This is a genomic window from Rhodococcus sp. C1 (assembly GCF_020809065.1).
Taxonomy (GTDB): Bacteria; Actinomycetota; Actinomycetes; order Mycobacteriales; family Mycobacteriaceae; genus Rhodococcus_F; species Rhodococcus_F qingshengii.
Genome location: NZ_CP078080.1, coordinates 4,943,568 through 5,000,358 on the forward strand (window position 1 = coordinate 4,943,568; position 56,791 = coordinate 5,000,358).

55 protein-coding genes, 4 tRNA genes and 1 riboswitch (2 of these 60 only partly in view) are annotated in these 56,791 nt (G+C 61.5%); of the genes, 28 read left to right on the top strand and 31 right to left on the bottom strand.

Features of this window, described 5'->3' with window-relative positions; genetic code table 11:
- The 6 genes from KTR60_RS22625 to KTR60_RS22650 form a co-directional block, all read left to right on the top strand.
- Positions 1-501, top strand: the end of a protein-coding gene (locus KTR60_RS22625; protein ID WP_065351324.1) for a condensation domain-containing protein. 1,014 nt of this gene lie to the left of the window's left edge; the window shows 501 of its 1,515 coding nt (coding positions 1,015-1,515); the start codon falls outside the window, past its left edge; its stop codon occupies positions 499-501.
- Complete coding sequence (locus KTR60_RS22630) at positions 434-1,900, top strand: condensation domain-containing protein (RefSeq protein ID WP_065351325.1); 1,467 nt, start codon at positions 434-436, stop codon at positions 1,898-1,900. The genes KTR60_RS22625 and KTR60_RS22630 overlap by 68 nt, the downstream gene beginning before the upstream one ends.
- On the top strand, positions 1,900-3,282 hold the full coding sequence (locus tag KTR60_RS22635; protein ID WP_064687631.1) for a condensation domain-containing protein: 1,383 nt from the start codon (positions 1,900-1,902) through the stop codon (positions 3,280-3,282). The genes KTR60_RS22630 and KTR60_RS22635 overlap by 1 nt, the downstream gene beginning before the upstream one ends.
- 78 nt (positions 3,283-3,360) lie before the next feature.
- Positions 3,361-3,822, top strand: coding sequence for a MarR family winged helix-turn-helix transcriptional regulator (locus tag KTR60_RS22640; protein WP_042451335.1), 462 nt, complete (start codon positions 3,361-3,363; stop codon positions 3,820-3,822).
- Positions 3,819-4,247: an organic hydroperoxide resistance protein gene (locus KTR60_RS22645; protein WP_003939720.1), complete on the top strand. Its 429-nt coding sequence runs from the start codon at positions 3,819-3,821 to the stop codon at positions 4,245-4,247. Before KTR60_RS22640 ends, KTR60_RS22645 begins: the two co-directional genes overlap by 4 nt.
- Positions 4,244-5,251, top strand: a complete 1,008-nt coding sequence (locus KTR60_RS22650; RefSeq protein WP_065351327.1) for an NADP-dependent oxidoreductase — start codon at positions 4,244-4,246, stop codon at positions 5,249-5,251. The genes KTR60_RS22645 and KTR60_RS22650 overlap by 4 nt, the downstream gene beginning before the upstream one ends.
- Before the next feature lie 78 nt (positions 5,252-5,329).
- Here the strand turns inward: KTR60_RS22650 and KTR60_RS22655 are convergent, their stop codons facing one another.
- The 3 genes from KTR60_RS22655 to KTR60_RS22665 form a co-directional block, all read right to left on the bottom strand.
- Positions 5,330-6,205 (bottom strand): oxidoreductase, encoded by an 876-nt coding sequence (locus KTR60_RS22655; protein ID WP_065351328.1) that lies wholly within the window; start codon positions 6,203-6,205, stop codon positions 5,330-5,332.
- 50 nt (positions 6,206-6,255) lie between these two features.
- A complete protein-coding gene (gene yidC, locus KTR60_RS22660; RefSeq protein ID WP_065351329.1) occupies positions 6,256-7,209 on the bottom strand; it encodes a membrane protein insertase YidC in 954 nt (317 codons plus the stop codon).
- A 112-nt stretch (positions 7,210-7,321) separates the two neighbouring features.
- Positions 7,322-7,627, bottom strand: a complete 306-nt coding sequence (locus KTR60_RS22665; protein WP_029256089.1) for a DUF6412 domain-containing protein — start codon at positions 7,625-7,627, stop codon at positions 7,322-7,324.
- A gap of 391 nt (positions 7,628-8,018) precedes the next feature.
- Here KTR60_RS22665 and KTR60_RS22670 point away from each other — a divergent pair, with 391 nt between their 5' ends.
- Both KTR60_RS22670 and KTR60_RS22675 read left to right on the top strand, forming a co-directional pair.
- Positions 8,019-8,558: a C40 family peptidase gene (locus tag KTR60_RS22670; protein WP_065351330.1), complete on the top strand. Its 540-nt coding sequence runs from the start codon at positions 8,019-8,021 to the stop codon at positions 8,556-8,558.
- 190 nt (positions 8,559-8,748) lie between these two features.
- On the top strand, positions 8,749-8,985 hold the full coding sequence (locus KTR60_RS22675; protein WP_007733940.1) for a hypothetical protein: 237 nt from the start codon (positions 8,749-8,751) through the stop codon (positions 8,983-8,985).
- Here the strand turns inward: KTR60_RS22675 and KTR60_RS22680 are convergent.
- Positions 8,960-11,317, bottom strand: coding sequence for an ATP-binding protein (locus KTR60_RS22680; protein ID WP_007733939.1), 2,358 nt, complete (start codon positions 11,315-11,317; stop codon positions 8,960-8,962). The two genes, KTR60_RS22675 and KTR60_RS22680, sit on opposite strands and share 26 nt — an antisense overlap.
- 196 nt (positions 11,318-11,513) lie before the next feature.
- Here KTR60_RS22680 and KTR60_RS22685 point away from each other — a divergent pair, with 196 nt between their 5' ends.
- The 3 genes from KTR60_RS22685 (at position 11,514) to KTR60_RS22695 (ending at position 14,656) form a co-directional block, all read left to right on the top strand.
- Positions 11,514-12,239: a GntR family transcriptional regulator gene (locus KTR60_RS22685; protein ID WP_042451513.1), complete on the top strand. Its 726-nt coding sequence runs from the start codon at positions 11,514-11,516 to the stop codon at positions 12,237-12,239.
- A 108-nt stretch (positions 12,240-12,347) separates the two neighbouring features.
- A complete protein-coding gene (locus KTR60_RS22690; protein ID WP_228401281.1) occupies positions 12,348-13,922 on the top strand; it encodes an NCS1 family nucleobase:cation symporter-1 in 1,575 nt (524 codons plus the stop codon).
- A gap of 5 nt (positions 13,923-13,927) precedes the next feature.
- Complete coding sequence (locus KTR60_RS22695) at positions 13,928-14,656, top strand: aspartate/glutamate racemase family protein (protein ID WP_007733934.1); 729 nt, start codon at positions 13,928-13,930, stop codon at positions 14,654-14,656.
- On the opposite strand, the gene KTR60_RS22700 is transcribed toward KTR60_RS22695, so the two are convergent.
- A complete protein-coding gene (locus KTR60_RS22700; protein ID WP_042451348.1) occupies positions 14,623-15,798 on the bottom strand; it encodes an MFS transporter in 1,176 nt (391 codons plus the stop codon). The genes KTR60_RS22695 and KTR60_RS22700 overlap by 34 nt on opposite strands.
- Before the next feature lie 98 nt (positions 15,799-15,896).
- On the bottom strand, positions 15,897-16,208 hold the full coding sequence (locus KTR60_RS22705; protein WP_007733929.1) for an ArsR/SmtB family transcription factor: 312 nt from the start codon (positions 16,206-16,208) through the stop codon (positions 15,897-15,899).
- A 338-nt stretch (positions 16,209-16,546) separates the two neighbouring features.
- On the opposite strand from KTR60_RS22705, the gene KTR60_RS22710 reads away from it, so the two are divergent.
- Positions 16,547-17,797 (top strand): MCE family protein, encoded by a 1,251-nt coding sequence (locus tag KTR60_RS22710; RefSeq protein WP_416309247.1) that lies wholly within the window; start codon positions 16,547-16,549, stop codon positions 17,795-17,797.
- A gap of 82 nt (positions 17,798-17,879) precedes the next feature.
- Positions 17,880-18,635, top strand: a complete 756-nt coding sequence (locus KTR60_RS22715; protein WP_042922354.1) for a class I SAM-dependent methyltransferase — start codon at positions 17,880-17,882, stop codon at positions 18,633-18,635.
- A gap of 43 nt (positions 18,636-18,678) precedes the next feature.
- On the opposite strand, the gene KTR60_RS22720 is transcribed toward KTR60_RS22715, so the two are convergent.
- From KTR60_RS22720 to KTR60_RS22755, 8 genes are all read right to left on the bottom strand, one after another.
- Positions 18,679-19,431, bottom strand: a complete 753-nt coding sequence (locus KTR60_RS22720) for a MerR family transcriptional regulator (protein WP_030535276.1) — start codon at positions 19,429-19,431, stop codon at positions 18,679-18,681.
- A 75-nt stretch (positions 19,432-19,506) separates the two neighbouring features.
- Complete coding sequence (locus KTR60_RS22725; RefSeq protein ID WP_007733920.1) at positions 19,507-20,994, bottom strand: flavin-containing monooxygenase; 1,488 nt, start codon at positions 20,992-20,994, stop codon at positions 19,507-19,509.
- Complete coding sequence (locus KTR60_RS22730; RefSeq protein WP_003939862.1) at positions 20,991-21,911, bottom strand: hypothetical protein; 921 nt, start codon at positions 21,909-21,911, stop codon at positions 20,991-20,993. The genes KTR60_RS22725 and KTR60_RS22730 overlap by 4 nt, the downstream gene beginning before the upstream one ends.
- A gap of 1 nt (position 21,912) precedes the next feature.
- Positions 21,913-22,824 carry an SDR family NAD(P)-dependent oxidoreductase gene (locus KTR60_RS22735; protein ID WP_228401282.1) on the bottom strand — a complete coding sequence of 304 codons (912 nt, stop codon included), beginning with the start codon at positions 22,822-22,824 and terminating at the stop codon, positions 21,913-21,915.
- A 169-nt stretch (positions 22,825-22,993) separates the two neighbouring features.
- Complete coding sequence (puuE, locus tag KTR60_RS22740) at positions 22,994-23,923, bottom strand: allantoinase PuuE (protein ID WP_003940421.1); 930 nt, start codon at positions 23,921-23,923, stop codon at positions 22,994-22,996.
- Between the two features lie 16 nt (positions 23,924-23,939).
- On the bottom strand, positions 23,940-24,926 hold the full coding sequence (gene alc / locus KTR60_RS22745; RefSeq protein ID WP_209447916.1) for an allantoicase: 987 nt from the start codon (positions 24,924-24,926) through the stop codon (positions 23,940-23,942).
- 3 nt (positions 24,927-24,929) lie between these two features.
- The gene (locus KTR60_RS22750) at positions 24,930-26,174 is read right to left on the bottom strand and encodes a DUF6986 family protein (RefSeq protein ID WP_228401283.1); all 1,245 of its coding nucleotides are present in this window, start codon (positions 26,172-26,174) and stop codon (positions 24,930-24,932) included.
- Positions 26,175-26,236: 62 nt separating this feature from the next.
- Complete coding sequence (locus KTR60_RS22755; RefSeq protein WP_039973373.1) at positions 26,237-28,264, bottom strand: CocE/NonD family hydrolase; 2,028 nt, start codon at positions 28,262-28,264, stop codon at positions 26,237-26,239.
- A 140-nt stretch (positions 28,265-28,404) separates the two neighbouring features.
- On the opposite strand from KTR60_RS22755, the gene KTR60_RS22760 reads away from it, so the two are divergent.
- From KTR60_RS22760 to KTR60_RS22770, 3 genes are all read left to right on the top strand, one after another.
- Entirely contained in the window at positions 28,405-29,328 is a 924-nt protein-coding gene (locus KTR60_RS22760) for a pseudouridine synthase (protein WP_007733907.1), read from the top strand.
- Positions 29,329-29,403: 75 nt separating this feature from the next.
- Complete coding sequence (locus tag KTR60_RS22765) at positions 29,404-30,939, top strand: CYTH and CHAD domain-containing protein (RefSeq protein ID WP_007733905.1); 1,536 nt, start codon at positions 29,404-29,406, stop codon at positions 30,937-30,939.
- Positions 30,940-30,988: 49 nt separating this feature from the next.
- The gene (locus tag KTR60_RS22770) at positions 30,989-31,879 is read left to right on the top strand and encodes a universal stress protein (protein ID WP_030535266.1); all 891 of its coding nucleotides are present in this window, start codon (positions 30,989-30,991) and stop codon (positions 31,877-31,879) included.
- A gap of 54 nt (positions 31,880-31,933) precedes the next feature.
- Here the strand turns inward: KTR60_RS22770 and KTR60_RS22775 are convergent, their stop codons facing one another.
- Complete coding sequence (locus KTR60_RS22775; RefSeq protein ID WP_007733901.1) at positions 31,934-32,674, bottom strand: VIT1/CCC1 transporter family protein; 741 nt, start codon at positions 32,672-32,674, stop codon at positions 31,934-31,936.
- 131 nt (positions 32,675-32,805) lie between these two features.
- Between KTR60_RS22775 and KTR60_RS22780 the strand changes: the two genes are divergently transcribed.
- Entirely contained in the window at positions 32,806-33,564 is a 759-nt protein-coding gene (locus KTR60_RS22780) for an SDR family NAD(P)-dependent oxidoreductase (RefSeq protein ID WP_007733899.1), read from the top strand.
- A gap of 3 nt (positions 33,565-33,567) precedes the next feature.
- Here the strand turns inward: KTR60_RS22780 and KTR60_RS22785 are convergent, their stop codons facing one another.
- The 10 genes from KTR60_RS22785 to KTR60_RS22830 form a co-directional block, all read right to left on the bottom strand.
- Entirely contained in the window at positions 33,568-34,200 is a 633-nt protein-coding gene (locus KTR60_RS22785) for a TetR family transcriptional regulator (RefSeq protein WP_007733896.1), read from the bottom strand.
- 114 nt (positions 34,201-34,314) lie between these two features.
- Entirely contained in the window at positions 34,315-35,658 is a 1,344-nt protein-coding gene (gene ftsW / locus KTR60_RS22790; RefSeq protein WP_223304427.1) for a putative lipid II flippase FtsW, read from the bottom strand.
- A gap of 257 nt (positions 35,659-35,915) precedes the next feature.
- Positions 35,916-37,229 (bottom strand): MFS transporter, encoded by a 1,314-nt coding sequence (locus KTR60_RS22795; protein ID WP_020970589.1) that lies wholly within the window; start codon positions 37,227-37,229, stop codon positions 35,916-35,918.
- 117 nt (positions 37,230-37,346) lie between these two features.
- Complete coding sequence (locus tag KTR60_RS22800; protein ID WP_065351335.1) at positions 37,347-38,741, bottom strand: NtaA/DmoA family FMN-dependent monooxygenase; 1,395 nt, start codon at positions 38,739-38,741, stop codon at positions 37,347-37,349.
- A gap of 29 nt (positions 38,742-38,770) precedes the next feature.
- A complete protein-coding gene (locus KTR60_RS22805) occupies positions 38,771-39,850 on the bottom strand; it encodes an LLM class flavin-dependent oxidoreductase (protein ID WP_050654776.1) in 1,080 nt (359 codons plus the stop codon).
- Between the two features lie 4 nt (positions 39,851-39,854).
- A riboswitch (SAM riboswitch) is annotated at positions 39,855-39,950 on the bottom strand.
- A gap of 179 nt (positions 39,951-40,129) precedes the next feature.
- A complete protein-coding gene (locus tag KTR60_RS22810) occupies positions 40,130-41,758 on the bottom strand; it encodes an ABC transporter substrate-binding protein (protein WP_007733883.1) in 1,629 nt (542 codons plus the stop codon).
- Between the two features lie 241 nt (positions 41,759-41,999).
- Positions 42,000-42,076 (bottom strand) — tRNA-Phe (locus KTR60_RS22815).
- 70 nt (positions 42,077-42,146) lie between these two features.
- Positions 42,147-42,220, bottom strand: a tRNA-Asp gene (locus KTR60_RS22820).
- A 135-nt stretch (positions 42,221-42,355) separates the two neighbouring features.
- A tRNA-Glu gene (locus tag KTR60_RS22825) sits at positions 42,356-42,428 on the bottom strand.
- 112 nt (positions 42,429-42,540) lie between these two features.
- Positions 42,541-43,194, bottom strand: coding sequence for a TetR/AcrR family transcriptional regulator (locus KTR60_RS22830; protein WP_003940323.1), 654 nt, complete (start codon positions 43,192-43,194; stop codon positions 42,541-42,543).
- A 405-nt stretch (positions 43,195-43,599) separates the two neighbouring features.
- Between KTR60_RS22830 and KTR60_RS22835 the strand changes: the two genes are divergently transcribed.
- From KTR60_RS22835 to KTR60_RS22845, 3 genes are all read left to right on the top strand, one after another.
- The gene (locus tag KTR60_RS22835; protein ID WP_042451369.1) at positions 43,600-44,091 is read left to right on the top strand and encodes a MarR family winged helix-turn-helix transcriptional regulator; all 492 of its coding nucleotides are present in this window, start codon (positions 43,600-43,602) and stop codon (positions 44,089-44,091) included.
- Positions 44,088-45,479: an MFS transporter gene (locus KTR60_RS22840; RefSeq protein WP_042922262.1), complete on the top strand. Its 1,392-nt coding sequence runs from the start codon at positions 44,088-44,090 to the stop codon at positions 45,477-45,479. The genes KTR60_RS22835 and KTR60_RS22840 overlap by 4 nt, the downstream gene beginning before the upstream one ends.
- A gap of 12 nt (positions 45,480-45,491) precedes the next feature.
- A tRNA-Lys gene (locus tag KTR60_RS22845) sits at positions 45,492-45,564 on the top strand.
- 88 nt (positions 45,565-45,652) lie between these two features.
- On the opposite strand, the gene KTR60_RS22850 is transcribed toward KTR60_RS22845, so the two are convergent.
- The 3 genes from KTR60_RS22850 to KTR60_RS22860 form a co-directional block, all read right to left on the bottom strand.
- On the bottom strand, positions 45,653-46,504 hold the full coding sequence (locus tag KTR60_RS22850; protein WP_063315853.1) for an alpha/beta fold hydrolase: 852 nt from the start codon (positions 46,502-46,504) through the stop codon (positions 45,653-45,655).
- 62 nt (positions 46,505-46,566) lie between these two features.
- Entirely contained in the window at positions 46,567-46,875 is a 309-nt protein-coding gene (locus KTR60_RS22855; RefSeq protein ID WP_136470805.1) for a hypothetical protein, read from the bottom strand.
- 219 nt (positions 46,876-47,094) lie between these two features.
- Entirely contained in the window at positions 47,095-47,637 is a 543-nt protein-coding gene (locus KTR60_RS22860; RefSeq protein ID WP_030535258.1) for a TetR/AcrR family transcriptional regulator, read from the bottom strand.
- A 121-nt stretch (positions 47,638-47,758) separates the two neighbouring features.
- Here KTR60_RS22860 and KTR60_RS22865 point away from each other — a divergent pair, with 121 nt between their 5' ends.
- The 3 genes from KTR60_RS22865 (at position 47,759) to KTR60_RS22875 (ending at position 50,634) form a co-directional block, all read left to right on the top strand.
- Positions 47,759-48,232 (top strand): DUF4334 domain-containing protein, encoded by a 474-nt coding sequence (locus KTR60_RS22865; RefSeq protein WP_047271067.1) that lies wholly within the window; start codon positions 47,759-47,761, stop codon positions 48,230-48,232.
- A gap of 29 nt (positions 48,233-48,261) precedes the next feature.
- Positions 48,262-49,350 carry an NAD(P)-dependent alcohol dehydrogenase gene (locus KTR60_RS22870; protein WP_047271204.1) on the top strand — a complete coding sequence of 363 codons (1,089 nt, stop codon included), beginning with the start codon at positions 48,262-48,264 and terminating at the stop codon, positions 49,348-49,350.
- 84 nt (positions 49,351-49,434) lie between these two features.
- Positions 49,435-50,634, top strand: coding sequence for a low temperature requirement protein A (locus KTR60_RS22875; RefSeq protein WP_228401284.1), 1,200 nt, complete (start codon positions 49,435-49,437; stop codon positions 50,632-50,634).
- A 1-nt stretch (position 50,635) separates the two neighbouring features.
- On the opposite strand, the gene KTR60_RS22880 is transcribed toward KTR60_RS22875, so the two are convergent.
- On the bottom strand, positions 50,636-51,220 hold the full coding sequence (locus KTR60_RS22880; protein WP_003940111.1) for a hypothetical protein: 585 nt from the start codon (positions 51,218-51,220) through the stop codon (positions 50,636-50,638).
- Positions 51,221-51,265: 45 nt separating this feature from the next.
- Positions 51,266-51,643 carry an MmcQ/YjbR family DNA-binding protein gene (locus KTR60_RS22885; protein ID WP_020908916.1) on the bottom strand — a complete coding sequence of 126 codons (378 nt, stop codon included), beginning with the start codon at positions 51,641-51,643 and terminating at the stop codon, positions 51,266-51,268.
- 99 nt (positions 51,644-51,742) lie between these two features.
- Here KTR60_RS22885 and KTR60_RS22890 point away from each other — a divergent pair, with 99 nt between their 5' ends.
- Both KTR60_RS22890 and KTR60_RS22895 read left to right on the top strand, forming a co-directional pair.
- On the top strand, positions 51,743-52,189 hold the full coding sequence (locus KTR60_RS22890; protein ID WP_003939955.1) for a hypothetical protein: 447 nt from the start codon (positions 51,743-51,745) through the stop codon (positions 52,187-52,189).
- 99 nt (positions 52,190-52,288) lie between these two features.
- The gene (locus tag KTR60_RS22895; protein ID WP_003940105.1) at positions 52,289-52,879 is read left to right on the top strand and encodes a DUF937 domain-containing protein; all 591 of its coding nucleotides are present in this window, start codon (positions 52,289-52,291) and stop codon (positions 52,877-52,879) included.
- 57 nt (positions 52,880-52,936) lie between these two features.
- On the opposite strand, the gene KTR60_RS22900 is transcribed toward KTR60_RS22895, so the two are convergent.
- The gene (locus KTR60_RS22900; RefSeq protein WP_166502994.1) at positions 52,937-54,121 is read right to left on the bottom strand and encodes an MFS transporter; all 1,185 of its coding nucleotides are present in this window, start codon (positions 54,119-54,121) and stop codon (positions 52,937-52,939) included.
- Between the two features lie 147 nt (positions 54,122-54,268).
- On the opposite strand from KTR60_RS22900, the gene KTR60_RS22905 reads away from it, so the two are divergent.
- From KTR60_RS22905 to dusB, 3 genes are all read left to right on the top strand, one after another.
- On the top strand, positions 54,269-55,144 hold the full coding sequence (locus tag KTR60_RS22905) for a LysR family transcriptional regulator (RefSeq protein ID WP_081377546.1): 876 nt from the start codon (positions 54,269-54,271) through the stop codon (positions 55,142-55,144).
- A gap of 131 nt (positions 55,145-55,275) precedes the next feature.
- The gene (locus tag KTR60_RS22910; protein WP_003940492.1) at positions 55,276-56,235 is read left to right on the top strand and encodes an acyl-ACP desaturase; all 960 of its coding nucleotides are present in this window, start codon (positions 55,276-55,278) and stop codon (positions 56,233-56,235) included.
- A gap of 81 nt (positions 56,236-56,316) precedes the next feature.
- A protein-coding gene (gene dusB, locus KTR60_RS22915; RefSeq protein ID WP_064114481.1) for a tRNA dihydrouridine synthase DusB crosses the window boundary here: on the top strand, positions 56,317-56,791 show its start. Its footprint extends 668 nt past the window's final position; only the first 475 of its 1,143 coding nucleotides appear in the window; it begins with the start codon at positions 56,317-56,319; its stop codon lies beyond the right edge, outside the window.

The following is a 56,791-nucleotide window of genomic DNA, read 5'->3' on the forward strand; positions in this document are numbered from 1 at the left end:
CCCGCCGCAACCGTGAGCGATCTGGCCAAGGTTGCCGGCACGGAGATACGGCGCGTCCGCCCCGCCGCGGCACTGCCGTATTCGAAAGTGTGCGAGCTGATCGACTCCCCGCAGCACCTGCCGTTCGTGCTCTCGTACATGGACGTTCGTCACGTTCCTGGTGCCGAGCAATGGACGAGCTGGCAGACCAGGGGCCTTCGTAGTCGAGATCATTCGGGAACCGACGTCTACATCTGGCTCACGCGGACTCCCGAAGGGCTCAATCTGGCCATACGCCACCCGGGCAACGCGCGCACGAGCCGCCACATCCATCAGTTCGCGGGACTCCTACGCCGCGAAATGGAGGACTTTGCCTTCTCGACCGACACTTTCGCACCTCCGACCAACACCGCCGTACCGATCAATACCGCTGTACCGATCGAGGAGAACTCTCATGGAAATGACACCCATCGATCTCTGGGCACCGAAAGCCGGGACGCTCACCGAGTTCAGGCCTACTGAACAATCCCTGGCGGCGGCATCCGGGGCACCACGGAGCGACCAACCGCTCTCGTTCCTACAGGAAGGACACATTCGTACCGCCGATCACAAGCGCGCACAAGGCGTCGACTGGTCACCGTGGATCGGATTCACGTTCACTCTGCCCGGTGATCTCGATCGGGAGGCACTGCGTCGGGCGGTCCAGGCGTTTGTCCTGCGGCACAACACACTGCACAGTTGGTTCGAGGTGAGATCATCCGAAGATCCCGACGGTAGCGGGGTCATCGACCGTCACGTGGTGGATGCGTCGACGATCGAACTCACGCCGCACAGCATCGGTTCTCTGAACACGACAGATGCGGTTCGCGAGCATGTGAGCCGAAGTTTCGCCGGCGATACCAGCCCATTGCAATGGCCCTCGTTCATCAGTGGCGTCGTCGAGCACGGCGCCGGCTTCACCGTCTACTACGGCGTCGATCACTCGCACACCGACGGCCTGTCGTTGATGCTGGGCGTCGAAGAACTTCGTGCGCTGTACATCGCCGAAAGCGCCGGCATCGACGCTCAACTTCCCTCTCCCGGCAGCTACGTCGAGTACAGCGGCGAGGAACGGACATCCGCGGGGAACCTCGACCTGGCCGCAGCGCCTGTGCAGCAGTGGATTTCGATTCTCGCCGCCAACGCCGGCCAACTCCCGACGTTCCCCCTCGACCTCGGTGTCGCGAGCGGCGAACAGACCCGGTCGACCCGCAAACACATCGACGTTCTCGACAGCGACGAGTCAGCCGCGTTCGCAGCGCTGTGCAAGTCCAATGGCGTCGGCTTCTCCACGGGGATCTTCGCAGCCCTCGCCCTCACCGAGATCGAAGTTGCGGATCGAGCGAACTACTTCGCGCTCAACGCAGTCGGCACTCGCTCCGATCCGAGATACCTCTATTCCCAAGGCTGGTTCATCAATCTCGTCCCGGTCTCGTTCACGCTGAGCGGTGTCACGAACTTTACCGATGCACTCCCCCTTGCCCACGCTGCTCGCGCTGCGGTGAAGGGACTCGCGGACGTGTCCATTCACTCGGTGATCGCCCAGGTGTCGAAGTTGACCGGATCCGACATCGGTGGAACCTCGGTCCCGCCGATGGTGTCGTACATCGACATGCGCCTGATTCCAGGTGCCGAGCACCATGACGAACTCGAGGCGCGGGCACTGGGTGGGCCAGGAACGACGGGTGATCTGTCGATGTGGATCAACCGGAAGGAAGACCGTACGTACGTGATGGTCAGTTTTCCGGACACCGAGCAGGCGCACACATCGGTGAATCGGTACCTACGACACCTTCGCAACGTCCTGAGAACGGTCGCTGATACCGGCGACTACCGTGTCGTGCGTCAGGCGGATGCACGTCAGGAAGTGGAGACCGCCTGATGCACATCACGTTTCTCGACAGGTTCGAGGCACGGCCGGGCCGCATTCTGCAGTGGACGCCGAGTGAAATCTCCACCGGAACGACGTATCCGGTTCCTCCGACCTCCAATCAGCAGCTGCATCTTGCCGGCAGCCGCGGCGATACGACTTGGCTCGCTGCCACTTTCGACGTTCCCGGCCCCATCGACACGGACGCACTCAAGGCCAGCTTCGAGGAATGGACGTCCCGTCACGACGCCCTGTCGTGCTCGTTCTCCCAGGCCGAAGAATCGGGTGAATCCTCGGCACTGTTCGTCGACGTCGCCGACGTCGCCGATCTGCGCCTGCGTGAGGAAACAGTGGCTGACGCGCGAACACCGGAGCAGGTGCGAGAACTCTTGGGCGAGCGCTTGGATCGATGGTGCAATCCTTTCGCGTTTCCCGCGTACTTTCTCGGTGCCATCACCCGCGAGGACCAGTCGACAGTGGTCTGCGGGTTCGACCATGCCATCTGCGACGGCTGGTCCATGAGCATCGCAATTACCGAGATCAGCACTCTGTATCGCGAATACACGCGGGCGGACCGTGATCCGATCGCGTCTGATCTCCTTCCGGAGCCCGGGAGTTTCCTCAACTACTGCTTCCGGGAATCGGCAACCGCGGATCCAGAGCCCGGCGACCACCGGATTGCGGGTTGGCGGTCCTTCCTCCGAGCATGCGGGGGTGACACTCCCCATTTTCCCGTAGATCTGGGACTGCCCGCCGGGGCGATGTCGCCCCAGGGCACAGACACCCGAATGCTCCTCGACGCCGACGAAGCAGAGTTGTTCGACCAGAACTGCGCCGATCATCGGCACTCGTCGTTCGGTGCAATTCTTGCGTCGATCGGTTTGGCCACAACACAATTGACCGGCAAGAGGGACACGCACCTACTGTTCCCTGTTCACACGCGTCGGGAACCGCGACACAACCACACCTTCGGATGGCTGGTAGCCAATGCGCCCATCACCGTGACGAGCATGGACAATCTTCACAGCACTGCCCGGGCAGTCAATCTCGCTTTCCACGAGTCACTTTCACTGTCGTCCGTCTCGTCGAGGCAGGTGTTGCGGAGCTTGGGGCCCGAGGTTTCGCCCACTCGCAGAGACATCTTCTCGGTGTCCTACGCCGACTACCGAACCATGCCCGGTGGATCTCGCCCCCGTAAATCAAAGTCCAGCGAATCACAGCCTGCGCCGATCAATCCGCAGCAACTCAGTCGCGTCTCGAACGCCGACGACGTTCAGTTCTGGTTCTCACGAACTCACGACGGATTGGCAGTGCGGACCAGGTTTCCTGCGCCCGCTGCCCGGACAGTGCACACCTTCCTCTCGCATGTCTCCGAGATCCTGTCGACGCCGTAGACGAACGGCCGCCTATCCGTAGATCTATTTGACACTTCTTTGTTGTGCACAACTTAACTGTGCGCTACAGTTGTTCTCGTGACCAACCCACTCGCCCTCGAACGCCAGGTCTGCTTCGCCCTCTATTCGGCGTCGCGGGCCACGACGGCCGCGTACCGGGCGATGCTCGACGACCTGGGAATCACGTATCCCCAGTACCTCGTCTTGTTGACACTCTGGGAACGAGACGGCCGCGGGGTGCGTGAGATCTGTGAGGCACTCGATCTCGATACCGGAACTCTCTCGCCGCTGCTCAAGAGGCTCGAGGGTCTGGGATTCATCGAGCGCCGACGCCTCACCACCGACGAGCGTCGCGTCGAGATTCACCTGACCGAGGCGGGTTCCACCCTGCGCAGCAAGGCCGAGGACATCCCAGCCAAACTCGCAGGTGCCACTGGTCTGAGCACCGACGAACTCACCGAACTTCGAGACGTTCTCACTCGTCTCGGCGAGTCGCTCCAAGCATCCAATGCCCACTCCGACGGAAAGAAGAAGTCATGAACATCGTCTACACCGCAGAAGCACTTGCCACCGGCGAAGGCCGCAACGGTCACGCTCGCACCTCGGACGGACGCCTCGATCTCGGCCTCGCCATTCCCAAGGAAATGGGTGGCAGCGGCGAAGGCACCAACCCCGAGCAGCTCTTTGCCGCCGGATACGCAGCATGCTTCCACTCCGCTCTGCAGATGGTCGCCCGTGCCGAGAAGGCCAACGTGGCTGATTCCGCAGTCGGCGCGCGGGTCGGCATCGGCCCCAACGGTGCAGGAGGCTTCGGACTCGCTGTGACGCTGGAGGTTTCACTCCCCCATCTACCCCATGATCAGGCCGTCGAGCTGACGGAGAAGGCACACCAGGTGTGCCCGTACTCCAATGCAACTCGCGGCAACATCGAGGTCACCCTCGAAGTAAGTAAGGACGACGAATGAGCACTACCACTGTCAGCCGGGAAATCCGTCTCGCTTCACGCCCGAACGGTTGGCCCACGTCGGAGAACTTCGCCACCGCCGAAGTAGAACTCCCCGAACTCGAAGACGGCCAGATCCTGGTCCGCAACATCGCCATCTCCGTCGACCCGTACATGCGCGGCCGAATGAACGACGTGAAGTCCTACCTTCCGCCGTTCCAGGTCGGTGCGCCGCTCGACGGTGGTGCTGTCGGCGAGGTCGTCGAATCCAAGTCGACTGATCGCGCCGTGGGCGACGTCGTCGTCCACGGCCTCGGATGGCGTGAATACGCCATCCTCGACGGATCCGCAGTGACTCCGGCCGACACGTCCATCGCGCCGGCGACGGCCTACCTGGGTGCCCTCGGCATGACTGGCCTCACCGCGTATGCCGGCCTCACCGCGGTTGCGGAGTTCAAGGAAGGCGATACCGTATTCGTCTCCGGCGCAGCAGGTGCCGTCGGATCGCTCGTCGGTCAGATCGCCAAGTTGCTCGGAGCGAAGCGAGTAATCGGTAGCGCCGGTTCACCGGCGAAGGTTGCCCGACTTCTCGAACTCGGATTCGATGCGGCATTCGACTATCACGACGGCCCGATCACCGAACTACTCGCCGCTGCCGCCCCTGACGGCATCGACGTGTACTTCGACAACGTCGGTGGCGAGCATCTCGAAGCCGCAATCGATGCCATGAACCAGGGTGGCCGGATTGCCCTGTGCGGAGCCATCGCTCAGTACAACACCACCGAGAAGCCCACCGCTCCCCACAACCTGGCACTGGTGATCGGCAAGCAGCTCACACTGCGCGGATTCCTCGTGGGCGGCTACCGTCACCTCGGTGGCGAATTCCGCACCCACATGGCAGGGTGGCTCGCCGACAACAAGATTCAGTGGGACGAGACCATCGTCGAAGGCCTGCAGAATGCACCGCAAGCGTTCATCGACCTGATGCGCGGCGCGAACACCGGCAAGATGGTTGTCACGCTGTAACCCGAACAACATCTAGCTCGAGCGGATATGAAGGTGGCCGCGAACTTCTCGAAGTTCGCGGCCACCTTCATATCTGAATCAAATCCCGAACGAGACTCCGGTCAACTTCTCCGACAGTGTCCACAAACCCGAGGCTGTCTTCGTATCGTGTGACTTCTTGTTCGACCCCACGACCTTCGGATACCCTCGCTGCTCGAACGGACCGTCCGGTCCGATGTAACTGCCGCCGAAGGCATCCGGCGCGGTTGCCGCCCACAGTTCGGGAAGGGCGCCCATCTCCGCGGACTGCGCGAAGATCGAATTGCCGATTCCCATCAGCTTGTCCTGGATCGACTCGGTGTGCCCCTGCAGGTTCGTCGACGCGTATCCCGGATGCGAAGCGAGCGCTTTGAGCGAAGATCCCGACGCCGCGAACCTGCGTTGAAGTTCGTACGTGAACAACAGATTGGCAAGCTTGGACTGCCCGTAGGCCAACCATCGGTTGTACTTCCGACGCTCGAAATTGAGATCGTCCAGATCGACAGTTCCGAGCTGATGCAGGGCACTGGACATCGTCACGACACGATCGGTGAGCTTGTCCTTCAGCAATCCGGTCAATGCGAAGTGTCCGAGATGGTTTGTGCCGATCTGCATTTCGAATCCGTCGACCGTCCGGCGGAACGGAACCGCCATCACGCCGGCGTTGTTCACCAGGACGTCGACCTTCTCCGTTGCGTCGGCGAAGGCTCGTACCGACGACAGATCCGAGAGGTCCAATTTGCGGACAACCGCGTTGGGCCCGATCTCGGCGGCTACGGCGTCGGCCTTCGTGGTGTCACGACAGGCGAGGACGACGTCGGCCCCGGCTTTGCCCAGCGCTCGTGCGACTACCTCACCCAGTCCGCTGTTCGCCCCCGTGACGACAAATGTGCGGCCGGTCTGATCGACTACGTCTTCTTCGGTCCATTTGGTCATGCTTTCCAGCGTACGTGCCTTACTCGCCGGTAGGGAGGGGTCGCTTTCCGTCATCGCCTGCGCTTGGCGCGGATGGGCTTGGCGCCCGGCAGCGGCGGTGCAGCCACTCTGGGCGACGGGGGCGCGGTCATTCCGGGAGTCGGCGACGATTCGGCTTCCTTCCGCTCCGCAGCGATGCGTCCGTACACAAAATGCTGTTGTCCCAGCGTCCAGCAGTTGTTACTCACGAAATACAGCAGGATCGCCACGGGCGCGAACGCACCGAAAGCGATCACCCCCACCGGAAACACCCACAATGCGAGCTTGTTCATGATCGCTGTTTGAGGGTTGACGGTTCCGGTGTCCACTTGGCGCGCGATGGATGCCCGCGATGTGAAATGTGTAGCGACGGCGGCAAATATCATCAGCGGTACCGCTACCAGAATGATGGAGATACGGCTGACGTCGCCGAATGCTTCCAGTTGTGCTGCCGGGCTCGAAATCATGGCGGACAACGGTGCGCCGAACAGTTTGGCGTCGAGAAAAGACTGCACATCCGAGGCACTGAAGAAGTAGTTGGCCGTGTTCGCGTTGTCCGCCACCGACATCGGTTCGGTCGGGCTCAGAAACGGGACGTGCGATGCCGCTCCGGTCCGATTGAACGATCGCAGGACGTGATAGAGACCAATGAACACCGGTGCCTGAACCAGCATCGGCAGACAGCCGAGCAACGGACTGTAATTATGTTCTTTCTGCAGCTTGGCCATCTCTACAGTGAGTTTCTGTCGGTCACCCGAATACTTCTTCTGCAACGCCTTGATCTGAGGTTGCAGCTTCTGCATCACCAGTTGAGTGCGGACCTGCTTGACGAAGGGTTTGAACAGCAGGGCTTTGAGCGTGAAGACGAGAAATACGACCGACAACGCCCACACGACGCCGTTGTCGGGTGATCCGGAGACCAGTGAGAAGACCTTGTGCCAGAACCAGAGGATTCCGGACACGGGGTAGTAGACAAAATCGAGCATGACGAATGAACCTCACCGAGAGGCACGCTCAGAGAGATGAGAGCGCGGGAATGGTTGTGGACGCAAGACGTCTGACCGACCTACGACGAGTTCACACCCGCCGACTGCCGATCTACAGACCGATTCCCGGAGCTCGAGGTTGCGGACGACCGGGCGCGTCCGGGCTGCTCTGCCTGCGGAAAGCACCACGCAGGCAGCGTTCGTCATCAGACGGGCCAGTGGCCGAAACCGCGCACAGTTGCAGAAGTTCGTACTTCGAGGAGGTTGCGAGCGCAGCGACCACGAAGACGGCAATCGCAGTTCCCAGCACCGCGGCGCTACCCGAGGAACCAAGCGGAGGCACTGCGAGAAGAGCGATGAACGGCAGCAGAAGCAGCAACAGTGACCGTGTCACCGTTCCTGTGCTCCGCTGTTGCATGACTGCGAGAGTACAGAACGTCTGCCGAATCCAGCCAGACGCTTGCCTCACGTACTTGTTCGCGCAGCCATTTGTGCGCAGGATCGTGGTCCATCCGACCGTGCCACTGTTGAGCGTTCGGCGCTCCCGCTGCGAATCGCCTGACCGGAGCCGGGGGGGAGGCCGGCCGCCGTGCCCTCCTTGATTCGGATCACGAAAGTCCGTCGAAGTTTTCGCGATCGATCAACAGGCCTTGCACCCACAATGCCACTCGAAACAGGTATGCACCCCGTCCAACTGACCGGTGCGAACACGTCGAGGCGCAACCAGGCTGAGTGTCGCAAGCCGAAGCCCGATCACACCCAGCTGGACACCTGCTTCGGGACGCATCGACGCAAAGGCAACACGAGAAATGTCGCACCACCGATTCACCGACCCCCGCACGAGGAAGCATGCACTCGGAAGGGCGCTTGTCGTCGGTGTTCTTTCCCTGACAACCCTTGCCGTGAGTATCGACACCGCGAACGCTCAGGCCCCCGTGCTTCGGGACTGGAACATCGCCGCAGTTTCCGTCGACACGAATCCGGCGAAGGTGTCAGCTTTCGCTTCCTCGGATACAGGCCGCGTATTGGCAGCCGCAGAGTCCAAGATCGGCACTCCGTACGTCTGGGGCGCGACCGGGCCGGACTCGTTCGACTGCTCCGGTCTCGTTCAATGGGCCTATGCACAAGCGGGCGTTTCGATTCCGCGAACCAGCTACGACCAGGCGGTTGGCGGCACTCCAGTTTCCCGGGACGATCTACAGCCGGGTGACGTGGTCCTGTACTACGGCGGGGAGCATGTGGGGATCTACGCCGGAGGCGGTGAGGTCGTTCACGCCCCGACGTCCGGGGAGTCGGTCGAGCGCGCACCCGTGGACTCGATGCCGTACTACCTCGCCCGACGTTACTGACATGAATCCCGCAAGCTCGATGAAACAGCGTGTATCGCGGCGATATTCGAATCGCTCGTCGCGAGCCGAACGATTGACACTCCCCCATTGCGCGGAATGTGATGTCATCCTCTCACCCGCGAGCGCGGTCTGCGCCCGGTGTCGTGGGGCGCGGTTGGACGTGACGCGGTGTTGCGGAGACGGCACTGTCGTGTCCTGGCGAACGGTTCACGGCGACCCCTCGACCGTTCTCGCCATCGTGGAATTGGACGAGGGGCCGTGGCTGTACACTTTCCTCACCGAATCCCCTCGCGCGGATGCGCCTGGACCGCTACGAGTGTCGTTTCAGGGGCGTGAAGAAGGTAAGCGCTACCCGGTGTTCTGCTTGTGCGGCGACGACCGTGGTGAACTGCTATCGGACGTCAACTCCGGCCTGCTGAGCCATTGACCTCACGCGAGTCACGCTCCTGCGCGGTCGAGACGTACCACGCTGCGATCTGCGCTCTGGAACTGAATCCCAGTTTTGTCAGTACGTGTTCCACGTGTCCCTGAGCGGTGCGCAGCGAGATTACCAAGTGCTCCGCAATCGCGCGATTGGTCAACCCTTGGGCAACCAGTTCCGCAACTTGCTGCTCACGAGGAGTGAGGTGAGGCCCTTCAGCCGACGACGCAGTCGTGACACTGGAGCGCTTGTCGAGCGCATATGCGACAGCTTCACCCTCGGACATCGCAAACCCGCTGCGAAACGACTTGTCGAAAGCATCGTCACCCATGGCTTTGCGAGCAGTCTCTGCAGCAGTGTCGTGATGAGCTGACAAACCCGGCAGGCCCGCCAGCCGTCCCCCGACCTTCTGCCAATACATGGCTGCCGCGCCGAGCAGAACCGCTGCATGCTTCCAATCACGTTGCGCTGCAGCAATCCACGCCAACGGCTCGATACACCACGCCGAGTTCATCGGGGCATCGAGAATTCTCAAACTTCGAGTCAAATAGTCACTTGCGGCCTCCAATTCACCTCGGAGCCAGCTCACGAGCCCGAGAGTTCCCAGCGCAAATGCCTGGAACATCATCTCGTCGGCGGGCACGGTGATCGCGAGAATCTCTTCGTTGCACTCCACAGAGCGATCAAGAGCGCCGGACAGGAAGTACGCGACTCCCAAGGTGTCCAGGCCGATCACAACATGCAGCAGATTCTTGTCGAGTCGAAACAGCGTCAACGCGGATTCCAGCTTGGCTGTAGCGGTATCGAAGTTACCTCTGAAGGTATCGACGTATCCGTCTCCCCACGTCGCCAAGCCGCGCGAGCGCACATCCGCCAAGTCGTTTGCCAGGCGCCAACTCTCGTCGACCAACTCTTCTGCCCGTTCGAGTTCCCCCTGCATCGCGTGATTCACGGCGTCGATGGCCAAGACATCCACTCGGAACGGATCCAGCTCTCGATCCTCTGCATTCAAGGCTCGATCCGTCCAGTAACGCGCCTGCACAAGTAATCCACCTGCAAGCCAGAATCTGTACAACGCACCGACCATTCGCGTTGCAGATCGCGCCTCTCCGGCAGTGGAAATCGAGTACTCCAACGCATCGTTGACGTTGCGCTGTTCACGACCGAGCCTTGCGATCCAGGCAGCTTGCCGGCCACTGATCCACTCGGCTTCCGCATGAACGACCAGTGCCTCGAACCAATCACGATGGCTTCGACGCAGAGCGGAATACTCACCGGCGGACTCCAACTTTTCATGTCCGTACTCCCGGAGTAGGTCGAGGAGGTGGTACCGAACATCCCCGTCGGTTTCCTCACGAATCAGGATGGACTTCTCGACCAACGCGGTGACGAGATCGAGCACTTCGGTCGAATTCATGTCCTGCCCACACACGCCCTCAGCGGCATCGAGATCGAACCCACCCGAGAACACCGACAACCTCCCCCACAACTGCTGTTCGGTTGGCGAGCAGAGGTCGTAACTCCAATCGATCGACAATCGCAGCGTCTGTTGACGACTCGGAACGTCGCGTCCACCCGTTGTAAGAAGTCGGTATCGATCCGAGAGCCTGTTCATGATCTGCTCAGCAGACATACCACGCAGGCGAGCTGCCGCCAGTTCGATCGGAAGTGGGAGTCCATCCAAGTCGTGACAGATATGCGCAACGGCGCGCTTGTTCTCCTCGGTGAGGGTGAAACCAGGTACGACGGAAGCCGCACGCTCGGTGAACAACGACACCGATTCGTACTGGGCAATTCCCTCGAATTCGGGCGGCTGTTGCTGCGGTGTGGTGAGTGAGGGAACGCGCATCGTCACCTCACCGCCCAGGCCCAGCGATTCGCGGCTCGTCGCCAGGATCTTGACGCCGGCACATCGCCGTAGGATCGCGCCTACGAACACAGCGACGGCATCGACCAGATGTTCACAGTTGTCGAGCACCAACAGCAGACTCCGATCGGCGCAGTAGTCGATCAATGCCTGCAGCGGGTCCGCCGACGAGACCGACCGGACACCAAGGGTCACGGCAACATGATCTTCGAGGAGATCCGAATCTGTCTGCTCCCCCAGTTCCACCAACCAGGCACCGTCTCGAAACACCCTTTGCAACGCGCCCGCAAGTCGGATCGCGAGCCGTGTCTTGCCCACGCCACCGATCCCGGTGAGTGTCAACAAACGGGACGTCTCGAACAATCTCCTGGCGTCGGCCAACTCACGCCGACGACCGACGAAACTCGTCAGCTCCAAGGGCAGGTTGCCGACAACTCGCTGGTCGGCTTCTGAGCGCACAGCGGATGCCATCGACCGACTCGCTTTCTGCCATACCACTACACAACAACGCTACCCCCACGATCGGCCTCCCGAGCAGCACTCACGCGAGCATGTGATCGGAGCCCACTTGTTCTCCCCCGAGTGCGAGATGCACGACGGCCACACCGGTGTCACGCAGACGAAACAACGTATTCCTACTCTGGCAGACAGACGAAGGGAGAGCGACATGCCGCCGCGCCGTAGATCGGTACTGCTGACGCAACTGGTAATCGATGCTCCCGGAAGTCCCCAACAAACGATCCTCGACGAACTGCGGCGAGTGATTCTGTCGGGTTCGGCGCCTCCGGGTACCCCGATTCCTCTCGGCGACGTGGCTGATGTGTTCGGTGTCAGTCGAATACCTGTGCGGGAATCACTGAAAACACTGGTCGGAGAGTCCTTGGTCGACCATCGACATCAATTCGGCTACACCGTTGCTCAGCTGACGCCGGCAGAACTGCGAGAGATGTACATCGTCCGCGAAACTCTCGAATCAGCTGCATTGGCCGTCGCCGTCGAGCAGGCAACCGAAGAGGATCACGAACACGCCGTCGAGGTGAACTCCCGTTTGGAGATCGCATTGCGCTACGACGACTCTCAGTCCTATCACTGCGAGAGCCGAAACTTTCATCTCGCACTGACCCGACCGTCTCAGATGCTTCGACTGCTGCACATGTTCGAAGCTGCCTGGAACATCACCGAACCAGTACAGCCGATGGTCCATGTTGCCGGCGTCGATCGCCGGGTTCTGCACTCGGATCACACCGCGATGCTGGACGCATTCCTGCGTCGGGACGCATCCGCACTTCTGAGCGCTTCCGAAATCCATCATCGCCGACTCGATACCGTGATCGCGACGCTACCGACAGACACCGGTCTATTGGCCGAAAAAGATATACCGATCACGCAATAGTCGTGCAACACAGCATCGATACCTTTCTCTCAACACAGTTTTCATCACTGACGCTGAGAGCTCGTGGCACCGTCCGCTGATTTCCTGCACTGATGCACAGGAGCTGTCATGACCGACATTCTTCCGTCCCGAACGACCACTACCCCCACTCCGCCAAAGGAAACCGGATCGGGTGACCTTGTCGAAGCCGCGGGTCACCCTGTCGGAAGCGGCCTGATCAAGCCGGGCTACGACCCTCGTTTGACCAACGAGGACTTGGCGCCGCTTCGCAAGCAGACCTGGTCGTCGTACAACATCTTCGCCTTCTGGATGTCCGACGTACACAGCGTCGGCGGATATGTCACTGCCGGTAGTCTTTTCGCACTGGGATTGGCCAGCTGGCAAGTACTCGTCGCCCTGCTGGTCGGTATCACGATCGTCTACTTCTTCTGCAATCTCGTCGCCAAGCCCAGCCAAGTTACCGGCGTGCCGTATCCGGTGATCTGCCGCAGCGTGTTCGGCGTCCTCGGCGCGAACATCCCGGCAATCATTCGTGGCCTGATTGCCGTGGCTTGGTATGGAATTCAAACCTTCCTCGCCTCAGCAGCCCTCGATGTCGTACTGATCAAACTCTTTCCGTCACTCGCGCCCTATGCCGTCGTCGAAGACTACGGATTCGCCGGACTCTCCGCACTGGGCTGGGGAAGTTTCATGCTCCTGTGGGTACTTCAGGCCTGTGTCTTCTGGCGAGGCATGGAATCGATCCGCCGCTTCATCGACTTCTGCGGGCCGGCTGTGTATGTCGTGATGTTCATGCTGTGCGGCTACCTGATCTACAAGGCAGGCTGGAGCGCCATCGATCTCACGCTCGGCGACGTCAAGTACTCGGGGTTCGACGCCGTGCCGGTCATGCTCGGTGCGATCGCTCTGGTTGTCTCGTACTTCTCCGGACCGATGCTCAACTTCGGCGACTTCTCCCGCTACGGAAAGTCGTTCGCTGCCGTCAAGAAGGGCAACTTCCTCGGTTTGCCGTTGAACTTCCTCGTATTCTCGGTGTTGGTCGTCGTCACTGCATCGTTGACGCTGCCGGTGTACGGCGAACTGATCACCGATCCCGTTGCGACCGTTGCACGAATCGACAGCACCTTCGCCATCGTTCTCGGCGCACTCACCTTCACCATCGCCACGATCGGCATCAACATCGTGGCCAACTTCATTTCCCCGGCCTTCGACTTCTCCAACGTGAGTCCGCAGAAGATCAGCTGGCGCGCCGGCGGAATGATCGCAGCGATCGGCTCGATCCTCATCACGCCGTGGAACTTGTACAACAATCCGGACGTCATTCACTACACACTCGAAACCCTCGGAGCCTTCATCGGTCCGCTGTTCGGAATTCTGATTGCCGACTACTACCTCGTGCGCAAGCAGAAGGTCATCGTCGACGAACTGTTCAGCATGTCGCCGACCGGAACCTACTGGTACAGCAAGGGATACAACCCTGCTGCAGTGATCGCCACCGTGGTGGGAGCCGTCGTCGCGATGGTCCCGGTCCTGGGCAAGGACCTCACCGGGATGTACACCGCAGCGCAGTACAGCTGGTTCATCGGTTGTGGGCTCGGATTCACCGTCTATTACCTACTCGCCGCGCGCTCTTCCTCAGCTGTCCGGAATGCTTCCTCTCCCGACACTGTGACGTTCGACTGATCGTCATGAGAATCAAGGTGATCAACCCCAACACCACGTGGGCGATGACCGCCAAGATCGAGGAATGTGCCCGGACCGTCGCAGGCTCGGGCACATTCGTCGAGGCTGTCAGCCCTGCCATGGGTCCCGCGTCGATCGAAAGCCACTACGACGAAGCTCTCAGCGTCCCCGGAATCCTGACCGAGATCGCCGCCGGAGAAAAGAACGAAGTCGACGGCTACGTCATCGCTTGCTTCGGTGACCCAGGTCTTGATGCAGCCCGAGAGTTGGCCAAGGGCCCCGTCGTAGCTGTTGCCGAAGCGGCCATGAACTACGCAAGTTTCCTGGGTCGCGGATTCAGCATCGTGACCACTCTCGGTCGAACCCGCGGCCGCGCAGCCGATCTGGTGGACCGGTACGGCATGCAGGCTCGGTGCCGGGGTATCCACTCCTGCGAGATTCCGGTTCTGGAACTCGATCGTGATCCCGACGCGCGAAAGGTGATCTTGGAAGCCTGTTTCGACGCATTGGAGCAAGACGACTCGGACGTCCTCGTGCTGGGTTGCGCCGGCATGGCGGACCTGTGCCAGGACTTGTCCGACGAACTGGGTGTCCCGGTAGTCGACGGCGTTGCCGCTGGGGTCACGATGGTTCAGTCGTTGGTCACCCTCGGACTGTCGACCAGTTCACGCGGCGAGTTCGCACGGCCACTTCCCAAGAACTACACCGGTACACTGACACCGTTCTCGCTGTGAGCGTGCCTGAGCGAGAGTCGAACACCTGTCACCAGCAGCGCCAGGATCGCGAACAATACTCCAGCCCAGACTAATTGGCGGGTTTCGAAATGCGCGAGAAACAGTCCACCGACCGCAGTGCCGAGCGTAATCCCCAGGTTGGAGAACGAGATGAAAAGGCTGTTGCCGAATTCAGGCGCGTCGACTGCGTCTCGCCCCATCCAGCTCTGCGAAACCACCAGTCCACCGGAATGCACTACACCCCAAACCAACACGGCTACAACCATCGCGCCGAAGTACGGGCCCGCCAGATAGAGCATCACGTAGACGACGATGTACAGCAAGGGAAATGCCACAACCGTGCGCACCACCCCCTTGGCGAGCAGAGCCCCGAAGACGAAGTTGCCGAAGATCATCACGACACCGAAAGCCAAGAGCATCGCGCTGATCCACGATCCGCTCATGCCGGTCACTTCGCCGAGGTATTCGGCAAAGTATCCGTACACCGAGAACATGGCTGCGAAGACGAAGGTGACGGAAAGAATGGTCAACCACACGCGCGGCCGGCGAAGTATCCCGACCTGTGCACCGTACGACAGGCGTTGTGTTACAGGAGCCGAGGGCAGAAGTACGACAATCCCGAAAAACGCGAGAACGTTGACCACGGCGCCGAACACGAATGCTGTCGACACCGAAAAGTTCTCGGCCAAATAGGACGTCAAGGGCACGCCGAACGCGAATCCGACTGTGACGCCTGCAAATACCTTGGTCACCGCGGCGGTCGCCTGTTCCGGCGATACCAGACGAACCGCACTTGCAAGCGCGACAGCGAAGAAGACCGGATGAACCACGGCGGGGATGATCCGAAATGCAAACATCACCTCGAAACTCGATGTGGTCGCATACACCACATTGGAGACCGCAAAGACTGCAATCGCCACCAACAGAACGGTTCTCCTGTTGATTCCCGAGGTGATCAGCGTTGTGAACGGACCGGTCACCGCCACGACGAGTGCAAACACACCGACCAACCATCCGGCAGTCGACGCGGTGATACCGAACTTTTCGCTGATCTGAGGCAGAACCCCGATAATGCCCATCTCCGTAGTGATGATTCCGAATACACCCAACGCCAGAACCGGTATCAACAATTTCGACTTCACGACACACTCCTCACTACTACGTCACACAAGACAGTTACATATCTAGATATGTAGATATATTTGGTTGAACAAACCGGCCGACGAGGGCAATTCGGCCGCTACAGCTTTTCGCGAACGAATTCCCTGAACTCGCCGATCACGGATTCGTTTCGTCGGTAATACGTCCACTTCCCGATGCGCTCGGACTCGAGCAGACCCACGTCTTTCATGCCCTGCAGGTACCCCGAGATCACCGACTGGGCAAGTCCCGATCGCCCCTGGATGTCACCGACACAGACTCCGATGTGAAACCCGAGATCCTGCTGCGTATACGAGTCCTCGTCGAAATACTTCGCCGGGTGCGCGAGCCACTCCATGATCTGCAGGCGAGTCGGGTTGGACAGCGCCTTGAAGATCGCCAAAGCATCCATGGACCACACCCCTCTGCACGACAACCGGAACGCATCTACTTTTATGGATATGTTTGGCCAAGTCAAGCCCGATCCGGACCGAAAGCCGTCTGCATCACATCGAAGCATTCGAAGTGAGCTGCGACACTTACGTTTCGACGACCTGCGGAAATCTCAACGCCGACTTTCTATCTGTGACGACTTGTTTATAGTTATCGCCAACAACGAATTGCCGGAAGTTTTCGGTTCACCTCAGAACGTCCGTGGGTGAACACAATTCGCTCAACACCAGCCGTACCCGGCTTGTCATTCGGGAGTCGAACCATGAACACACCGCATCAGTTCAGGGTCGTCACCTCATGGTGATGTCGAAGCTCGCCAAATGGCAGCTGGTCGCCCTCGTCGTGGTTGCACTCCTGGGCTTGATCTATGTCGGAGCGAAATACGTACGGCTGGACAATCTTCTGGCATTCGGCCAATACACGGTCAAAACCGAACTGGCGACGTCCGGTGGCATCTTCACCAACGCCGAAGTGACCTATCGGGGTGTACCCGTCGGACGCGTCGGTGACATGTCGCTCACGTCCGACGGAATCGAAGTCGACCTGTTGATCGACAGCAGTGCTCCGCAGATTCCCGCATCCGCGCGGGCCGTGGTGGCCAATCGCTCAGCCATCGGCGAGCAGTACGTCGACCTTCAGCCCGATACCGACCAGGGCCCGTTCCTCGAAGACGGCTCGGTGATCGCCGTGGGCGACACAACCACGCCGATCCCGATCGAGAATGTCTTGACCAGCGCCAACGGTCTGGTGCACTCCGTTCCGGTCGACGCACTCCACACCGTCGCGAAAGAACTCGGCGCGGCATTCAACGGCAAGGGCGAAGATCTGCAGGTACTTGCCGACTCGCTGTCGGGGATCTCCCAGTCGGGCCTCGACACCCTTCCCCAGACCCTCGGACTGATCCGCGACAGCCAGACGGTGCTCACGACCCAGTCCGATCAATCGTCGGCGATCAAGCAGTTCAGCACCGACCTCGACGCACTGACGGCGCAATTGCGCACCAGCGACCCCGACATCCGACGCGTGATCGACAACGGCATACCGGCCAGCGAACAAGTCGGCTCTCTCGTCACCGAAGCCGGCCCCGCGCTCACGACCAACCTCTCCAACCTCTCCGCCGTTGCAGCGGCAGCCGCACCGACACTGCCCTCGCTGCAGCCCTTCCTGCTCTTCCTGCCTGCGCTCGCCGGGGCGGCGCCCACCGTTGCACCGGGAGACGGCACAGTACATCTGGGCTTGGTACTCGAGACCAACAACCCGCTCTCGTGCACCGTCGGTTACGAAGGGACCATGGCAATCCTCGACGAGATGAAGCGCAAGGACCCGAACTTCGACGACACGACGCAGAACTTCCCGTTGAACACTGCCGCCAACTGCCAGGCACCTCAGGGCAGCGAAACGGGAGTTCGTAGCGCCAACCGCATCGCGTTCGCCGACCCGAACACCTCGCAACCGTGGGACAGCAAGCCCAAGGTGGACCCGGACAAGCTCAACCTGAACCCGATTGCCACTCAACTCGCACCGATGCTCGGCGCCACCCCGAAGTAGCCGTAAACAACTGGCACCATCGACCCTCCGCGACGATGATGATGTGATGTCGGAAGGAACGCCTGAAGGCGAGTCACAGAGCATGTCACGAGGTTTCGACGAACTTGTCGCCGAAGCGGAATCCGCCTCCGTCGACGGGTGGGATTTCTCGTGGCTCGACGGACGCGCCACGGAGCAGCGTCCGTCGTGGGGGTACCAGAGGCTGATGGGTGAACGTCTCGGCCGCGCCGGCGCCGCATTGGACATCCAGACCGGCGGCGGCGAAGTCCTCGCCGCTGCACCGTCACTCCCGCCGGTGATGGCAGCAACCGAATCCTGGCCACCGAACATCGCCAAGGCCACCGCCTTTCTGCGTCCCCGAGGTGTGGTGGTGGTCGCGGATCAGGACGAGCCGCCGCTACCGTTCGCCGATTCGGCTTTCGACCTGGTGACCAGCCGACACCCAGCGACGGTGTGGTGGACCGAAATCGCGCGGGTACTCGAACCGGGAGGAACGTACTTCGCTCAACATGTGGGTCACGCCAGCGTGTTCGAACTGGTCGAGTACTTTCTCGGTCCTCAGCCGCAGGCTCGTCGCGGACGGCACCACGAGGACGAAACTGCCGACGCGATTGCGGCCGGGCTCACCGTCGTCGACCTTCGTTTCGAGCGTCTGCGCATGGAATTCTTCGACATCGGCGCCGTTGTCTACTTCTTACGCAAGGTGATCTGGATGGTTCCGGGATTCACCGTCGCGCAGTATCGGGACCGGCTCCGCGAACTCGATCAGCAGATCCGTCGCGACGGATCTTTTGTCGCGCACTCGAGTCGATTCCTGATCGAGGCACGCAAGAGCTGAGCGCACCGCGACGGGCCGCACATCCCGAACGTGATCGATGCTGCTAGTCGGACTCGTCGGCGTCGCTCCGCGAGCCGATCGCAGCGGCAAGATAGTCGCCGAGTTCACGCTGAAGGTTCGCGTCGAGTGCCCGGGCCAGTGCCGAATGTACCGACGCCACACCGAGTTCACGCATCGTCTGGAGCATCTCGGCTGTTCCGGCAACCTCGTCGCCCTCCGGGAGCCAACCGACCCCGTGCTGATCGACGATGCGATCCTTCGCCGCCTGAATCAGGTCTTTGGCGATCCCGTCCACAGCGTTGTGAAGCTTTTCGTGCACATCGACCAGTTGATCGAGAGTGAATCCGTAGTCGAGGAGACTCGAAAATCCGCTGAGCAAAGCAGGATCGGTGAAAACGCAGTTCTCTCCTTCGATCTGTACCAGTCCGAGATCTACGAGACGATCCAGTTGACCATCTGCATCTCCCCCGAGAAACTCGCGTACGACGGCCATCTCGATACTCACGGTGTCGCTGCGGGACCATGGTTCGGTGACCGCGTGCTGCAGACCCAGCACCTCTGTCAGGTCTTTCCCGCTTTCCCACCCGGTGATGAAGTCGTCGATATGCGCAGTGGTGAAACCTCGTTGAAGAAGCGTGTCGATCAGCTTGAGGCGTTCGAGGTGCGCGTCGCCGTAGATGCCTACCCGCCCACGCTTCTCCGGCGGAGGAAGCAATCCACGTTCCTGATATGCCCGTACATTCCGCGAGGTGGTGCCCGCAGCGCGCGCTAGATCGTCGATGCGGTACTCGGTCACCGCCTCGTCTCCTCTGCCGCGTCGGTCGTCACGATTCCAACTTAGTGGCAACACCAGGCCGATCAGAACCCGGGATCAGGTCTGCGCGGTGTCTTTCTCGCGCACCGTGCTCGTGTAGTCCCGAAGATCCACCGATTTCAATTGGTTCACGTACTGGGTCGCGAAACCGGGAAACATAGTGGCATTGAATCCTTCGTCGGTGAGATACCAACTCGAACATCCCGAGTTCCACGTGGTCTTCGACAGCCGACGCTGCAACTCGACGTTGTACGCATCTTCGACATCTTGACGAACATCGAGTGCCTTGAGGTCGCGCTCGAGAACGATCTTGATCGCTTGGGCGAGATAGTCGAGTTGCGCTTCCATGTACACAAGGGCGGAACTGTGCCCCGGACCCGAGTTGGGTCCGAAGGTGAAATACAGGTTGGGATAACCGGATACCGCAATGCTCTTGTACGCACGCGCCCCGGATTTCCACTCCTGAGCGAGCACACGTCCGTCCCGGCCGATGATGGGGACCGGTGTTCCGGTCTTGCAAACGTCGAAGCCGGTGGCGAAGACGATGCAGTCGAATTGATGCTCGATCCCTTCGACCGTGCGAATGCCATGTGGCGCCAATCTCGCGATCGGCCAGGTCACGAGTGTGCAATTGTCTTGCTGGAGAGCCGGGTAATACTCGCTGGTCATCAGCAACCGCTTGCACCCTGCCCGAAAGTCGGGAGTGAGTTGTCGCCGCAACCACGGGTCCTTCACCTGCATGCGCAGATGAAGACGCCCGACTGTTTCCACCACCCTCGTCAACGGGGATTCCCACACCACCCCGAGAGCTACCGATTCGTGTCCCCAGTACCAAGCCCGACGCGCCAGAGTCTGGACGACCGGATGACGACGGTACAGATCCTTCGTGCGAGATCGGGTGCGTAGGTTTGCTCTCGGCAATGCCCATCCAGGTGTTCGTTGGAAAACCTTCACTGATCGTGCAGTTTTCACGAGTTCCGGGACGATCTGGACGCCACTGGCTCCGGTTCCGATCACTGCGACCCGCTTGTCGGTGAAGTCGTAGTCATGGTCCCAGCGAGCACTGTGAATCTTGTGTCCTTCGTAGCTCTCCAAACCCGGAACAGCGGGAAAGCTGACGTTCGCCAGCGGACCGGACGCCATGACGACGGTCCGGGCAATGACCGCTTCACGGCCCTCGAGCGCGATCGCCCAGACACCTGTCTGCTCGTCCCATTCGACGCCCGTGACGTTGCACCGAAACCGAATCTTCGGCTCGAGGCCGAACTCTTTCACCATCGTTCGGATGTAGCCGAGGATCTCCGCGCTGGCCGAGTAGGTGTGCGACCAGTCCGGGTTCGGGGCGAAACTGTACGAGTACAGACGGGACGGAATGTCGCACGCAGCCCCCGGATACGTGTTGTCGCGCCACGTCCCGCCGACCTCCGTGCCGCGTTCGAGAACGACGAAGTCCTCGATACCGTTCTGCTTCAACCGAATCGCCGCTCCGATTCCTGCGAAACCTCCACCGATGATCGCCACTGACAGTGGCTCGGCAGTACTCATGCGAGTGGCTCGTACGTAAGTTCCTTGGCCCAGGTCGGCTCGGAATTGAGCCTGCTGCCGGAAAGCCGGCCAGTGACCTTGACCATCCGATCGGCAAGCAGATGGTAGGGATGGTTGCGATTGATGACCATGTTGCCGTGCCACTTCACCACCCGATACATCGGGACGCGGAGCGCGGCCGGACTCCGTTCGCCTACGTTCCTGAATCGCTTCATCGCGGTGTAGAGCCGTTCCTCGTTCACTCCCATGTCGACGATGTTGTCGCGCATCTTGTTCAGCAGCGGGATGTAGCGAAGTGTCCCGATGATCAACGCCGGATTCATCCAGGCGCCGACGGTTTCGACAACGAGCTTGCGCGTCGTCGAGTGCCCGAGCATCTCGATCACCGCAAAATCGACCGCCAGATGCCTGGACTCGTCTGCATTGATCTTCTTGAACACAGCCTGACAGACCGGATCCTCGATCTCGTCCATGATGAACTTGACCAGGGCTCCGTCGAGCGCCACCTCGAGCATCGGTATGACGGTCCCGAGAATCGAGAGCGACAAACCGTCGGAATGCTTGTCCAGCCAGTCGATGACGAGCTTGACGTTGATGTTGGGCTCGGGCATCTCGTCGCCGTCCAGCATTCCCCAACGACGCATCAGCGCGAGTTCGGCGTTGGCGTGCTTCTGTTCCTCGGCGTGGAAATGCCGATAGATGTCTCGGAGAGTTTCAGTCGGCGCCTTGAGAGCCATCGCAGCGAAGCCACGGGCACCGACGTTCTCGATCCACATCAGGTCCGACATGAACGGTTTCAGCTTCGCATGAAGCTCTGGACTGATCGTCTCGGCGCCCGGGGCATCCCAGTCGATGTCCACCAGAGCCCATTGGCGGTCCTTGATCTTGTGCAGCATGCCGTCGAAATCGAAGGACATGTCACGCTCCTTTCGTGCTCGGCGAGTTCGTCTCCGGCGCCGCCGAAGTTCCAGATGAACCCGACTTCTGTTTCGGTGCAAAGCGATTGAGAACTCCACAGCCCCAGGTGTATGCAACGGGTAGATACCGTTTGAGTCGCCAGATCACCTTCGCATCGAACTGCGGCACCACGTAGAGTCGACCCTTGTCGTAGGCGTCGAGAGTGGTGACGGCGATGCGCTCCGGCGAAAAGCCGGTTCGCCGCATCAACGCTTGCGCCAATTGTGTTGCTTCCGCGGTGATTCGGCCGTCGAGAGCAACATTTGTCTTGACGAAGGTCGGACACAGCACCGTCACCCGCACTCCCGTACCGGCAAGTTCAGCGGACAAGGTCTCCGAGAGCGACATCACGGCGGCTTTACCGACGTTGTAGGGCGCCATCAGTGGCGCAGCCGCAAACCCAGCAGCCGAGGCCACGTTGATGAATCCCCCGGCGCCGCTCGCACGCAGTTGTGGAGCAAATATCTCACAGCCGTGCACGACACCCCACAGATTGATCCCGAGTGCCCACTCCCAATCGTCGAAACCGATCTGGCCCACCGGTTTTCCACCGATACCCACCCCGGCATTGTTGATCACCAACGAAAGCGGACCCGCAAGTTCGAGTTCCGCGAACAACGCCAGGTCCTGAACCTGCTCACGAATTGACACATCGCATTTGACGGCGTGCGCGGTACCACCGATCTCATCGATGAGTGCCACTGTTTCCTTGGCCCGTTCCAGCGAGATATCCGCGCAGATCACCTCACCGCCTCTGCGCGCCAACTCCAACGAAAAGGCACGGCCGATTCCGCTGCCGGCGCCGGTCACCACTGCGCGGGCATTGTGGGACACCTTCGATCCGCGGTTCTTGGTCGGTTTCCTGGTCGGCACCGGTCGGCTCACCTTGAAGACGCTTCGACTGCTGTGTGTTTCTCCATCTCCAAAGAGTCATCCACAACCGTGCCAGTTGTCAATGGCCTAGAATTCGATGGCGGAATACGCGGCAGTCGAACCAGTACCCGGACTGCTCGAATGAAATCTTTTGTCGACCGACCGTGATCTAAACGGGGTGCGCGGTCTTCCAGTGCTCGGCGATGTCGATGCGCCGCGCGATCCAGACCTTCTCGTGCGACTGCACGTGGTCCAGAAATCGCTCGAGAGCGGCCGCACGGGCAGGGCGGCCGACTATGCGGCAGTGCAACCCGATCGAGAGCATCTTGGGCGATCCGGCCGTCCCCTCCGCATACAGCACGTCGAAGGCATCGCGTAGGTGCGCAAAGAACTGATCACCGCTGGGAAATCCTGCGGGAGAGGCGAAACGCATGTCGTTGGTGTCAAGGGTGTACGGGACGACCAGGTGCTTCACCGATTCTGCGCCACGCGGAACGTCGACCCAGTACGGCAGATCGTCGGCGTATGAATCGGAGTCGTAGACGAAGCCGCCGTGCTCGACCACCAATTCGCGGGTGTTCGGTGAATCGCGCCCGGTGTACCAACCGAGGGGCGCCGAACCCGTCAGATCTCGCAGAATCTGCACTGCCTCGGCCATGTCTGCGCGTTCGCGCTCGATGTCCACGGATTGGTAAGACTTCCAACGTAATCCGTGGCACGCGATCTCGTGGCCCAACTCCTGAAAAGCACTGACTGCTTCGGGGTTCCGCTGCATCGCCCGCGCCACCGCAAAGACGGTGAGAGGCAGGTTTCGCCGCTCGAAGGTTCGCAGTACACGCCACAACCCGGCCCGTGAGCCGTACTCGTACAGCGATTCCATGCTCATGTGTCGATTCGGAAATGCCTCTGCCGGAGTCATTTCCGACAGAAATGTTTCCGAAGCCGCATCCCCGTCCAGGACGTTGTTCTCGGCTCCCTCTTCGTAGTTGAGCACGAACTGAACCGCTATCCGCGCGTCGCCGGGCCAGTGCGGATGCGGCGGATGAGGGCCGTACCCCACCATGTCCCGGGGATAGTCGTCGCGCGGATAGTCGCTCATGCCAACAACTTTACCGTCAGCGCCCGGAGATCACAGCGCGAGCAGCGTCGGTGAGTACGCCGAAGACTCTCAGCCGCGCCAGGCCACCGTCCGGGAAGATGTCCAGACGAACATCGGTGACCGGGACTTCGGAATCGATCGGAAAGCGATGGCGCGTATCCGGACGCAGCGTCGTGCGCGGCAACAGTTCGATCCACTCCCCCTCCGACGTCCGCCCGGTCAGAGCACCCTCACCTGGACTGTTTCCGAGGAAGTACGAGGTGTCGATCTCGACGAAACTCAGTACGCCTTCACCTGCGAGTTGTACTTGCACCCAGTCGTTTCCGTTGTCGCGGCGCCTGGCGGTCTCCCACCCGTCACCCATCGAAGCAGCGCGTCCGGGAAACAGGATGTTCTGCGGTGAGCTGTAGAACATGTTGGAGCAATCGGTCACGCGGCCACCGTTTTCGAGTGCTGCGAGGTCCAACGGCCCGGCATCGAGGAAACGCGGGTCCGGCCGCGCTTCGCCGTGAACACGGAATCTTGCCACGCCGCCGTCCGGGTAAATGGTCAGCTTGACGTGCGTCCACCGCTCCTCCGACGCCACCGAGAACGGATTCTCCGAGTCACCGTGCACGGTCGAGCGCTCGACGATGGTTGTCCACTCGCCGGATCCGGCCAGGTCGGCGGGATCCGGATACCCGTCGACCGAGATTGCTTCCACCGAGATCTCGGGCGGGTAATTGCCCTTGAACCACGCGGTGTCGACCACGACGCCTCGCACCACTCCGGGAACACCGAGTCGAACGATCGCCTCGTCATGGCCTGCCACCCGGCGGCGACGCGTCTCCCAACCGTCGTACACCTGCCCCTTGTGACCGAACGTCGCCGGCTGGTACCCGGCCTTGCCTGGGCGGATCAGGGCCTCACGCTCGGCAAACGCCTCGTCGTTCGCCCAGATGACGGCTCCGCCGAGGGTGCGCAGTGCGAGATCGGGCAGCAAGGTGAATTCGGTGGTGCTCATCGGTCAGTGTTCTCCTGTGATCGGTGTGGTGCGTCCTACGAGGTGACGGAGTGCGTTGGTGTCGGCGCTCGGGGCGAGTCGGAGAACTTCGGATTCCGGATAAGCCCCCGCGTCGAGCCCGCGCAGTACCACCGCTGCGAGCGCCTGGGCGGTTGCAGGTTCGTCCATCACGTCGCCACCTTGGCGCCCCAAGTACGACTGGATGCGCGGGGCAGCGGCGCCGAGCGCGTTGCGATAGAAGCCGAACGTGGCGAGCCAGCGGGTGACCAGATGCCCAGGGTGCATGTCCCACCCCTGGTAGTAACCGCGTTCCAGGGACCGCGTGACGAGGCGATGGTGCCGAGTGATCGCGTCGCGGATCGCCGTGGCGCTCCCGATAGGCGCGACCTGAGTCGACCCGTCGCACACCCAGACGCCGGTCTGCGCGGCAGCAGCCAACATGACAGCCTTTGCGTGGTCTGCCACCGGATGTTCGAGCGACTGATGACGCGATGCAATTCCGCAAGCTGCACTGTAATCGTAAGTGCCGTAATGCAAACCGGTCAGACGACCGGCACCGCGATGGATGGCCTGAGCAACTGCCACCGTTCCGTCGGCCGCGATGACCGCCTGCGGGCTCTCGATCTGCAACTCGAACCGAAGCGAACCGAGCTCGAGTCCGTGCGCCTTCTCCAGCTCTTCGCAGAGCAACACCGTCGCCGTGACCTGCTCCACCGCGCGCAGTTTGGGAACGGTGAAGACAAATCCGTCCGGCACTCCGCCGGCCGCGTCGAGCACAAGCTCGAGCGTCCTGATCGAGCGCCGACGCTCACCGGCCGGCAACCCCTTGAACCTGATGCCACTCCAGTTCGGCCCGGCAGGATCAGCGCTGAGCGCGGCAAGCGTTTGTCCGGCCGACGTCGCTGCATCGTCTTCTTCTTCGTCGCTGCGGCGTCCGTACCCGTCCTCGAAATCGATCCGAAAGTCTTGGACCGGCTTGCGGCCGAGTTGAACTCGCACATCAGCGAGCGCATTCTCCGTGTCGAGGTCGGCGAACACATGAGCATGGGAATCGAGAAGCGCGATCGCCTGCTCACCCCAGAGTCGAGGCGTGTCGACGGTTGCATCCGCGGCACTGACGTAAATCGTGTGCACGGGTTGGATCTCGTCACGGTTTCCCGGGTACTGCACCGCGAGCCGCTCGTCCACCGGATCCAGAAGTCCGTCCAGACGATCGTGGACGGCGGCGGAGAGTCGGGATTCTGTCATCGGACGATCTTCTCAGAACGTCCGCGAGCCCGCAGGTTCTCACGCCACCGATCCAATCCGAGTCAGCGGCCCCCGACGAACGGAACGTTGACGAAGCTCGGCCGGTCTGCAGCCAACTCGATGTGCTGCGGTTTGAGTTGGCTGTCGGCGAGCATCGGGCCGAGCGCCAGGTATCGCGGCACGCTGGCAGCGTAGACGTCGACGCGGAGCCGGTGCCCCGGTTGCAGCACTGCGTCCGTCGGGAGCATGTTGATGTCGACGGTGGTGACCTCACCGGGAACCACCGGCTGACGCGTGTCGATCGTCAGATAGTGGTGCGGTTCACTGTAGTCACCGTTGGCCGAGCGAGTGCTCTTCGAATCGTCGACTGCCCGCAGCGACGCAGTCAGAGCGCCGTTCGTGATCGGTGTCGATGTTCCGTCCGGTGCTACGTCGTTGACCGTCGCTGCCCAGAATCCGTCCGTCGCGTCCAGGACGGTCTCGAGGTGGACGTTGATCGGGCCCGAGAGTGAGGTCGGCTCCGTCACTGCCTCACCGGTGAACGTCAGGCCCTCCGCTTCCTGGAATCGGGAATCCTTGGAACACGTCGCACCGAGCACCACGGAGATCCCGGCAGTTCCCTGAGTTCCGTCACCGGAGCAGAAGCCTCGCAGTCCTGGTGCGACTGTCAATCGCGCTGCGGCACTGGGCGGGTCATTCGTCAGCGAACCGTCGTACGCTGCGTGGGCGGCAGTACCGCTGGGCGCAGAGTTCAGATACATACGTTCGTAGCTCGCACCGGCTCGCGGGAACTGATCGTCCGTGATCCATCCGCCGCCTTGCTGGAACATCGTCACCGGACCGTAACGATCGATTCCGTTGTCGATGCCCTTGAGCCACTTGTCGAACCACGCACGTTCGAGTACGTCGAGGCGCGGCGGCGCACCGTCCTTGCCGAATCCTCCACCGGGAGTGACGTGATAGCCGTTCCCCATGATCAACTGCTTCTGCCCGGGCGGCAGATCGATTCCGTTGTAGATCCGCGGCTCACTGTTGGCGAAGATGTCGTGCCAACCGCCGTAGACCATCGTCGGAACGGCGATGTTGCCGACGTCAGCGGCTCGGTCCTGATAGAACTGCCCGTCTTGCGCGACTTGCAGAGTCGACGGCGACACGTCCTCGATTCTCTGAGCCGTCATCGCTTGCACCAGTTCAGGAATCAGCGTTCCCGGATCCTCGAGGCGGCTCGCCAACCACAGGGGATCGAAGTTTCCTTGCAGGATGTCCTGAACGTTCGGGATGAGTTTGAGCCCGTTGACCGCGGTCAACCACAACGGCATGAACCCGACTCCGAGGCCGCCACCGGTTCCGACGATGTCGCGCAGCAGATCGTTGCCAGGTTCGACCGGGAAGATCGCCTTCAGTGCAGGTGGATTGTTGCTCGCCGCCTGCACCGAGTTGATCGCGGAGTACGAGATGCCCGCCATCCCTACTTTCCCGTCGGACCATCCTTGCTTGCTCATCCAGTCGATGACCTCGACCGAATCCTGTTGCTCGCGCTTACCGAGCACGTCCCAATTACCTTGGGAGAAGCCGGTTCCACGTGCATCGACCACTACCTGCGTGTATCCGTTCTGGACCAGATCACGGTTGACGCCGAGAACCCTGGCGCCTCCGCCGGCGATGACGCCCGTCAACTCCGACACGCCGTCGAACGGCGCCGCGAGGTCGAGCGAGTTCGCAACGTCCATCAGCGTCTCACCGACCTGCGGGATCGACAGAGCTGAATCCACCAGTGTGTCCAGCAGTTTCGTGTACGGCGTGATGTTGAGGACCGAAGGCGTCTTCGATTCCACGGCCCGCCCGGATGCATCCGCCGGTCGGTACACATTCGCTTGCAGAACTGTGCCGTCACTCATCGTGATGGGCACGTCCCACTCGATGGAGACCCCCGGATACTGCGGCGTCGCCTCCGTTGCCGCGAGCCAGGCCTGCCCGTCCGACCCTCCCGTCGGATCCGCAGAAGCGACGGCGCTCGGCACCGTCAATCCCACGACGCACAGCCCCACCGCAATCGTTGTCGACCTTCGACGTAGAAGTCGTGTCCTCACGAAAACCCCAATTTTCTGTTGTGATGACCCAGCCCTGCCCCCACGACAGTGACCGGTGTCACGAACTTACCGGATAGTAACTTCCGTCCCATATGTCGTCAATAGGTCTGAATGCCGACCGGACGGCTAGCTTTGAAGATGTGTCACGATCACCGCTTCCCGTCCGCGACGGCCTGAACCCCAGTCGCATCCGTCAGCCCGACGACGGCATGTGGACGACGACGCTCGACTACCTGCTCGAACGGTTCCCCCAGGACGCCGTCCGATTGCGGGAGAAGGTCGCAGCCGGGGAGGTCGTCGACGAGAAGGGTGTCGGAATCACCGAGACGAGCGCTTTTGCTCCCCGGCGGTTCGTCTACCTGTACCGCGACCCTCCCGTCGAAACGCGGGTGCCGTTCGAGATCGACATCCTCTACCGGGACGAGAACATCTTGGTCGTGGACAAACCGCATTTCCTGGCGAGCACCCCGCGCGGGCGATACATCGCCGAATCGGCGTTGGTCCGCTTGCGTCGGGACCTCGAACTACCGGAGCTGAGTCCAGCTCATCGCCTCGACCGCGTCACGGCGGGACTGCTGCTGTTCACCGTGCATCAGGCAGCCCGGCGCGACTACCAGACCATGTTCGCCGAGCGCCGCGTCGCCAAGGAGTACGAGGCCATCGCGCGTCACGACGCTCAGGTGAGCACCCCCGTGGTCGTGCGTAGTCGCATCGTGAAAGAACGCGGCGTGCTCAAGGCCGCGGAGATCGAGGGCGAACCCAACAGCGAGTCGCGGATCGAACTGATCGAAACGCGAGACGGCTTCGCGCGGTACCGGTTGATTCCCCATACCGGCAAGACCCATCAACTTCGGCTGCACATGACCTCGCTCGGGCTCCCGATCCACGGCGACAACTTCTATCCCGACTTCTACGACGTTGCCGCAGAAGATTATTCGAACCCGCTGCGCCTGCTGTCGAAGGTTCTCGAGTTCGAAGATCCGAAGACCGGCCGGCTGCAACGGTTCGAAAGTCGGCGGACCCTGTCCTGGCCGGACGAATCAGGCCGTGGCGACTCGCCGTAGGGACCCCGGACCCTTCCACTGCGCCTCCGATACCGGGAGGATGGAAGCGCAGACCGCACCGCAAGAGGAGACCAGATGAGCAAGACCGCCGTCGTACCCGAAGCCGTACGGGAGATCGAGCGCAAGTACGAGGCGCCGGCCGAGCAGGAAGTTCCTGCCTTGGGCGGACTTCCCGGTGTTGTCGGCGAACCGGTCCACGACTCGATACAGCTCTCTGCCACCTACTTCGACACCGCGGACTACCGGTTGCTGGCCGAGAAGATCACGCTGCGCAAGCGTGAGGGTGGCGACGACGCGGGGTGGCACATGAAACTTCCCGCAGGCCAGGACACTCGAACCGAAATCCAACTTCCCCCGGACGAGAGCACCGATGTGCCCTCGCCGCTGTCGAGTCTGATCCGGGCGATCATTCGCGGTCACGATCTGGTGCCGGTCGCCCTGATCATCACCGATCGGGAGCGCACCAGGCTCAACGGCGAAAACGGTGTGCTGCTTGCCGAAGTGGTCTCCGACACCGTCATCGCCTGCAAGGCAGACGGTTCCGGAGAGTCGACGTGGCAGGAAGTCGAGGTCGAACAAGGCGCAGGCGGGCAAGAGCTGGCCGATGCAATCGAGTCGGTTCTACTGGACGCCGGGCTGGAGCGCTCTGCGAGTCCGTCCAAACTCAAACGAGCACTGGGCACGTCGGTCACACCGTACGCCGGTCACGAGGTCACCTCGGGCAAGGCGTCGAATCCGCGGATCTTGTTGCGTAATTACCTCATCGAACAATTGCGCGCACTGGTCGCCGCGGATCTCGGCACGCGTCGGGCCGACGACGAAGCCGTTCACGACTTCCGGGTTGCGGCACGTCGCATCCGCAGCGCTCTGCAGTCGTACGCCGGCCACTCCCCCAAGACCGACGATCTCATCACGGATCTGCGGTGGATCGGTGGAAAGTTCGGTGACGCCCGCGACGTCGAGGTCCAGTGGGAGCGTCTTGTGGAACGCCTCGGCGAAATCGACGAGATGCCCGAGCGAGAAGCTGTGCGAGCTCGAATCGACGAGTTCTTCTCTGCACGTGGTGAAACCGCCCAGGAAACAGCCCTCGAGGCGCTCGATTCCGAGCGATACACCACGCTGCTCGATCGCCTCGACGAGTACGTCGGCGACCTCGAATTCGACACCGCCACCCACCGCGTCGGAAAGAAGGCATCGGCACGAGAGTTGGCCCATACCCTGCGGCACCTGGCACACAAGGTCGGTAAGCGGGTCGATCACGTCTTCGATGCCGATAGCCGCACCGAGCGTGACGAGCGAATGCACCGCGCCCGCAAGGGAGCCAAGCGGATGAAGTACGCGATCGAGGTCATGGAACCCGTGTCGAAGAGCCGAGCGAAGCGTGCACTGAAGCATTTCAGCCACTTCCAGGATGTTCTCGGCGAGCACCAGGATTCCGTTGTCGCCCAACATCATCTACTTGCAATGGCAGCCGAGCAGGAGCATACCTCGCTCACCAGTTTCGGATTGGGCATGGCCTACCGACGAGAACTGGAAATAGCCGACGGGCAATCGACCCTGCTACGCAAGACGTGGAAGGAAGCCGTGAAGTCAGCATCGTCACTCTGGTGACGTCGCTGTAACCAGTCGACCGATCTCGATCATTTCAGAGGGAGTAGACATGAACACACTTGCAGGACACCAGGATATCGTCGCCGGTATCGACGGATCCGAGGCCTCGACGGCGGCGGCCCGGTGGGCGGCCTCCGTCGCGAACGCGGTGAACTCACGACTGATTCTGGCGCACGCCCTGCCGCAAGAGGGCCCGATCTACAGTCCCGCTGCAGTGATGTTGCAGTCACAGTTCCTCAGCCAGATCCGCGAAGACGGCGAAGCGATCGTCGATGCCGCCGCCACGGTGATTTCGGCCGAATTCCCCGAACTGACCATCGAATCCGAGATCGCGCCAGGGCCGGCGTCGACGCATATCCTCGAATCCTCGGGTACCGCACGCCTGATCGTGATGGGGTCGACCGGATCGGGCGCACTGCGCTCACGGCTGCTCGGATCGACCGCACTGAAGGTGGCCAATCATGCAACCTGTCCGGTCACCGTGTGGCGTGGTTCGGCGGAGAATCCCGGTCCGGATCAGCGTCCCGTCATCGTCGGAGTCGACGGAAGCGCGTTGAGCAAGAAGGCCGTCGAGTACGCGTTTCGTTATGCCGATCAGTTCGACGCGCCGCTCATCGCGGTCCACACCTGGCAGGGCTCGTCCACCTTCCGCGAAGGCGGAGCGGGAATCCTGATCGACTGGGAGGCTGTCGAGCAGGAGGAATCGGCGCTACTGGCGGAAAATCTAGCCGGTATGGCCGACCAGTACCCGGACGTGCCGGTCACCCGCATCAGTGAACCCGGTGCCGCTGCTCCCGTCATGCTCAAATACGCCGACGACGCACAGTTGATAGTTGTCGGAAGTCACGGCCGCAGTGCGATGGCGGGCGCCGTGATGGGCTCCACCAGCCAGAATCTGCTGCACCATGCGCCAGGGCCGGTCATGATCTGTCGCGCCTGAATTGCTGTGCGCCTTTATTAACCCCCCGCGGTTAATAAAGGCGCACAGCAGGGGTCAGGCGAGACCCGTGCCCACCAACTGACCTACTCCGTACGTCACGGCCATCGCCAGCGCGCCGCCGATCACCACGCGTAGCACCGCTCTGGTCTTGCGAGCTCCGCCGAGCGTCGCGCTGATCGTCCCGGTCAGCGCAAGTGCGATCAGCACCGCGAAAAATGCGATAGGGACGCGGATGCCTGTCGGCGGCACCAGAATTGCGACCAACGGGATCGCCGCGCCGATCGTGAACGAGATTGCCGACGAAATCGCTGCATGCCACGGATTGGTGAGATCGTCTGGATCGATACCCAATTCGACTTCTACGTGCGCCGCGAAGGCGTCGTGCTCGGTTAATTCTTCGGCGACGCGGCGGGCCGTCTCCGGACTCAATCCCTTGTTCTCGTAGATCTCGGTCAGTTCCTGAAGTTCAGCCTCCGGGGTCTCGAGGAGTTCCTTCTTCTCCTTCTGCAGGAGTGCGCGTTCGGTATCCCGCTGAGCGCTGACCGAGACGTACTCGCCCAACGCCATGGACACAGCGCCGGCAACCAGTCCAGCAAAACCGGCTGTGAAGATTGCTGAGCGCTCGGTTGTGGCTGCCGCAACACCGACCACGAGGCCTGCGGTCGAGACGATTCCGTCGTTTGCACCCAGAACACCTGCACGCAGCCAGTTCAGGCGATTGTTCAAACTCGGTGCGTGAGGTTCCGATTCCCCACCGGGCGCCCCGTCGGTCAACTGCACACTGTCTCCGGACATGGCAACAGATTAGGACGATCAGTCCGGTTGCGATAGCAATCTGAGCCTGTCCTTCGCGCACTGATATATTCCGATTGGCACCCCAACCAAGCATTTGTTAGGTTTGGAATCGGCAGACATCTGGAGGCATTGTGAGCGCAGTACGCACCGCTTTTGTCAGCGGCGGAACCGGTGGAATCGGGTCGGCGATCGCCCTGACCCTTGCCGAACGCGGACACGACGTCGCCTTCACCTACCGAAACAACAAGGGCGCTGCCGAGCAACTGAGCGAGCAGATTCGAGCGCATGGCGTGCGCGCCCACTCGTACTCTCTCGACTTGACCGACGAGTTGTCGATCAGCGCCGCCGTCAACGATGCGGTCGATGATCTGGGCACATTGACGACGCTGGTCCACGCTGCGGGACCGCACGTCCCGATGACGCACCTCTCACGTGTGACGCCGGCGTTCTTCACCGAACAACTCAACCAGGAGGCCGCGGCGTTCTTCACCCTCGTCCACACCGCCCTGCCTGCGCTGCGTGCATCCTCGGGTTCGGTGGTGGCGGTGACAACCGCGGCAACGGATCGCTTTCCCGTGCGCGACGGACTCTCCGCTGGCACCAAAGGGGCTGTCGAACAACTTGTTCGCGGATTCGCCGCAGAGGAAGGACGCTACGGCGTCCGGTTCAACGCTGTCGGACCAGGCATGTTGACGGACGGAATGGCGGAGCGCCTGATCAGCTCCGCCGAACTCGACCAAGGCGCGCTCGACGTGACGATGAGCCGAATCCCGTTGAAGCGCTTCGGATCAGCTGCCGACATCGCCGAAGCAGTATGTTTCCTCGCAAGCGACGCGGCCGGATTCATCAGCGGTCAGAAGCTCAACGTCGACGGTGGCTACACCGTCTGAGCGCTATCCGCCCAACTTGCGAAAGACCAGTCGCACGGCAAGTTCCAGGTGCGCCATCACCTCGTCCGTCGTCATCCGGCCCGCAACCCACGAGACGAGACTCGACATCCAGACGTCGTCGATCACCTTCACCGCGTCCAACTGCTGCTGCGAGACTTCCTCGACACCGATCGCCTTCGCGAACATCTCGGTCACGACCCCACCGAGCGCGTTGAGTTCCGGGGTCGCCGACGCGTCCGCGAACATGTACGCCCGAACCAACGCTTCGTAACGGAGGTGATCGGTCTCGAGGACCTCCGTATTCTTGCGCAGCACAAACAGAATCCGGTCCGACGGAGTCTCGCCCGGGATTACAAAGTCTTGGAATCTGTCACGCAAACCCTCGAACATCCACAACAATGCGACGACAAGCATGTGGTTCTTGGACGGGAAATACCGGTAAACAGTGCCGATCGCGACGCCGGCGCGATCGGCCACCGATCGCATCTGCACGGCGTCGTAGCCGCCTTCGGAGGCGGATTCCATTGCGGCGTCGACAATCCGGCGAAAACGCGCTCGCTGCGACGGCGTCGTACGACGTCCGGTCACCGAGCTACGTTCGACCACCGACTGGTCTGCCTTGTCGCCACCTGCCATGTCCACAACCCTTATTAGACGTCGTTTTGCCGACTCCCAATGTAGCCGCCCAACGCAATTGTCGGGTGCATGACTGCCCGCTTCCGAACTGCCCGCCAGTGGAACTGGCCCAGATCAGGAAGCGCGCCGCGGCCGATCGGATCGGCCGCGTCTACGTGGATCTTCCGACCAGTCGCGAGAGGGTGCGCGTCGGCCCGGAGCTGGAGCCCGGCGTCTGTCGGGTTGTGGTGCCCGTCGTTCCGGTCGGCGTTGCCCAGTTGGAGCAGGCTGGGCGCGGCGAGCTGGCGGCCTCCGTCGATCGGTCTGTGGCTTCTTGGCAATGCCGAACCGAGGCTTGCCGAAGACCAGAGGAATCCAGCCGCGACCGCTGCTCTCGGCCGAGGCGACAGCCTCGGGCTCACGGAAGGCTGCGTGCGCGATGAGCCCGAACATCAGCAGGGTGGTGATCATCGACGTTCCGCCCGCCGAGATGAGCGGTAGTTGCAGACCGGTCACCGGAATCAGGCCGACGACGTAGGCGATGTTGATGAACGCCTGCACGACGATCAACGTCGTTGCCGTCGCTGTCATGACTTTGAGGAACGGATCAGTGGACCGTTTCGCGATCCGCAGCCCGACGATCAGAACCGCGGCAAAGAGAGCGACGACGATCAGCGCGCCGACCAGACCCAACTCTTCACCGATCACGGCAAAAATGAAGTCGTTGTGCGCCTGCGGGAGATAGCTCCATTTGGCGTCGGACTGTCCTAGACCGCGCCCGAAGATGCCTCCGTTCGCCAGTGCGTACTTGGCCTGAGTGCTCTGGAAGTTCAAACCCTGCGGGTCGAGATCAGGATTGAGGAAAGCCTTGATGCGATCCGAGCGGTAACCAGCAGTAAGCCCGAGCACGAGAAATGCGACTGCGGAACCGAGTGTGAGGCTGATGAATGTCTTCATCCGGAACAGCCCGAACCACAGCACCGACATGAAGATGATGCCGATGGTGATGGTGGTTCCGAGGTCCTTCTCCAACACCACCAGAACCAGAACCAGCAACGTCGTACCGCCGATCACCGGCAGCGCGCGGTTGACGTCCATCCGCGCCTTCATGAACGACGCAACCGTCGCTGCGGACCAGATCGCCAGAGCAAGTTTGGCCAGCTCCGACGGCTGGAAGGAAATGCCCGCGATCACGAACCAGCTGCGAGCACCCATCTGTTCCGAGCCGATACCTGGAATCAGCACCAGGACAAGCAGAACAAGACACAGGATCAGCAGCCATGGTGAGGCTCTACGCATCGTTTCGGTCGGCAACCGCACGACCGCCACGAACATCACCAAACCGATCGCTGCGAACATGCACTGCGGCCAGAAGCGGGCGTAGGACGTCCCGGACAGAACATAGGATTCGACGCCCGAAGACGACAGCACCATCAGCAGTCCGAACGCGACGATCAGCACGACCAGACCGACGATCATATGGAAATCGAACAGTGGCCGATTCGTCCACATCGCCGTTCGAGCGCGGAAGGGTGTCGATGTGCGGTCACGTTTGTCCGACGCTCCACGGGGTGAGTTAACTGGCTCTCCACTCCCGCGACCGTTGGGCTTGTCTTCACTGCGACCGGTCACCACACAAGTATCGTCCCACGACTCCTAACCCATGGGTAACACAAGTCCCATGAGTCACACGGGCTCGGCCTCCCGAGGTCCATGTAGACCCACGAAATACCAGGTCACGTCCTTCGCCGGCGTCGGTCTGCCACCGCTCCCGCCAACGAGAGCGTCAACATGACCACGCAGACGGCAAGCGCGATCCCGAACGCACGTCCGTATCCGTCGGGCGACGATCCGAGCACACCGAGATACAATCCCGATACCGCGGCCAGCGAGATGGTCGCTGACAGGCGCTGAGACAGTTGAAGGAAACCCGCCGCAACACCGTTCGCGCCCGGCGGTGCATATTCGAGAGTCAGCACCCGATTGGGCGCGTCGACCAAACCGCTGGCAACTCCCGACAACACCGCCAGGACCACCAGCACCGGGATCAGATGTTCCCGCGGAATCAGATTGACCGCCGCGATGTACCCGAGGATGACAAGGATCTCGCCGACTATGGCAAAAACCACTGCACTTCGGCCGAACCTGGCAACCAGCCGCCATCCGAAAGCCGACGTCAATGCCATCGCGAGTGAGCTACCGGTCATGATCAACGCCGCACTCAGCGGGGCGAAGCCCAAACCCTCGATCAGATAGAGGCTGAGCACCGCGTTGACGGCGAGGATGGATCCGAACCAGAAGAGTGCAACCGTCGTACCCAACCGGAAGCCCCTCGAGGCGATCAACGACGGAAGCAGTACCGGCGTCCCGCCGCGCTCGGCGTACCGACGTTCCCAGAACCAGAAGGCAACGGCAGCGCCGAACGCACCGATCAGGAAAGCCGCAGCCACAGTGACACTGGTTCGGGTCACGATGGGCCACAACAGGAGCCCGGTCGTAGTCGCCAGCAGACACAGCCCAACCGGATCGATCGACGCGCCCGATCGGGTAGTTCGATCACGGCGCAGAAAGCGAAACGCCAGAATCAGAGTGATCACGGCAAACGGCACGTTGAGAACGAGAAGCAACCGCCATCCGAAGTCGGCGTCGGAATACTTCAGCAGAACGCCACCGAGGATCGGTCCGGAAACGCCGGCCAGACCACCCGCGGTGCTGTACGCGCCCAACGCCTTCGCCCGAGCCTTTCCGGACACCCGGTCGGTGATGATGCCGAGCACCTGCGAACTGATGGTGCCTGCGCCGATCCCCTGCCCAAGACGAGCCAACACGATCATCGACGGATCCGACGCACACGCTCCGAGGATTCCCATCACCGCGAAAATGCTCAGGCCCGCCAAGAACAAGCGTCGACGCCCGACGACGTCACCGAGTCGGCCCGCCGGCACAAGGGCCAAGCCGAAAGTCAGCGAATAGCTCGCAAGGATCCACTGCACCTCGGAGGTCGACGCGCCCAACGACGCCCGGATCGACGGAACCCCGATTCCGAGCACCGCCGAATCGAGAAGAGTGGTGAAGCCCGCGGCTACGCAGACGATGATCTCCCAGCGGACGGCCGAATCGAGCTTGGTGGATTCGGCCGCCGCTGTGACCGTGTGGGACAGGACCCGTTACCCCGCAGCTTCAGACGTGGCCCGACGCGTGAGCGGCGGTCGCAACCCCAAGTGCTCTCGCAGCGTCGACGTGGAGTACTCGGTGCGGTACGCCCCACGCTCCTGCAGTTCCGGGATCAACCAGTCGACGATCTCGTCGAGCCCGGTCGGCACCAGGTACGGCGAGATGTTGAAGCCGTCCGAAGCTCCGTTGCGCACCCAATGGACCAACTGATCTGCGACCTGCCCCGGAGTGCCCGCAAAACCCGAACGCTGCGAGGTCTCGATAGCGACCTGACGTAGGGACAGATTCTTTGCCTCGGCAAGAGCACGCCATTCACGTGCGATCGCAATGGGGTCGTTGCCGTCCCGCGCGGAACCGCGCGTCTCCGAAACCGGGCGGGCAACCGGATCTTCCTCGGGGAGTGGACCGTCGGGGTCTCGATCGGAAAGGTCCTTACCCCACACCAGTCCGACGAGAGAGAGGGCAGTCTGACCGGTGAACTGGCCTTCGAGGACCCACCGTGCCTTCTCCTCGACTTCGGACTCGTTCTCCGCCAACACGATCTGCGTGCTGGGCAAGATCTTGACGTCGTCCTCCGGTCGCCCGGCTTCACGCAACCGAGCCCGAATGTCGTCGGCGAAGTCGAGCGCGCCGTCGAAATGAGTCCCGTGTCGCGAGAAGATGACGTCGGCATGGGTCGCCGCGAAATCGCGTCCACTCGGGGAATCACCCGCTTGGAAGATGACCGGATGCCCCTGGCGGCTTCGGGGAAGCGTCGGCGTCACGGAGATGTCGAACTGTGAAGTCTGCCTGCGCACGTCGCCGACGGCACCCGGAGTAGACCAGTTCTCGGACGTGCGAGAATCCGAGATCGCGTCGTCGGCCCACGAATCCCACAGTGCCCGCGCGGTTTCGATGAACTGCCCGGCACGCTCGTAGCGCAGGGAGTGGTCGAGGAAACCACCGCGACGGAAGTTCTCTCCCGTCCACGCGTTGTCGGTGGTCACCGCATTCCAGCCGGCCCGTCCGTCGGAAAGTAGGTCGAGGCCGGAGAGTCGACGCGCAAGGTCGGCCGGTTCGTTGTACGTGGTGTTCTGTGTCGCGACCAACCCGATCTTGTCGGTGATACCGGCGAGGGCGGCCAACTGCGCAATGGCGTCGGGTCGGCCGGCGATATCCAGATCGAGAATCTTGCCGTTCTGTTCCCGAAGCCGCAGGCCTTCACCGAGGAAGAAGGCGTCGAACAGACCTCGCTCGGCGGTGAGTACCAACCGCCTAAACGTCTCGAAGTCGATCTGGGATCCGCTCGCGGAATCGGACCAGATGGTGGTGTGGTTGACCCCCTGGAAGAAGACACCGAAGTGAACGTGAGCGTCGGGTCGAGGTACGGCGGAGCGTGATGCAGTCATGGCCGAAATATCCTTAGCGCGAAGTCAAGTCAGGAGGAGTGGGCGAATCGATTTGAGGGCCGCTGCAGACCGAGGTTGCCCCTCAGGGTCGATCCCGGAACCGGGCGTCGCGTCAACCCGGCCTTGGACAGCGTCGGAAGCACGAATTTGGCCAGCACCGGAAGGTCCTCGTCGATCACGAGAGCATGGAAATGAACACCGTCGAGGTGTCCGGCCAATTCCTTCAGAACCACGGCCGCTTCCCCCGGATCTGCAGCCAGGAGCAGTCGGCCGGTGACGACGGCATTCCCGTACGAGTTCAGCTCGGTCCTCCGCTGCGCCGCAGACAGATTCGGCGTATCGAATGCCACATCGAGCTCGGCGACCACCAATGACGCGCCCTCATCGCGCGCCTTGGCAGCCGACTGTGCAATGGTCTCCACCGAATCACCCGAAACGAGAACAACATCCGGCTGGCGTGGATCGATTTCGCCGTAGCGGCCGAACACCACCAACTGGCCTTGAGGCGGCCGCGGAACGATTGCCGGCCCCTTCACCGAGAACGTGTCGCCCTCGAAATTGACGTAATGCAGACGATCACGTTCGAGGAAACGCCCACTGAGATAGTCACGAACGACGGCGTCGTCCTCCCACGAGTCCCAGAGATCGGTCACAACGGTGACCGAATCCCGCTGCTCTTGCTGACGCGCCGACTCCGTTGTTACCGGAGCCCTCCCCCACGCCCTCGCCGCGGCATCGTCTTCGACCGGAACAGCAAGCCAGCCGCCACGCCCACGCGAGGAGTAGTCCAACGTCGCCAATTGCGAGGACGTATGAAACGGTTCGGCGTACGTGGTCCCGACGACGGGGACCAGCCCGATCGTGCTGGTTGTCGCCGCCACGTACGACGCCCTCGAGACGGCATCGATGCGGCCGACGACGTCACCACTCGGGGGGAGGATGGAATCGTCGAACGTCGCGAACGTGAAGCCGGCATTCTCGGCAGCCGCGACGCGATCGCGCACGGCTTTGCCCGTGAGCAGCTGGTCCGGGCGGTGTGAGCTTCGGCGCCAGGCAGCGGGGTGAGTGCCCTCGCCGTCCAGTTCGATACCCACGGCAAATACAGTCATGTGTCCTCCATCGGTCCTGGCGGTAGCACCCACACTGCGGTTAGGTAGCGGGTTGCTGCGGCATCATCGAGCCAGGTCTCTCAGCCACTCTGGATGGTGGATGCAATCTATGCGGGCCACGCTGGGCAAGTCAAATCACGCTTGTCGAATCATATTGACCTACAACATATTTCAATACAATCATCCTGATCGAAAGGGTTGCGCAACGCTAGCCGACGTAGACACGAAAGAGCCCCGCCCGACTCGCGCCGGACGGAGCTCTCGGTGTGCGCTGGAACGCTACTTCGCGCCCATCCATGCCTGATCGAACAGCATGATGCCGGTTGCAGTCGGAACCACACCGTGCACGTTCTTCTGCCAAGCCCAGAACGACGTGAGCCCGCCGATCGGCGCCGACGGAACCGTCTCGTTCCACAGCGTCTGAATCTTGCCGATGATCGCCAGGGTCGACGAATTGTCCTTGGCTTGTTGTAGATCTGCGATCAGCTGATCCATCGCCGGGTTCGCATATCCAGCAGTATTCGCCATCGAGGTGCTGTTGGTCGTGGAGAACAATCCGAGATCGAGAATCGACTCGTACATTCCGATGCCCGCGTGCGCGAGGTCGAAATCGTGCTTGACGTAGACGTTCTGCACGATGTCGCCGGCGTTGTTGGCCAAGATCAAGTTCACCTCGAACCCGACGGCCTGCAACAGTGACTGCACGGCGAGGCCGATCGCGTGGTCCTTCGGCTCACTGAGAACGACGTAGTCGAGGCTGCCGTCGTACCCGTCTGCCTTCGCCTGATTCAGAAGTTCCTTCGACTTTTCGGGGTCGTAGGCAATACCCGGTGTGTCTACATGCCATTGAGACGTCGGACCGAACAACTCCGAGCCCGGCAGTCCCTCACCGTTTTCCACTCGCTGATCGATCAACGTGGTGTCGAGCGCGTAGCCGATAGCCTGACGGACGCGAACATCCGAGCCCGGTCGGCCCTCACGGTTGTTGATAATCTCGGCACTACCGGCATTGAGCACGTCGATGTAGCCGGGGTAGCCAGCGGACTTGGCGGAATTGATCGCCGACGTGAGGCCGCGAATGTAGGCGACATCGAGCTGACCGCTGTTCAATGATTCGAGATTGGCCTGCGGGCCGTTGAGCGCAACCATCCGCAACTTGTCCAGCTTGGGGGCGCCGCCGTAGTAGGACGGGTTGGCCTTGAAGATTCGCTCGACGCTCGGTGTGAAGACATCTTCGGTGAAGGGTCCGGCTCCGACGGCGGTGAACTTGTCGCCCTGCTGCGAACTCGGGGCGACGATCATCCCGTGCCCGAGAGCGAGCATCGACGGAAAACGCATCCACGGCGTCTTCAGCTTGAATTCCACCGTCGTCGGACCGCTTGCCTGCGCCGATTCCACCGAAGCCAGCCACAGTTCGGCGCCATTGCCCTTGCCCGCGTTGTACCGATCGATGCTCGCGATCACGGCGTTGGCGTCGAGGGTGGTGCCGTCACTGAACTTCACACCGTCGCGAAGTTTCAGCGTCCAGGTGGCTCCGTCGTCGGCTGTCTCGAGCGATTCAGCCAACTTGGGCTCGAACTCGCCGCTCGCAGTGTCGTAACTCATCAGGACGTCGTACACAGCAGCGAAGGCCTCACCGCCGGAACCGCCGCGCGCGGCCGTCTTCGTCGGGTCGAGTGAGGGAACGAGCACCTGTACGCCGTACGTCATGGTCCCGCCGGCCACCGCAGTTCCCGGATCAGGCTGCTCGTTGACCATGCCGGTCACGACGTCCGCCGACGCGGTCGTCGTATCGGTCCCGCTGTCGTCACCATTGCTCGCGCAGCCCACCAATAGAACCCCGGTACCGAACAATGCGACGGCGACCCGGCTGACTTTCCCGATGCGCCAAGATCTCGAGTGCGACACGGAGATTCCACCTCACTTTCAGTAGACGCAGCCACGGATCGGCCGCAATCGGCTAATAGTGATGTCCTCTGTGGAGTGACGCCCAGCACGTTCCCGGTGACCGGAAACATTCACGGAGACAAAGGATGCGCATAACTGAGATGATCGGGCCGAGTGGTTGACGGCGACTGACATCCGAATACGAAAAAGCTCCAACCTTATGTTCGAAGAACATGAGATTGGAGCTTGTCGATAAGAATTATGGTGGCCAGGGCCGGGATCGAACCGGCGACCTTCCGCTTTTCAGGCGGACGCTCGTACCAACTGAGCTACCTGGCCGGACGGCACCCGAACCGAATGCCTATCGCATTGCTTTGTTCTCAACCGATTGATTGAGAACAAAGCTTTGCGACCCTGACGGGACTCGAACCCGCGACCTCCGCCGTGACAGGGCGGCGCGCTAACCAACTGCGCCACAGGGCCTTGCTTTTTCCTTGCTGTGAAACCGTACTACATCTTCGAGCCGCTCCCAAACCACTGTCCTGGCCTGGCATTTGTGCATCTCAAAGCGTGTCGTGCGGGTCAAACCATACTGCATCGTTTCGCTTTCGCAAAACGTACCCCCTACGGGATTCGAACCCGCGCTACCGCCTTGAAAGGGCGGCGTCCTAGGCCGCTAGACGAAGGGGGCCCGCCGGATCTCTCCGAACTAGTACCCCAACGGCGTTCCGTTGGGAGCTTGGATAGCTTATGGCACGGCATTCGGAAATCACAAATCGCCTGTTCACGGGCAGAAAAGTGCACTATTCAGTGTCAGGGAACTCGACTTGGGGCCACCCGTCACGATGGAACGTCTCCAACCACTGCGGCGTAGCCATGGCTTCGAGGACTACTTCGAGAGACTCCTCGAACCACTCGCCCAGATCTCCACTGGAGGCAATCAGGTCTGCCATGTACCGCTGGCCGGCAAGGCTCGCTGCCAGTACACGCGTGAATTTGTCCGGGTCGGCGTCTTCTCGGAGCAAACCGTCGTCCTTGGCACGCAATGCCAACTCATAGGCGGTCTTTCCCCAGACCTGCCCACCACCGGACTGCACATCCTTGTAGAACTCGGGCTCGATGATCAGCCGGAATTCCGCCTGCACGATCACCTCGGCACGGAAGACCTCGGCAATGTCGAGCACGAGACCGTGCAAAGCGACGAATGGATCGAGGTCTGTTCTCTTGGCCCAACGATCAGTAATTCCAGTGAAGGTTTCGATAGCCGAGGTCAGAACCGCTCGCGCCAACTCTTCCTTGGACTGGAAATGGAAATACATGGCGCCTTTGGTGGCGCGGGAGCCCTCGAGGATCGTGTTCACCGACGCAGCTGCATAGCCGCGCTTGGCGAATTCGACTGCAGCCGCTTCGACCAGGGCGGCGCGGGTACGCCGCGCACGCTCTTGTTGACGTGCCATTTACGGTGTTGTGCCTCTCGCAGAGTTGGTACGCAGAGCCGCCGTGATCGGCGCCTGTCATCCCCCGAAACTTCACAATATCCCCTCCAACACACCCTACGTAAGGACTAGAGCCATACCCGCCAAAAGTACTAGACGCAATCGGCTGTTCAGGGGACAAGAACCGACTTTATGCCCAAAAGACACCAAGTGGTATGGTTTTGGCCGCTCGGGTGCGCCGCAGGGGGTGCGCATCCGAGCTTTTTCGTGCCCGAGATTCTGATAATTCGACCTCGCAGACGGAACTGCTTCGCCGACCGATGGACAGCAGTTCCAAGGTTTTAAACAACTAGTGCAATTGTTTATTCCCCCTTTTCCGTCGAAACCGTACTGGCAGCATCGAAACAACACAGTTAGACTGTCTAAATGAACGATGGAGAGGGTCGCAGCAAGGCTCGAGACGAGATCGACGTACTTTGGGACGATCTGGGTGCCTTCGTCCGACGTCTACGCACCAAACGCAACGACCACAAGCTCACGCCGAGCCAGATCCAGGCCCTCGGCCACCTCGACCGACAAGGTCCGTCGACCGCCAAAGAATTGGCAAAATTCGAGCGCGTCACGCCGCAATCAATCGCAAAGACCGTGGCCGCGCTCGAAGAGCAGGGCATGGTGACGCGAAGGGCGGATCCATCGGACGGCCGCGCGGTCTTGGTCACGATGACCGAACTCGGCACATCGACCCTTCACGAAGACCGAACGAAACGAACAGAGTGGCTGGCCGAGGTCATCGACGCCGAGTGCACCGAAGCCGAGCGTGACTTGCTTCTGATCGCCGGCCGAATCCTGCGCAGACTAGGCCAGGGCGAGTCCCCAGCATCGACATCGATATCAGAGGAGTCACTGATGAACTCGTGACCACCGTCGTCGAAACGCCGACCCCCCAAACTCCCGTTCCACTGAAACTGAGTCTTGCTCTCGGCTCCGGAACCGTTCTTCAAGCGCTGAACTCGTCGATGATTGCCGTGGCAATCGTCCCGATCGCCACATACTTCGGTTCCAGTTCAGGCACAGCGTGGGTCATCTCGGCCCTCTACATCGCGACTGCGGTCACGGCGCCGGCGGCTGGTCGACTCGGATCGATCCTCGGCGCCAAACGCGTCTACCTCGCCGGATTGGGCCTGATCGCTGCCGGATCGATCCTCGGCTCGCTCGCCCCGTCGCTGGGCTGGCTGATCGCCGCACGAATCCTGCTCGGAATCGGCACGGCGACACAGTATCCGAACGCAATGACCGTCATCCGCGAATACGCTGACCGCCACCGGACTCAAACCCGTTCAGCTATAGCAACACTCACCATTTGCGCTCAATCAGTCGTCGCGCTGGGGCCCACTCTCGGCGGGTTGTTGGTCGGCACACTCGGTTGGCAATCGATCATGTGGGTGAACCTCCCACTTGTCGTCGTCACTGCCGTATGGGTCTTCTTCGCCGCCCCTAGCGACTCCGCCCTGCCCGACCGGGCCGGCGCCGCTGCGTTGTTCAAGTCTCTCGACCCACTCGGTATCACCCTGTTTCTGGCTCTGACGACATCGACGATGCTTTTTCTCCTCTCTCTCGCCGAGCACGCGAAGTGGTACCTCGTGCCATCGACGGCCCTCTTCGCGTTCCTGTTCGTCTGGTGGGAACGTCGAACGGCCTCGGCGTTCATCGACGTCCGTGCCGTCGCTCGAAACCGCGCACTGAGCATGACTCTCGGCCGGACGCTTCTGACGTACACGGCGTTCTACTGCATCTTCTTCGGACTCCCCCAGTGGCTACAGGTAGCCCGCGGAATGTCACCGATCAGCGCCGGGCTCTTCATGCTGCCTGTCGCTGCGGTCGGGATCTTCGCGACCATGTCCGCGTCCAGGGTGTACGGGAAATTCGGCGCACGAATCACCCTCCTGATCGGCACCGCCGCGTTGGCTGTCGGCGGGATTCTGATTGCCTTTGTCGAATCGAGTTCGACTCCCCTTGTGGCACTCCTGCTGATTGCGGCGATCCTGGGCATTCCCAACGGCTTCAACAACATGGGAAACCAGAACCTGATCAACTCGGTGACCACCTCCGCCGACGTCGGAACTGCGATCGGTCTGTACCGAACAATCCAGTACATCGGCGCCAACCTTGCGGCCGTCGTCATCGAGTTGACCATGCGCGGAACCATCGACGACGCGGGTCTGCATCGCACTGGCGGGACCATCGCCGTCATCGGAATTGCCCTTCTGGTGGGGGTGGTGTTTTCACGGACTCTGCGGTCCCGTTAGACTCTGCGCCGCGCCCCTATAGCTCAGTTGGTAGAGCTACGGACTTTTAATCCGCAGGTCGTAGGTTCGAGTCCTACTGGGGGCACAAATGCAGACCCGGCGCCTCATTCGGAGGCGCCGGGTCTTGTGCATTCGTGCCACATCGATTCGGGCCACATGAATGCATCAGCAGGTCATCGAAGCAGGAACTCGAGGGTCACGCGCTCGAATGCCTCCTTGGCTTCGATCATCACCCAGTGCCCGCAGTTCGGAAATACATGCAGTTCGGCGTTCGGAATCAGTCGCATCGGAATCATCGGCATGTCCGGTGGACACTGCCGATCATCGAGTCCCCATGTCAGCAAGGTCGGGCATTGCACCTTGTGCATCATCGACCAGTACGGCGGCACATCCGAGTTGGACATCATCTGCTGCTGAGCGGCAAAGGCTTTGGATCCGTACATCGCGGTCAATGCCTGGTGCGAGGCCGGATCGTTGGCCGTTTGCCATCGTTCCTCGATCCGCTCCTCGGTGATCACGGATCTGTCGTAAACCATGCACTCGAGCCAGCGAACCAACTTCTCACGGCTGGGAGCGTCGGCGAATTCCTGGAGGAGACGCGTACCTTCGCTCGGGTTCTGACTGAAGATGTTCGGGCCCACGCCTCCGATGGTGACCAATCTGCGGACGCGGTCAGGGAACCTCATCGCGACGTTGACCCCGACAACTCCGCCCATCGAATTGCCGATCATCGCAGCGGATTCGATTCCCAGCGCATCCATGAATCGAACCACCGCCGAGGTTGCCGTGAGAACTGGATGACCGTCGACGGCATCGCTCACGCCGAACCCCGGGAACTCCAGGAGGTAGCAGTGGAAGTGCTTTGCGAACACCTCGAGGTTCCCCCGGTAATTCCGCCATCCACTCACGCCGATCCCGGAGCCGTGCAACAGGATCAACGGCGGACCATCGCCCGCCTCGTGATAGCGCAAAGTCCCCTTGTCAGTAGCGACTTCGCGTTTGGTCCCTTCGTAAGTCACGTCCATACCGCAAGATTAGAACGTGTTACAGATTTGCGACGGCTGATTGCGGAACTTCGCAATCACTGTCAGAAGCATCCCCCGCTGCCTCGACGCCCACTGCGATTCGTGGACTTCTGCTCGCTCGGTTTCGACTTCCCTGTCCCGGCCTTCACACACCGGTTGGGGCGCCGCACCTGCTCGAAGTGCCCGGCGCTCACCACATGACCGGCCACGCTGACCTTGACCGGCGCATCCGCGCGGGCGGTTCCGACTTGCGCCGATCCCAACGTCAGGGCGCAAGCAGCCACAACGACCAGCGCTACCTTCTTCGAGATCTTCATATGCACGGCCACTTCGACACGGGTCCACTCCAGATGCTGAACAGGTGCGCGCACCGAAGGAACACGCTCGGCGTCGACGATATTCAGTCAGGGTGGCCGGCCGCGATCCTTTTGCTCACCAGCATCTGAACAGTCGACGACAAAAGTTTTGGCGGCACGTCAACATCCCGAGGGCGTCAACGAGCCGACGCCCAACGTACGCAGCGTTACTGAGAAATCCGTAAATCCGGGCAACCACACAGCGACGGGCGTGGACGTTCGCGTTTGGACTCGCTAAGCCACAATCAAACGCCGAACCGCCTCGACTGCCGCCTCCCGACGTCGAGGGATGGAACGAGACGACTTGAGCGCGAGCATCCGGGCGATATCCGTGATCAGCAGGATCAACTCCGTGGGATTCCACGCGGGGTCGATGTGCCCCTCGAGCTGCCCCTTGCGGATTTCCGCAACTTTAGGCCGGAAGGTCTTGCTTCGTATGTCGTCCTCGCTCATGACGTCCGGCGCTTCGAGATCCGCCCATTGCTGCAATCGGGCGTTCTCGGGATGGGCAACGTAGTTGTCGAAGAGGCGACCTGCATAGCCCGGCAAGTCGTCACCTCGAAGTGCTGTCTCCGCTGTTGTTTCGGACGTCCACTGTTCGGTCACGGCAGCGAACAACTCTTCCTTGCTTGCGAAGTACGCATAGAGACGGTCTTTGCTGGCACGCGCTTGCGCGGCGATCCGATTGATCCGCGCGCCGGCCAGCCCGTACGTGGCAAATTCGTCCTTTGCGGCCGCCAGAATGCGGTCCCTCGTAGCTTCCCCTGCTGAGCGCATGTTCACAGCCTAGAACGAATCGACCGTTGCCGAACCATCCGGTTCGGCGTAGCGTGCAGAGTTGACGAACAATTTGGTTCGCGAACAAGTCGTGCCACTTACCGTCAACTCGAGGAGAGACATGAATCTCGACGAAGCCCGAACTGCTTTCGCCCGGCTCCGTGCTGCGGAAAGTGGTGTATCACCAGCAGAACTCGACGAAGTGTGGGCCGCGCTGGAAACCGTCGCCGCCGAAGAAATCCTCGGCGAGTGGAAGGGTGACGACTTCGCCACCGGTCACCGGCTTCACGAAAAGCTGTTCGCGAGCCGTTGGTACGGCAAGACCTTCAACTCGGTCGAGGACGCCAAGCCGTTGATCTGCCGAGACGAAGACGGCAACCTCTATTCCGACGTCAAGGGCGGCAATGGCGAAGCAAGCCTGTGGAACATCGAGTTTCGTGGCGAAGTCACGGCAACGATGGTCTACGACGGTGCGCCGATCTTCGACCACTTCAAGAAGGTCGACGACTCGACACTGATGGGCATCATGAACGGAAAGTCGGCGCTGGTTCTCGACGGTGGGCAGCACTACTACTTCCTGCTCGAGCGAGCGTGATTCGCGCCGAACAGAATTCGAGATCCTCCATGCAGATGACAGCGGCGCTCTCACACGGCCCGCACTCCCCCTTCACACTCGACACCGTTGAAATCGACGAACCCCGCGCAGACGAGATCCTGGTTCGCATCGTCGCTACCGGCCTGTGCCACACAGATCTGTTCACGAAGTCGGTGCTACCGGAAAGGCTCGGCCCCTGCGTGTTCGGGCACGAAGGGGCGGGGGTGGTCGAGGCCGTCGGCTCGTCGATCGACAGCATTGCGCCCGGTGATCACGTGTTGCTGAGCTACCGCAGTTGCGGTATGTGCAGGCAGTGTCTCAGCGGCCATCGGGCGTACTGCGAAAGCTCACACGGGCTCAACAGCTCTGGCGCACGCACCGACGGCTCGACGCCGGTCCGGCGAAGCGGAACTCCGATACGGTCCGCATTCTTCGGCCAGTCCAGCTTCGCGGAATACGTCATCGCCACTGCCGACAACACCGTCGTCGTCGATCCTGCAGTGGACCTGACCGTCGCGGCTCCCCTCGGCTGCGGATTTCAAACCGGCGCGGGTGCCGTGCTGAATCTACTTCGCCCCGAGCCCGACTCGACGTTTGTCGTCTTCGGAGCCGGCAGCGTCGGACTCGCAGCGCTACTGGCAGCGAGGGCTGCCGGCGTTTCCACCCTGGTCGCCGTGGACCCCGTTGCGCAGCGGCGCGCACTCGCCGAGGAATTCGGCGCCGTCACTGTCGATCCGACCACCGAGGACGCGGTCGAAGCAGTACGCGCCGCCACCGACGGAGGTTCGACACATTCCCTCGACACCACCGGAATCGGCTCCGTGATCAATCAAGCCGTCACATCACTTCGAGCACGGGGAACACTGGCGGTAGTCGGACTCGGAGCGTCCACGGTCGAGATGAACATGGCCGACATCATGCTGAGCGGAAAGACAATTCGAGGATGCATCGAAGGAGAGTCGGAAGTCTCGACGTTCATCCCCGAACTCGTCGAACTCTTCACTGGTGGCCGGTTTCCGATCGACCGCTTGGTGACGCGCTACGCCTTCTCCGACATCAACAAAGCCGTCGAAGATCAAGCGTCGGGGCGCGTCATCAAACCCGTTCTCGTGTGGTGAGGGGCGAAATGTCTCATTCGTCGACCCGACGGAATTCGCCCTAGACTGCGCTCCTGCACTAGACGTCGGAGCAAGGTGGGGACGATGACAGAACACACCAGTACAGGCGCGGGCCACGGCCGGGCCGTAATGCCGATCATCCGGATGCGCGCACGCAGCCGCGACGAGGACCATCGAGCATCGACGCCACTCGAACTGTTCTTCGACCTGTGTTTCGTGGTTGCAGCCGCACAGGCCGGAGTTCAACTGGTGCATGCTGTCGCCGAGGGCCACTACGCCGACGGCATCGCCGGCTATATATTCGTCTTCTTCGCGCTGTGGTGGGCGTGGGTGAACTTCACCTGGTTCGCGTCTGCCTACGACACGGACGACGTCCCCTACCGGGTCGCGACCTTCGTACAGATTTGTGGCGTGCTCGTCTTCGCCGCCGGAATCCCCGACGCATTCGACGGAACCGACCGTACGACGGCCATCGTCGGCTACCTCATCATGCGAATTGCGCTCACCTGCCAATGGCTTCGAGCCGCCAGCGGTGAATCCGGTGCAGCGCGAACGACTGCTCTGCAATATGCCGCCGGGCTCGTGATCGTCCAGGCCGGCTGGATCGTGCTGCTCCTGATGCCGGCGTCGGCGTGGATACCCGGCTTCTTCGTTCTCATGATCGCCGAACTCGCGGTGCCGGCGATCGCCGAACGCAACCACCAGACGCCGTGGCACCCGCATCACATCGCCGAACGCTACGGCCTCTTCACCATCATCATGCTCGGCGAAACCATTGCTGCCGCCACCATCGCGGTCCAATCCGGCATCCGGGATTTCGACGCCGCCGATCTACTGATTCCGATTGCCGTCGGCGGAGTTCTGATCGTGTTCTCAGCGTTGTGGATCTACTTCGCCGTCCCGATCCACGAGCACCTCGCAGACCAGGGCAATCGCGCCGTCCTGTTGTGGGGATACGGGCACTACTTCGTATTCGGATCCGCTGCGGCCATCGGCGCCGGCATCGAAGTAGCCGTCGAGGAAGCAGTTGGCGAAGCGCACATTTCGACGTTCGCAGCATCTGCCGCGGTCACGATTCCGGCCGCGATGTTCCTGATCTTCGTGTGGCTCATGCATTCACGCCACTTCAAGCGCGACAGGATCGAGCAGGCCGTTCTACCAGTGAGCGCAATCCTGGTTCTCGCCTGCACATTTGCCGGACACTGGGCTGTCCCGCTCGCCGGACTGGTGGCGGCGGGAACCGTCGGAGTCGGTGTCGGCCTGAGTACTCGGTCGAAGAGCTGACTCAGATTTCCGGAGCCGGAGCCTCGCCCTTGCTCTGCGGCTCGTGCTGCTTGAGCTCACCGCGCATCTTGTCGAGATCCTTTCCACGCTTTTTGTACATGTAGCCGAGCGCGACAAGTCCAAGGAACAACGCAACGCCCAGGACGGCACCGACAACGGATGCTCCGCGGAATCCGGGGCCGTCGACGTCGAGGATCCGCTCGCCCGCATGCGCAGCGTTGTTGTTGCCGAGAACAACTGTCAGAGAGAGCAGATTCGGCAGCGCGAAGATCACACCCAACGCGAGAGCCGTGATCTGCATGATTCGAGCATGCTTGCGCTTGCGCACCTGCCAGACCGCCCGGAAGAAGATGAGCGGGACCAGGGTGCACACGAGACCGAACAGCAGCCCCCACGCGATTCCGGCGCTGAAACTGCCGTTCGCCAACGACGCAATGCGCTGCGCCCACCAACGCGGAAGGAAGGCGGCAAGGATGAAGTAAGCGATGACCAGGACCACCGCCATCACTGCGATCCCGATGGCCTTCTTCGCCCACGGCGGCATGCCCGGTTTTGCGGTGGCCGGTGAAGTTTCCGGTGTCGTCATGACAATTCCTCGTCTAGTCGGCGTCTGTACTGACGAATCTATCCGTTACGGGCGTTCCTCATCCGCATCGAGAACGATCCGGGCAAGCCGCTTCGGCGCAACGAGGGTGAACGAGGTGTAGATCCACTCCTCCAGTTGCGACCATTTCTCCTCGGAAACGTCGGTGCCGATGTCGAGTGCAACCCACCCGTGTCGACCGAGTCCGTAGCCCGCAGCACTTGCGCCTGGTTCGGTGGCCACCACCGCTTCGGCTTCCTCCTTGCTCAGCTTGACGGTCAAGGAGGTGGCTTCGAGGTTGCAGAACACGAAGTTCTTGCCGCGGACCCGGAACGTCGGGTGGCCGTCCCACGCTTCGATGTCGACGCGCTCCGCTTCCGGCAGCGACAGCGAGATCTCTTCGAGTCGACGCATGTTGTCGGGCATAGAGACGATTCTGCACGCTCGATACCGAGCTTGACACCCGCGACACAGCTAGGCTCGGCGACGACCGCGTCACCGAACTCCGAACACAGGGAGACTGGCATGCGCACGTTAGTTCATCTCGTTCTGCTCATTTGTGGAATCGCCGTTGCCGTCGGCTCGTTCATGTACGTACTGGCCGGGGTCAAACCCGACAACGTTCGCCTCGAGGACCTGCGGGACGGCTTTCCGGCCGGGTGGGCAATCGAGCAACTCGGCGATCAGTCCGTGACCTTCTACCGGTCGATGGCGATACTTCTGCTCGCCGCCGCCGTATTGATTCTGATCGCCGCATTGTTCGGTTCTCGCATCGCAGCATGGATCGGAATTATCGTGGGATTGGGGACTCTTGGCACGTTCTACTACCGCGTGAACGATCAGTTCGACAATGTCATCAGGGAAAACTACTCCACGATCCTGACAAATCAGACAGGATTCATTCTGACGGCCGGCGGACTGATTCTCGCTCTCCTAGCGTGCCTGGTCCCCCGCGAGAAGACCCGAGCCTGACCGCTCGGCAACCGGAGGGTTACCGTCGACGCCGACATTCACTAGTGTCTGCAACAGCCGGGTACTGACGAGTAGTACCCCAGAAGAGGTAGGGCATCAATGGCATCGCTTGACGACCTTCTATCCCAGATCCCCATCGACCAGATCGCGCAGCAACTCGGCGTCGACCAGGCAACTGCCGAATCGGCGGTCAAGACTGCACTTCCGACCCTCGTCGGTGGCCTCGGCGCCAACGCTCAGGATCCCGCCGGCGCAGCCTCACTCGAAAGTGCGCTGCAGTCGCACGCCGACACCAGCCTTCTCGACGACGGCGTCGACATCAGCAAAGTCGACACCGCTGACGGTCAGAAGATCGTCTCGAACATCTTCGGCGGCAACACCGATCAGGTCGCCAGCGCACTGGGCGGTGTCGGTGGCGGCGGTGGAAACGATCTGGTGAAGCAGTTGCTGCCGATCCTCGCTCCCATCGTCCTGGCTTACCTCGCCAAGCAGTTCACCGGTGGCGGTGCCGGCGCGCAGACCCAGGCCTCCGGTGGCGGCGGACTCGGGGACCTCCTCGGCGGAATTCTCGGCGGCGGCGGCAATTCCGGCGGCGGCATCGGCGGAGCACTCGGCGGTATCTTGGGCGGATCCGGGGGCGGCGGCCTCGGAGACCTGCTCGGCGGCCTCCTCGGCGGCGGCAAGAAGTAATTCGCTCGACAGATTCGCACTGCGGCGATCCCGTTCGGGATCGCCGCAGTGCTCGGTTCAGTCAACCGTCGAAGATCGAAACATCCTCAGTGACAAGGCAAACGCAACCAACAGCAGCGCGCCCACAAAAGCACTGACCCCGACCCAACCGCCACCCGCGTATGCAAGACCCGCGAGGGCGCCCGCCACGGACGAACCCGCGTAGTAGGCAAACAGATACAACGCCGACGCCTCGGCCCGGTGATCGGTAGCGATCAGCCCCACCCAACCGCTGGCCACCGAATGTGCGGCGAAGAATCCTCCGGTGAAGAGCAGCATCCCCACGAGCGTCAACGCCAGATTGTCCGGAACGGTCAGTGCCAGGCCGATACCGATGACGACAACCGACCCGAGCAGCACGCTGCGCCTACCCAGTCGGTCAGAGGCCCCGCCGGCTACCGCCGAGGTGAAAGTTCCGGCAAGGTAGAAAAGGAACACCAGGCCCACAAGCGCTTCAGGAAGGCCGAAAGGTGCTGCCGTGAGCCGAAACCCGAGGAAGTTGTAAATCGACACGAAGCCGCCCATCAGGATGAATCCCAAAGCGAAGAGTGTTCGCAGCGACGGGTTCGCAAGGTGGCGTCGTAGATTCGACGCGATCGTGCGCACCGATATCGGTTGCGGGCGAAAGAACTTCGACGCGGGAAGCCGCCGGATCATGTTGAGCGCGAACAATGCCGACAGCGCGGACGCAGTCAACAGCGCCCAACGCCACGTACTGAAATCGACGACGGCCGACGGCACGAGCCGTCCGATCAGCCCACCGATCGTCGTGCCGGCGACGTACCTTCCCATCGCTGCACCGAGGTCCTTCCGATCGACCTCCTCGGCCAGATAGGCCATCGCCACCGCCGGGACACCGGCCAGAGCTAATCCTTGTGCTGCGCGTCCGACCAGCAGAACCTCGATCGTCGGACTCAGCGGCAGAAACAAACCGATCACACAGGACGCCGACGCCGACGCGATCATCACCCGTGTGCGACCGAACCGCTCGGAGAGCGCACTGGCCGGAATGATTGCCAACGCCAACATGCCCGTCGTCGCCGAGACGGACAGCGCAGACACCGCAGGCGAGACGTGGAAGTCTTCGGCGAACGCAGGCAGCAACGCCTGTGCCGCGTACATCGAGATGAACGTCGACAGCCCGGCCGCGAACAACGCAACGGTCACGGTTCGATATCCCGATGTTCCGCGGCGAAGCGGCATCACTTCGGATTCGATCACATTCTCGACAGTCACCACGTACCTCCAGGCATCACTTACCTCCGGCAAGAATCCTCCCGCCCAGACTCGGCAAAAGAAAATGCATAAACTTGATGTTCTATATGCTCTGGAGGTATATAGATTGGGTTCGTGATGCTGACCGAAGACCTCGAATGGTTTGTCGTGCTCGCCGAAACCCAACAGGTGACCGCTACCGCGGATCTGACTCACCTGTCGCAACCGACCCTTTCGCGCAAACTCGCACGCCTCGAACGACAGATCGGCGTGACACTCTTCGACCGTCAGGGACGCCGACTCGAACTGAACCGGTACGGCGAGATCCTCTATCGACATGCTCGCATCGCACTGCGTGCCCTCGACGCCGCGCAGACCGAAATCCAGTCGCTGGCGAGCCCAGAGAGCGGCACGGTCCGGCTCGACTTCCTCCACTCGTTCGGCACCTGGTTGGTGCCGCACATGCTGCGCGGATACCGCGTCGAGCATCCCGGAGTGCGATTCGAACTGCATCAGGACAGCGCGCAGTTCCTGGTCGACAGAATCGCCGCCGGCACGTCCGACCTGGCCGTCGTCTCGCCTCAGCCGCGCGATCCGCAGGTGGCGTGGATGCAGATCGCCCAGCAGTCACTGGCATTGGCTGTTCCGGCTGATCATCGCTTTGCGAAGTTGCATTCGGTCGAGCTTGCGGACGCGGCCGACGAACCGTTCATCGGTATGCATCCGAACTTCGGGATGCGAAGAATTCTCGATGAACTGTGCGCGGCCGCAGGATTCACTCCGAATTTCGTCTTCGAGAGCAGCGAGCTGGCAACGGTCGGCGGACTGGTCTCCGCGTCCTTCGGTGTCTCGGTCATGCCGGTTCAGGATCCACCGATCTGGGCCGAAGGAGTCGTCTACGTACCGATCGAAGGAGCACAGCGAAAAATAGGGCTGATCTGGTCGAAGAGCCGCGAGCTGTCCGATCCCGCCCGGACGTTCCGCGACTACGTCGAAAGAACGACTTGGTAGTGAAAGTGCCCCCGGATAACTACGGATCGGTAACATCCCTCGAGGGGAGCAATTTTCATGCCATTCTTTTCAAACCTACGGTGCCGTAGGCTGGGGCGAAGTCGCGCATTCACTCAACATGGAGGCAAGAAATGACGAGGATTCTGACGCAGCTGGAGCTGCTACAAGAGCTGCAGCCGGTTGCCGAGGAGAACGTCAACCGCCACATCTCCATGGCCAAGGAATGGCATCCACACGACTACGTTCCGTGGGACGAGGGCCGTAATTTCGCAGCCATGGGCGGCGAAGACTGGAGTCTCGAACAGTCACAACTCGGCGAGGTAGCTCGCGCCGCGATGATCACCAACCTGCTCACCGAGGACAACCTGCCGTCGTACCACCGTGAGATCGCCGAGAACTTTTCGCAGGACGGTGCCTGGGGAACGTGGGTCGGCCGGTGGACCGCCGAGGAGAACCGCCACGGCATCGTGATGCGTGACTACCTCGTCGTCACGCGCGCAGTCGACCCCGTCGAGCTCGAGCGCTTCCGCATGGAACACATGACAAACGGTTACAGCGCACCCATCGACGAGGGCGACGCCGGCCTGCTGCACTCGGTCGCCTACGTGACCTTCCAGGAACTCGCGACGCGCGTCAGCCACCGCAACACCGGCAAGGCCTGCGACGAGCCGATTGCCGACAAGATGCTTCAGCGCATCGCCGCCGACGAGAACCTGCACATGATCTTCTACCGCAACATCTGCGCCGCCGCGCTCGATCTTGCTCCCGATCAGGCGCTCAAGGCTGTGGCGAACATCGTCCAGAACTTCCAGATGCCCGGTGCCGGCATGCCGAACTTCCGCCGTAACGGCGCTCTGATGGCCAAGCACGGCATCTACGACCTTCGCCAGCACCTCGACGAGGTCGTCTGGCCTGTCCTGCGCAAGTGGAACATCTTCGAGCGCAACGATTTCAGCGCCGAAGGCGAGAACACGCGCGAAGAGTTGGCGGCCTTCCTCGAGACACTCGCCGCCAACGCGACGAAGTTCGAGGAACAGCGCGATCGCATGCTCGCACGCGAAGCCGCCAAGCGCGAACAGCAGGCTTCTTAGTTTCACCAGCTATTCTGTGCCCGGTACCGGATTCGGTACCGGGCACTTCCAATTGTCACAAGTATTTGTTCAGAGGTAGACATGTCATCCCTTCGTATCGGTTCACTCGAGCTTCACAGCCCCGTGGTCCTCGCACCCATGGCGGGCGTCACCAACGTCGCCTTCCGCACGCTGTGCCGTGAACTCGAACTCGAACGTGCAGGCAGCACGTCCGGGCTCTACGTCTGCGAGATGGTCACCGCCCGCGCGCTCGTCGAACGCCAACCCGCCACGATGCACATGACCACGTTCGGTCCGACCGAAACGCCCAGGTCGCTGCAGCTGTACACCGTCGACCCGGATACGACTTACGCCGCGGCCAAGATGATCGTCGACGAGAACATGGCCGATCACATCGACATGAACTTCGGCTGCCCGGTACCCAAGGTGACCCGCAAGGGCGGTGGATCGGCGCTACCGTACAAGCGTCGACTGTTCGGTCAGATCGTCGCGGCAGCCGTGCGCGCCACCGAAGGCACCGACATTCCGGTCACCGTCAAGATGCGCGTCGGCATCG

What these genes read in the sequence shown, in the direction of transcription:
- KTR60_RS22630 (WP_065351325.1), top strand. Translation starts at nt 434, where the DNA reads ATGGAAATGACACCCATCGATCTCTGGGCACCGAAAGCCGGGACGCTC.
- KTR60_RS22635 (WP_064687631.1), top strand. Translation starts at nt 1,900, where the DNA reads ATGCACATCACGTTTCTCGACAGGTTCGAGGCACGGCCGGGCCGCATT.
- KTR60_RS22645 (WP_003939720.1), top strand. Translation starts at nt 3,819, where the DNA reads ATGAACATCGTCTACACCGCAGAAGCACTTGCCACCGGCGAAGGCCGC.
- KTR60_RS22650 (WP_065351327.1), top strand. Translation starts at nt 4,244, where the DNA reads ATGAGCACTACCACTGTCAGCCGGGAAATCCGTCTCGCTTCACGCCCG.
- KTR60_RS22655 (WP_065351328.1), bottom strand. Translation starts at nt 6,205, where the DNA reads ATGACCAAATGGACCGAAGAAGACGTAGTCGATCAGACCGGCCGCACA.
- yidC (WP_065351329.1), bottom strand. Translation starts at nt 7,209, where the DNA reads ATGCTCGATTTTGTCTACTACCCCGTGTCCGGAATCCTCTGGTTCTGG.
- KTR60_RS22665 (WP_029256089.1), bottom strand. Translation starts at nt 7,627, where the DNA reads ATGCAACAGCGGAGCACAGGAACGGTGACACGGTCACTGTTGCTGCTT.
- KTR60_RS22670 (WP_065351330.1), top strand. Translation starts at nt 8,019, where the DNA reads ATGTCGCACCACCGATTCACCGACCCCCGCACGAGGAAGCATGCACTC.
- KTR60_RS22680 (WP_007733939.1), bottom strand. Translation starts at nt 11,317, where the DNA reads ATGGCATCCGCTGTGCGCTCAGAAGCCGACCAGCGAGTTGTCGGCAAC.
- KTR60_RS22685 (WP_042451513.1), top strand. Translation starts at nt 11,514, where the DNA reads ATGCCGCCGCGCCGTAGATCGGTACTGCTGACGCAACTGGTAATCGAT.
- KTR60_RS22690 (WP_228401281.1), top strand. Translation starts at nt 12,348, where the DNA reads ATGACCGACATTCTTCCGTCCCGAACGACCACTACCCCCACTCCGCCA.
- KTR60_RS22695 (WP_007733934.1), top strand. Translation starts at nt 13,928, where the DNA reads ATGAGAATCAAGGTGATCAACCCCAACACCACGTGGGCGATGACCGCC.
- KTR60_RS22705 (WP_007733929.1), bottom strand. Translation starts at nt 16,208, where the DNA reads ATGGATGCTTTGGCGATCTTCAAGGCGCTGTCCAACCCGACTCGCCTG.
- KTR60_RS22710 (WP_416309247.1), top strand. Translation starts at nt 16,547, where the DNA reads ATGGTGATGTCGAAGCTCGCCAAATGGCAGCTGGTCGCCCTCGTCGTG.
- KTR60_RS22715 (WP_042922354.1), top strand. Translation starts at nt 17,880, where the DNA reads ATGTCACGAGGTTTCGACGAACTTGTCGCCGAAGCGGAATCCGCCTCC.
- KTR60_RS22725 (WP_007733920.1), bottom strand. Translation starts at nt 20,994, where the DNA reads ATGAGTACTGCCGAGCCACTGTCAGTGGCGATCATCGGTGGAGGTTTC.
- KTR60_RS22730 (WP_003939862.1), bottom strand. Translation starts at nt 21,911, where the DNA reads ATGTCCTTCGATTTCGACGGCATGCTGCACAAGATCAAGGACCGCCAA.
- puuE (WP_003940421.1), bottom strand. Translation starts at nt 23,923, where the DNA reads ATGAGCGACTATCCGCGCGACGACTATCCCCGGGACATGGTGGGGTAC.
- alc (WP_209447916.1), bottom strand. Translation starts at nt 24,926, where the DNA reads ATGAGCACCACCGAATTCACCTTGCTGCCCGATCTCGCACTGCGCACC.
- KTR60_RS22750 (WP_228401283.1), bottom strand. Translation starts at nt 26,174, where the DNA reads ATGACAGAATCCCGACTCTCCGCCGCCGTCCACGATCGTCTGGACGGA.
- KTR60_RS22765 (WP_007733905.1), top strand. Translation starts at nt 29,404, where the DNA reads ATGAGCAAGACCGCCGTCGTACCCGAAGCCGTACGGGAGATCGAGCGC.
- KTR60_RS22770 (WP_030535266.1), top strand. Translation starts at nt 30,989, where the DNA reads ATGAACACACTTGCAGGACACCAGGATATCGTCGCCGGTATCGACGGA.
- KTR60_RS22775 (WP_007733901.1), bottom strand. Translation starts at nt 32,674, where the DNA reads ATGTCCGGAGACAGTGTGCAGTTGACCGACGGGGCGCCCGGTGGGGAA.
- KTR60_RS22785 (WP_007733896.1), bottom strand. Translation starts at nt 34,200, where the DNA reads ATGGCAGGTGGCGACAAGGCAGACCAGTCGGTGGTCGAACGTAGCTCG.
- ftsW (WP_223304427.1), bottom strand. Translation starts at nt 35,658, where the DNA reads ATGATCGTCGGTCTGGTCGTGCTGATCGTCGCGTTCGGACTGCTGATG.
- KTR60_RS22800 (WP_065351335.1), bottom strand. Translation starts at nt 38,741, where the DNA reads ATGACTGCATCACGCTCCGCCGTACCTCGACCCGACGCTCACGTTCAC.
- KTR60_RS22805 (WP_050654776.1), bottom strand. Translation starts at nt 39,850, where the DNA reads ATGACTGTATTTGCCGTGGGTATCGAACTGGACGGCGAGGGCACTCAC.
- KTR60_RS22830 (WP_003940323.1), bottom strand. Translation starts at nt 43,194, where the DNA reads ATGGCACGTCAACAAGAGCGTGCGCGGCGTACCCGCGCCGCCCTGGTC.
- KTR60_RS22835 (WP_042451369.1), top strand. Translation starts at nt 43,600, where the DNA reads ATGAACGATGGAGAGGGTCGCAGCAAGGCTCGAGACGAGATCGACGTA.
- KTR60_RS22850 (WP_063315853.1), bottom strand. Translation starts at nt 46,504, where the DNA reads ATGGACGTGACTTACGAAGGGACCAAACGCGAAGTCGCTACTGACAAG.
- KTR60_RS22860 (WP_030535258.1), bottom strand. Translation starts at nt 47,637, where the DNA reads ATGCGCTCAGCAGGGGAAGCTACGAGGGACCGCATTCTGGCGGCCGCA.
- KTR60_RS22865 (WP_047271067.1), top strand. Translation starts at nt 47,759, where the DNA reads ATGAATCTCGACGAAGCCCGAACTGCTTTCGCCCGGCTCCGTGCTGCG.
- KTR60_RS22870 (WP_047271204.1), top strand. Translation starts at nt 48,262, where the DNA reads ATGCAGATGACAGCGGCGCTCTCACACGGCCCGCACTCCCCCTTCACA.
- KTR60_RS22875 (WP_228401284.1), top strand. Translation starts at nt 49,435, where the DNA reads ATGACAGAACACACCAGTACAGGCGCGGGCCACGGCCGGGCCGTAATG.
- KTR60_RS22880 (WP_003940111.1), bottom strand. Translation starts at nt 51,220, where the DNA reads ATGACGACACCGGAAACTTCACCGGCCACCGCAAAACCGGGCATGCCG.
- KTR60_RS22885 (WP_020908916.1), bottom strand. Translation starts at nt 51,643, where the DNA reads ATGCCCGACAACATGCGTCGACTCGAAGAGATCTCGCTGTCGCTGCCG.
- KTR60_RS22890 (WP_003939955.1), top strand. Translation starts at nt 51,743, where the DNA reads ATGCGCACGTTAGTTCATCTCGTTCTGCTCATTTGTGGAATCGCCGTT.
- KTR60_RS22895 (WP_003940105.1), top strand. Translation starts at nt 52,289, where the DNA reads ATGGCATCGCTTGACGACCTTCTATCCCAGATCCCCATCGACCAGATC.
- KTR60_RS22900 (WP_166502994.1), bottom strand. Translation starts at nt 54,121, where the DNA reads ATGCCGCTTCGCCGCGGAACATCGGGATATCGAACCGTGACCGTTGCG.
- KTR60_RS22910 (WP_003940492.1), top strand. Translation starts at nt 55,276, where the DNA reads ATGACGAGGATTCTGACGCAGCTGGAGCTGCTACAAGAGCTGCAGCCG.